52 protein-coding genes and 2 pseudogenes (1 of these 54 cut by a window edge) are annotated in these 55,690 nt (G+C 73.9%); 28 read left to right on the forward strand and 26 right to left on the reverse strand.

The annotated features are described in order from the left end of the window. Positions 1-101 (forward strand): annotated as a pseudogene (locus ACWD4U_RS02945) (electron transfer flavoprotein subunit alpha/FixB family protein); the annotation flags it as partial. A gap of 131 nt (positions 102-232) precedes the next feature. On the opposite strand, the gene ACWD4U_RS02950 reads toward ACWD4U_RS02945, so the two are convergent. Next, positions 233-1,240 carry an Acg family FMN-binding oxidoreductase gene (locus ACWD4U_RS02950; protein ID WP_363453593.1) on the reverse strand — a complete coding sequence of 336 codons (1,008 nt, stop codon included), beginning with the start codon at positions 1,238-1,240 and terminating at the stop codon, positions 233-235. 232 nt (positions 1,241-1,472) lie between these two features. Then, positions 1,473-2,717, reverse strand: coding sequence for an ROK family transcriptional regulator (locus ACWD4U_RS02955; protein ID WP_449787084.1), 1,245 nt, complete (start codon positions 2,715-2,717; stop codon positions 1,473-1,475). A gap of 159 nt (positions 2,718-2,876) precedes the next feature. Between ACWD4U_RS02955 and ACWD4U_RS02960 the strand changes: the two genes are divergently transcribed. Beyond that, the gene (locus ACWD4U_RS02960) at positions 2,877-3,881 is read left to right on the forward strand and encodes an aldo/keto reductase family protein (RefSeq protein ID WP_363453592.1); all 1,005 of its coding nucleotides are present in this window, start codon (positions 2,877-2,879) and stop codon (positions 3,879-3,881) included. Positions 3,882-3,965: 84 nt separating this feature from the next. Here ACWD4U_RS02960 and ACWD4U_RS02965 read toward each other — a convergent pair whose 3' ends face one another. The 3 genes from ACWD4U_RS02965 to ACWD4U_RS02975 are packed head-to-tail and all read right to left on the reverse strand — an operon-like array spanning position 3,966 to position 8,798. Further along, the gene (locus ACWD4U_RS02965) at positions 3,966-6,302 is read right to left on the reverse strand and encodes an ATP-binding SpoIIE family protein phosphatase (RefSeq protein WP_363453590.1); all 2,337 of its coding nucleotides are present in this window, start codon (positions 6,300-6,302) and stop codon (positions 3,966-3,968) included. A 10-nt stretch (positions 6,303-6,312) separates the two neighbouring features. After that, positions 6,313-8,340, reverse strand: coding sequence for a SpoIIE family protein phosphatase (locus tag ACWD4U_RS02970; RefSeq protein ID WP_363453588.1), 2,028 nt, complete (start codon positions 8,338-8,340; stop codon positions 6,313-6,315). A gap of 56 nt (positions 8,341-8,396) precedes the next feature. Then, a complete protein-coding gene (locus ACWD4U_RS02975) occupies positions 8,397-8,798 on the reverse strand; it encodes an SHOCT domain-containing protein (RefSeq protein ID WP_363453586.1) in 402 nt (133 codons plus the stop codon). A gap of 219 nt (positions 8,799-9,017) precedes the next feature. On the opposite strand from ACWD4U_RS02975, the gene ACWD4U_RS02980 reads away from it, so the two are divergent. Beyond that, complete coding sequence (locus ACWD4U_RS02980; RefSeq protein ID WP_363453584.1) at positions 9,018-9,386, forward strand: hypothetical protein; 369 nt, start codon at positions 9,018-9,020, stop codon at positions 9,384-9,386. A gap of 28 nt (positions 9,387-9,414) precedes the next feature. Here ACWD4U_RS02980 and ACWD4U_RS02985 read toward each other — a convergent pair whose 3' ends face one another. Genes ACWD4U_RS02985 through ACWD4U_RS03005 form a run of 5 tightly spaced genes read right to left on the reverse strand, consistent with a single transcriptional unit; the run spans position 9,415 to position 14,447 of the window. Continuing rightward, a complete protein-coding gene (locus ACWD4U_RS02985; protein WP_363453582.1) occupies positions 9,415-9,783 on the reverse strand; it encodes a hypothetical protein in 369 nt (122 codons plus the stop codon). Positions 9,784-9,826: 43 nt separating this feature from the next. Next, positions 9,827-10,459: a QcrA and Rieske domain-containing protein gene (locus ACWD4U_RS02990; RefSeq protein ID WP_363453580.1), complete on the reverse strand. Its 633-nt coding sequence runs from the start codon at positions 10,457-10,459 to the stop codon at positions 9,827-9,829. Further along, the gene (locus ACWD4U_RS02995) at positions 10,456-11,073 is read right to left on the reverse strand and encodes a 4Fe-4S dicluster domain-containing protein (RefSeq protein WP_363453578.1); all 618 of its coding nucleotides are present in this window, start codon (positions 11,071-11,073) and stop codon (positions 10,456-10,458) included. Before ACWD4U_RS02995 ends, ACWD4U_RS02990 begins: the two co-directional genes overlap by 4 nt. 6 nt (positions 11,074-11,079) lie before the next feature. Continuing rightward, positions 11,080-13,380: a molybdopterin oxidoreductase family protein gene (locus tag ACWD4U_RS03000; RefSeq protein WP_363453576.1), complete on the reverse strand. Its 2,301-nt coding sequence runs from the start codon at positions 13,378-13,380 to the stop codon at positions 11,080-11,082. Beyond that, positions 13,377-14,447: an MFS transporter gene (locus ACWD4U_RS03005; protein ID WP_449787085.1), complete on the reverse strand. Its 1,071-nt coding sequence runs from the start codon at positions 14,445-14,447 to the stop codon at positions 13,377-13,379. The genes ACWD4U_RS03000 and ACWD4U_RS03005 overlap by 4 nt, the downstream gene beginning before the upstream one ends. 356 nt (positions 14,448-14,803) lie before the next feature. On the opposite strand from ACWD4U_RS03005, the gene ACWD4U_RS03010 reads away from it, so the two are divergent. Continuing rightward, entirely contained in the window at positions 14,804-15,394 is a 591-nt protein-coding gene (locus ACWD4U_RS03010; RefSeq protein ID WP_363453574.1) for a MarR family winged helix-turn-helix transcriptional regulator, read from the forward strand. Between the two features lie 92 nt (positions 15,395-15,486). Here the strand turns inward: ACWD4U_RS03010 and ACWD4U_RS03015 are convergent, their stop codons facing one another. Beyond that, entirely contained in the window at positions 15,487-16,524 is a 1,038-nt protein-coding gene (locus tag ACWD4U_RS03015) for a LacI family DNA-binding transcriptional regulator (protein ID WP_363453572.1), read from the reverse strand. 380 nt (positions 16,525-16,904) lie between these two features. On the opposite strand from ACWD4U_RS03015, the gene ACWD4U_RS03020 reads away from it, so the two are divergent. The 4 genes from ACWD4U_RS03020 to ACWD4U_RS03035 all read left to right on the forward strand — a co-directional run bounded on the left by ACWD4U_RS03020 (position 16,905) and on the right by ACWD4U_RS03035 (position 21,606). Then, positions 16,905-18,056, forward strand: a complete 1,152-nt coding sequence (locus ACWD4U_RS03020) for a Gfo/Idh/MocA family protein (protein ID WP_363453570.1) — start codon at positions 16,905-16,907, stop codon at positions 18,054-18,056. A 149-nt stretch (positions 18,057-18,205) separates the two neighbouring features. Continuing rightward, positions 18,206-19,354 carry a dihydrodipicolinate synthase family protein gene (locus tag ACWD4U_RS03025; protein ID WP_363453568.1) on the forward strand — a complete coding sequence of 383 codons (1,149 nt, stop codon included), beginning with the start codon at positions 18,206-18,208 and terminating at the stop codon, positions 19,352-19,354. Then, positions 19,351-20,208 (forward strand): sugar phosphate isomerase/epimerase family protein, encoded by an 858-nt coding sequence (locus tag ACWD4U_RS03030; protein WP_363453566.1) that lies wholly within the window; start codon positions 19,351-19,353, stop codon positions 20,206-20,208. The genes ACWD4U_RS03025 and ACWD4U_RS03030 overlap by 4 nt, the downstream gene beginning before the upstream one ends. Before the next feature lie 273 nt (positions 20,209-20,481). After that, complete coding sequence (locus tag ACWD4U_RS03035; protein WP_363453564.1) at positions 20,482-21,606, forward strand: glycerate kinase; 1,125 nt, start codon at positions 20,482-20,484, stop codon at positions 21,604-21,606. An 83-nt stretch (positions 21,607-21,689) separates the two neighbouring features. On the opposite strand, the gene ACWD4U_RS03040 is transcribed toward ACWD4U_RS03035, so the two are convergent. Together ACWD4U_RS03040 and mptB are read right to left on the reverse strand one after the other, a co-directional pair. Continuing rightward, positions 21,690-22,949 (reverse strand): glycosyltransferase 87 family protein, encoded by a 1,260-nt coding sequence (locus ACWD4U_RS03040; RefSeq protein ID WP_363453562.1) that lies wholly within the window; start codon positions 22,947-22,949, stop codon positions 21,690-21,692. Beyond that, positions 22,943-24,361: a polyprenol phosphomannose-dependent alpha 1,6 mannosyltransferase MptB gene (mptB, locus tag ACWD4U_RS03045; RefSeq protein WP_363453560.1), complete on the reverse strand. Its 1,419-nt coding sequence runs from the start codon at positions 24,359-24,361 to the stop codon at positions 22,943-22,945. The genes ACWD4U_RS03040 and mptB overlap by 7 nt, the downstream gene beginning before the upstream one ends. A 332-nt stretch (positions 24,362-24,693) precedes the next feature. On the opposite strand from mptB, the gene ACWD4U_RS03050 reads away from it, so the two are divergent. From ACWD4U_RS03050 to ACWD4U_RS03060, 3 genes are all read left to right on the forward strand, one after another. Next, entirely contained in the window at positions 24,694-25,563 is an 870-nt protein-coding gene (locus ACWD4U_RS03050) for a GNAT family N-acetyltransferase (protein ID WP_363453558.1), read from the forward strand. After that, positions 25,560-26,459, forward strand: coding sequence for a lysophospholipid acyltransferase family protein (locus ACWD4U_RS03055; protein WP_363453556.1), 900 nt, complete (start codon positions 25,560-25,562; stop codon positions 26,457-26,459). The genes ACWD4U_RS03050 and ACWD4U_RS03055 overlap by 4 nt, the downstream gene beginning before the upstream one ends. Positions 26,460-26,704: 245 nt before the next feature. Further along, positions 26,705-26,968, forward strand: coding sequence for a metal-sensitive transcriptional regulator (locus ACWD4U_RS03060; RefSeq protein WP_363453554.1), 264 nt, complete (start codon positions 26,705-26,707; stop codon positions 26,966-26,968). A gap of 156 nt (positions 26,969-27,124) precedes the next feature. Here ACWD4U_RS03060 and ACWD4U_RS03065 read toward each other — a convergent pair whose 3' ends face one another. Further along, the gene (locus ACWD4U_RS03065) at positions 27,125-27,391 is read right to left on the reverse strand and encodes a metal-sensitive transcriptional regulator (RefSeq protein WP_363453552.1); all 267 of its coding nucleotides are present in this window, start codon (positions 27,389-27,391) and stop codon (positions 27,125-27,127) included. A gap of 226 nt (positions 27,392-27,617) precedes the next feature. Then, positions 27,618-28,988, reverse strand: coding sequence for a rhodanese-like domain-containing protein (locus tag ACWD4U_RS03070; protein WP_363453550.1), 1,371 nt, complete (start codon positions 28,986-28,988; stop codon positions 27,618-27,620). A gap of 360 nt (positions 28,989-29,348) precedes the next feature. Between ACWD4U_RS03070 and ACWD4U_RS03075 the strand changes: the two genes are divergently transcribed. The 3 genes from ACWD4U_RS03075 to ACWD4U_RS03085 all read left to right on the forward strand — a co-directional run bounded on the left by ACWD4U_RS03075 (position 29,349) and on the right by ACWD4U_RS03085 (position 31,480). Further along, positions 29,349-29,711 carry a rhodanese-like domain-containing protein gene (locus tag ACWD4U_RS03075; RefSeq protein WP_363453548.1) on the forward strand — a complete coding sequence of 121 codons (363 nt, stop codon included), beginning with the start codon at positions 29,349-29,351 and terminating at the stop codon, positions 29,709-29,711. Beyond that, positions 29,708-30,715 (forward strand): sulfite exporter TauE/SafE family protein, encoded by a 1,008-nt coding sequence (locus tag ACWD4U_RS03080; RefSeq protein ID WP_363453546.1) that lies wholly within the window; start codon positions 29,708-29,710, stop codon positions 30,713-30,715. The genes ACWD4U_RS03075 and ACWD4U_RS03080 overlap by 4 nt, the downstream gene beginning before the upstream one ends. A gap of 192 nt (positions 30,716-30,907) precedes the next feature. Further along, positions 30,908-31,480, forward strand: coding sequence for a rhodanese-like domain-containing protein (locus tag ACWD4U_RS03085; protein ID WP_363453544.1), 573 nt, complete (start codon positions 30,908-30,910; stop codon positions 31,478-31,480). Between the two features lie 85 nt (positions 31,481-31,565). Here the strand turns inward: ACWD4U_RS03085 and ACWD4U_RS03090 are convergent, their stop codons facing one another. Further along, a complete protein-coding gene (locus ACWD4U_RS03090; RefSeq protein WP_363453542.1) occupies positions 31,566-31,844 on the reverse strand; it encodes a hypothetical protein in 279 nt (92 codons plus the stop codon). A gap of 179 nt (positions 31,845-32,023) precedes the next feature. Here ACWD4U_RS03090 and ACWD4U_RS03095 point away from each other — a divergent pair, with 179 nt between their 5' ends. Continuing rightward, positions 32,024-32,722 (forward strand): hypothetical protein, encoded by a 699-nt coding sequence (locus tag ACWD4U_RS03095; protein WP_363453540.1) that lies wholly within the window; start codon positions 32,024-32,026, stop codon positions 32,720-32,722. 148 nt (positions 32,723-32,870) lie between these two features. Here ACWD4U_RS03095 and ACWD4U_RS03100 read toward each other — a convergent pair whose 3' ends face one another. After that, on the reverse strand, positions 32,871-33,701 hold the full coding sequence (locus ACWD4U_RS03100; RefSeq protein ID WP_363453538.1) for a pentapeptide repeat-containing protein: 831 nt from the start codon (positions 33,699-33,701) through the stop codon (positions 32,871-32,873). 341 nt (positions 33,702-34,042) lie between these two features. Between ACWD4U_RS03100 and ACWD4U_RS03105 the strand changes: the two genes are divergently transcribed. After that, on the forward strand, positions 34,043-34,465 hold the full coding sequence (locus ACWD4U_RS03105) for an avidin/streptavidin family protein (protein WP_363453536.1): 423 nt from the start codon (positions 34,043-34,045) through the stop codon (positions 34,463-34,465). A 331-nt stretch (positions 34,466-34,796) separates the two neighbouring features. Further along, positions 34,797-36,452, forward strand: coding sequence for a PP2C family protein-serine/threonine phosphatase (locus ACWD4U_RS03110; RefSeq protein WP_363453534.1), 1,656 nt, complete (start codon positions 34,797-34,799; stop codon positions 36,450-36,452). Positions 36,453-36,501: 49 nt separating this feature from the next. On the opposite strand, the gene ACWD4U_RS03115 is transcribed toward ACWD4U_RS03110, so the two are convergent. The 3 genes from ACWD4U_RS03115 to ACWD4U_RS03125 form a co-directional block, all read right to left on the reverse strand. Then, the gene (locus ACWD4U_RS03115) at positions 36,502-37,242 is read right to left on the reverse strand and encodes a nucleotidyltransferase domain-containing protein (protein WP_363453532.1); all 741 of its coding nucleotides are present in this window, start codon (positions 37,240-37,242) and stop codon (positions 36,502-36,504) included. A 99-nt stretch (positions 37,243-37,341) separates the two neighbouring features. Continuing rightward, positions 37,342-38,349, reverse strand: a complete 1,008-nt coding sequence (locus tag ACWD4U_RS03120) for a hypothetical protein (protein WP_363453530.1) — start codon at positions 38,347-38,349, stop codon at positions 37,342-37,344. A 120-nt stretch (positions 38,350-38,469) separates the two neighbouring features. Further along, entirely contained in the window at positions 38,470-41,280 is a 2,811-nt protein-coding gene (locus ACWD4U_RS03125; RefSeq protein ID WP_363453528.1) for a TIM-barrel domain-containing protein, read from the reverse strand. Between the two features lie 346 nt (positions 41,281-41,626). Between ACWD4U_RS03125 and ACWD4U_RS03130 the strand changes: the two are divergent. From ACWD4U_RS03130 to ACWD4U_RS03140, 3 genes and pseudogenes are all read left to right on the forward strand, one after another. Further along, a pseudogene (locus ACWD4U_RS03130) lies at positions 41,627-42,763 on the forward strand (glycosyltransferase family 4 protein); the annotation flags it as partial. A 263-nt stretch (positions 42,764-43,026) separates the two neighbouring features. Continuing rightward, positions 43,027-44,283, forward strand: coding sequence for a glycosyltransferase (locus ACWD4U_RS03135; protein ID WP_363453524.1), 1,257 nt, complete (start codon positions 43,027-43,029; stop codon positions 44,281-44,283). 100 nt (positions 44,284-44,383) lie between these two features. Beyond that, on the forward strand, positions 44,384-45,256 hold the full coding sequence (locus ACWD4U_RS03140) for an SGNH/GDSL hydrolase family protein (protein WP_363453522.1): 873 nt from the start codon (positions 44,384-44,386) through the stop codon (positions 45,254-45,256). 167 nt (positions 45,257-45,423) lie between these two features. Here ACWD4U_RS03140 and ACWD4U_RS03145 read toward each other — a convergent pair whose 3' ends face one another. Beyond that, positions 45,424-45,954: a GNAT family N-acetyltransferase gene (locus ACWD4U_RS03145; RefSeq protein ID WP_363453520.1), complete on the reverse strand. Its 531-nt coding sequence runs from the start codon at positions 45,952-45,954 to the stop codon at positions 45,424-45,426. A gap of 559 nt (positions 45,955-46,513) precedes the next feature. Here ACWD4U_RS03145 and ACWD4U_RS03150 point away from each other — a divergent pair. After that, positions 46,514-47,440 carry an NAD(P)-dependent oxidoreductase gene (locus tag ACWD4U_RS03150; RefSeq protein WP_449787094.1) on the forward strand — a complete coding sequence of 309 codons (927 nt, stop codon included), beginning with the start codon at positions 46,514-46,516 and terminating at the stop codon, positions 47,438-47,440. After that, positions 47,437-47,835 (forward strand): DUF3592 domain-containing protein, encoded by a 399-nt coding sequence (locus tag ACWD4U_RS03155; RefSeq protein ID WP_363453518.1) that lies wholly within the window; start codon positions 47,437-47,439, stop codon positions 47,833-47,835. The genes ACWD4U_RS03150 and ACWD4U_RS03155 overlap by 4 nt, the downstream gene beginning before the upstream one ends. A 33-nt stretch (positions 47,836-47,868) precedes the next feature. Here ACWD4U_RS03155 and ACWD4U_RS03160 read toward each other — a convergent pair whose 3' ends face one another. Further along, positions 47,869-48,642 carry a crotonase/enoyl-CoA hydratase family protein gene (locus ACWD4U_RS03160; protein WP_363453516.1) on the reverse strand — a complete coding sequence of 258 codons (774 nt, stop codon included), beginning with the start codon at positions 48,640-48,642 and terminating at the stop codon, positions 47,869-47,871. Between the two features lie 187 nt (positions 48,643-48,829). Here ACWD4U_RS03160 and ACWD4U_RS03165 point away from each other — a divergent pair, with 187 nt between their 5' ends. The 3 genes from ACWD4U_RS03165 (at position 48,830) to ACWD4U_RS03175 (ending at position 51,257) form a co-directional block, all read left to right on the forward strand. Then, the gene (locus ACWD4U_RS03165) at positions 48,830-49,915 is read left to right on the forward strand and encodes an SPFH domain-containing protein (protein WP_363453514.1); all 1,086 of its coding nucleotides are present in this window, start codon (positions 48,830-48,832) and stop codon (positions 49,913-49,915) included. Then, positions 49,912-50,811, forward strand: coding sequence for a hypothetical protein (locus tag ACWD4U_RS03170; RefSeq protein WP_363453512.1), 900 nt, complete (start codon positions 49,912-49,914; stop codon positions 50,809-50,811). Before ACWD4U_RS03165 ends, ACWD4U_RS03170 begins: the two co-directional genes overlap by 4 nt. A gap of 215 nt (positions 50,812-51,026) precedes the next feature. Next, positions 51,027-51,257 carry a DUF6296 family protein gene (locus ACWD4U_RS03175; protein ID WP_363453510.1) on the forward strand — a complete coding sequence of 77 codons (231 nt, stop codon included), beginning with the start codon at positions 51,027-51,029 and terminating at the stop codon, positions 51,255-51,257. A gap of 116 nt (positions 51,258-51,373) precedes the next feature. Here the strand turns inward: ACWD4U_RS03175 and ACWD4U_RS03180 are convergent, their stop codons facing one another. Both ACWD4U_RS03180 and ACWD4U_RS03185 read right to left on the reverse strand, forming a co-directional pair. Beyond that, the gene (locus ACWD4U_RS03180) at positions 51,374-52,357 is read right to left on the reverse strand and encodes an aldo/keto reductase (RefSeq protein ID WP_363453508.1); all 984 of its coding nucleotides are present in this window, start codon (positions 52,355-52,357) and stop codon (positions 51,374-51,376) included. A gap of 134 nt (positions 52,358-52,491) precedes the next feature. Continuing rightward, positions 52,492-53,067 (reverse strand): TerD family protein, encoded by a 576-nt coding sequence (locus ACWD4U_RS03185; protein WP_363453506.1) that lies wholly within the window; start codon positions 53,065-53,067, stop codon positions 52,492-52,494. Positions 53,068-53,466: 399 nt separating this feature from the next. Between ACWD4U_RS03185 and ACWD4U_RS03190 the strand changes: the two genes are divergently transcribed. Continuing rightward, positions 53,467-53,826 (forward strand): UBP-type zinc finger domain-containing protein, encoded by a 360-nt coding sequence (locus ACWD4U_RS03190; RefSeq protein ID WP_363453504.1) that lies wholly within the window; start codon positions 53,467-53,469, stop codon positions 53,824-53,826. 89 nt (positions 53,827-53,915) lie between these two features. Next, the gene (locus ACWD4U_RS03195) at positions 53,916-54,239 is read left to right on the forward strand and encodes a MazG-like family protein (protein WP_363453502.1); all 324 of its coding nucleotides are present in this window, start codon (positions 53,916-53,918) and stop codon (positions 54,237-54,239) included. 30 nt (positions 54,240-54,269) lie between these two features. Here the strand turns inward: ACWD4U_RS03195 and ACWD4U_RS03200 are convergent, their stop codons facing one another. Then, a complete protein-coding gene (locus ACWD4U_RS03200; protein ID WP_363453500.1) occupies positions 54,270-54,404 on the reverse strand; it encodes a DUF6126 family protein in 135 nt (44 codons plus the stop codon). A gap of 89 nt (positions 54,405-54,493) precedes the next feature. Next, positions 54,494-54,751, reverse strand: a complete 258-nt coding sequence (locus ACWD4U_RS03205; RefSeq protein WP_363453498.1) for a helix-turn-helix domain-containing protein — start codon at positions 54,749-54,751, stop codon at positions 54,494-54,496. Positions 54,752-55,035: 284 nt separating this feature from the next. Here ACWD4U_RS03205 and ACWD4U_RS03210 point away from each other — a divergent pair, with 284 nt between their 5' ends. Further along, positions 55,036-55,690, forward strand: partial view of a bifunctional DNA primase/polymerase gene (locus tag ACWD4U_RS03210; protein WP_363453496.1) — the 5' portion only. It continues 281 nt past the right edge of the window; 655 of the gene's 936 nt are visible here — the first part of the coding sequence; it begins with the start codon at positions 55,036-55,038; its stop codon lies off the right edge, out of view.

Genomic DNA, 55,690 nt, shown 5'->3' on the forward strand with positions numbered 1-55,690 from the left:
AGGACCCCGAGGCCCCGATCTTCGACCTGGTCGACTACGGCGTCGTCGGCGACCTGTTCACCGTCCTCCCCCAGCTCACCGGCGAGGTCAAGGCCGGCTGACGGACCGTCACCCGCACCGCGTGAAGGCGGGCGCGACCCTCGGGTCGCGCCCGCCTTCACTCTTTCGTGTCACCCGCTGCCGTCCGGAGGCCACGACCGACCGCCGGCGCTCCGGCCGGTCGGCTCGCCTGTTAGCCGAGCAGGTCGGTGACGGGGCGGCGCGGGGTGGCGGTGCCCGGCGGGCCGTAGCCGATGCGCAGGACCAGCTGGACGGTGCCGACGCCGTGTTCGGGGTCGCGCAGGCGCCAACGGGTGTCGGGGAGTTCGACGGCCTGGTGCAGGACCGAGAGCCGCAGGCCGCGCGCGGTGGCGAGCAGCCAGACGCGTTCCATGGCCTGGCCGGCGCGCAGCCAGTCCGCGGCGGTGTCGCCGTGGGTGGTGACGGTCAGCACCTGCGGGAGGGCTTCGAAGCGCCGGGCCTGGACGGGGCCGCGGCCGGTGAAGTCCCGCATCGGGACGTGGGCTTCGTGGTCCTGCGGTCCGAGTGCGGCGGCCGGGATGCCGTCGGCGGCACTCTCGCCGCGCAGCCAACTCCCCGTCTCGGCCCGGCGGGCGGCGTCCGCGGCGATCCGCGCCTCGGCCTCGGCGGTCAGCGCCAGCACCCGGCGGGCCCCGGCTTCCTCCAGCGCCTCCAGCGTGGCACCCTCCGCCTCGGCCGCCGCGATCAGCTCCGCGATCACCGCCTCCGGCACGTCGCGGTTCGCGAACGGCTCACGGCTGGAGTGCCGTTGCCCGATCGCCGCCGCCAACTCCCCGATGCCGTACGGCTCGCCGCGCTCGCCGAACCGCACCTCGGCGACCGGTCCGCCGCCCGGCATCAGCCGCGACTCCCATACAGGCCGGCCGAGCCGGGCGGCCGCGACCCGCAGGTTGAACAGCGCGGCACCGACCGACACCATCAGCGCCCGCCCGTCCGGGTCGGCCAGTGGCACCGCCCGGTCCCGGTCCGCGTACACCAGCACGCCAGGGCCGTCCGGCAGCGGCCGGAACCGCCACGGCTGGCTGTTGTGCAGCGAGGGCGCCAACCCGGCCGCCTCCACCAGCAGGAGCAACTCGTCGGCCCCCAACGCCGCTTCGCGATCGTCGCCGGCTTCACGGTCATCGCCCCACTGCACCGGCTCACGCACAGTCTCGGTCATCGCGGATCACTCCTCGCCGGATCGCCATCGATCGCCACGGACCGTCACGGATCACCGTCTACGGCGACCGATCGCCGTCCCTCGCCGCCGACCGGCCGCCCGGTTCGACTGCCCGCCGTCCGACTGCCCGCCGGCCGTCCGATCACCGTCCAGTCCGTTGCCTTGAGCCTCCGCCCGCGGGCCGCGCCGCCGGTAGGGCCCAAAGACCCCACCCGGGCGACCACCGGCCCCGCTATCCGGCGGCGGTGCGGCGTTCGAAGACCGCGAGCCGGGCGGTGTCCAGCGCGGTCGCCACCGCGCCGAGCAGCACCGCGTCCTCGCCCAGTGCGCTGGCGACCAGTCGCGGCCGCAGCGCGCAGCTGCGGCGCAGCGCCTCGTCCAGCGGCGGCAGCAGCAGGTCCGCGCTGCGGCCGAGGCCGCCGCCGATCACCACCACCTCGGGGTCGATCACGGTGGCCACCACCGCGACGGCGAAGGCGAGTTGCTCGGCCGACAGCTCGACCGCGCGGAGCGCCGTCGGGTCGCCGCCGCGGGCCGCGGCGAAGACCCGGGCGGCGGTGAGCGGGCCGGCCATGCCGAGCTGCTGCGCGGTCCGCACCACCGAGTCGGCCGCCACCACCTCCTCCAGGGAGACCTGACCATCCGTCACTTCAGCGCTGCCCCAGGGAAGTTTCAGCATGCCGATCTCCCCGGCCGCGCCGTGCGCTCCGGTCAGCAGCTCCCCGCCGCGCACCACGCCGACGCCCAGGCCGGTGCCGACCAGCAGGTAGGCGAAGACCGAGGCGCCGGCGCCCGCACCGAAGGTGTACTCGCCGAGGGCGGCCAGGTTGGCGTCGTTGCCGACGGCGACCTCGGTGCCCAGGCCCTCCACGATCCCGTCCAGCAGGCCGGGCTTCGCCCAGCCGGGCAGGTGCGCGGCGTGGCGGATGATCCGCCGCCGTTCGTCCCACACGCCGGGGCTGCCGATCACCGCGCGGACCACGTCGCCGTCGCCGAGTCCGGCCTCGGCGACGGCCTCGCGCGCGGTGGCCACCAGGGCGGTGGCGACGGCGGTGCCGGTGCGTCCGCGGTTGGCGACGTTGCGGCGCGCCACGACGGTGCCGGCCAGGTCCGCGACGGCGACCCGCAGGCGGGCCCGGCCGACGTCGATGCCGAGGACGTACCCGGCCGTCGGGTCGGCCCGGTACAGGACGGCGGTGCGGCCGCGTTCGGGGGCGACGGTGCCGGCCTCGCGGGCCAGCCCGGCCTGTTCGAGCGAGGCCAGCGCGGCCGACACGGTGGGCTTGGACAGGCCGGTGTCCCGGGCGAGTTGGGCCCGCGAGGCGGGCCCGGCGGTGCGCAGCCGCTCCAGCAGCAGCCACTCGTTGTTGCTGCGCAGCCGCTGCCGGTTCCACCGGGCGGGCTCGACACCGGTGCCCGGCGGGTGGACCGCGGCGGGCGCCGGGGCTGCGGCGGGCGGCTCGAGCGGGTCGTTCACGGTGCTCCTCCTCGGTGCGGCAGCCCCGCCCGCCCCTGTACCGGCGCGCCACCGCGTCCACGACTTCGGTCCGGCCCCGGCGGGGCTGGCACCCGCCGCCACGGCACGTCCCCGCGATGCTATCGGCCGTGCGCCCTCGTCTGGCGTAACGTACAGATCATGGACTTCCGCCACTTGGGCCGCAGCGGCCTGATCGTCAGTGAGATCGCGTACGGCAACTGGCTCACCCACGGCTCGCAGGTCGAGGAGGAGACCGCGACGGCGTGCATCCGGGCCGCGCTGGACGCGGGCATCACCACCTTCGACACCGCCGACGTCTACGCGGAGACCCGTGCCGAGGCGGTGATGGGCCGGGCACTGAAGGGCGAGCGCCGCGAGGGCCTGGAGATCTTCACCAAGGTGTTCTGGCCGACCGGCCCGGGCCGCAACGACCGCGGCCTGGGCCGCAAGCACATCATGGAGTCGATCGACGGTTCGCTGCGGCGGCTGCAGACCGACTACGTGGACGTCTACCAGGCGCACCGCTTCGACCCGTCGACTCCGCTGGAGGAGACCATGGAGGCGTTCGCCGACGTGGTCCGCTCCGGGAAGGCGCTGTACATCGGCGTGTCCGAGTGGACGGCCGAGCAGATCCGCGCGGGCCACACGCTGGCCCGCGAGCTGCGCATCCCGTTCGTCTCCAACCAGCCCCAGTACAGCGCGCTGTGGCGGGTCATCGAGGCCGAGGTGGTGCCGGTCTCCGAGGAGCTCGGCATCGGCCAGGTGGTGTGGTCGCCGATCGCGCAGGGCGTGCTGACCGGCAAGTACCTGCCGGGCGCGGAGCCGCCGGCCGGTTCGCGGGCCACCGACACCAAGGGCGGCGCGACCTTCGTGTCGCGCTGGATGCGCCCGGAGGTGCTGGAGCGGGTGCAGCTGCTGCGCCCGCTGGCGGACGAGGCGGGCCTGTCCCTGGCGCAGCTCGCGGTGGCCTGGGTGCTGCAGAACCCGAACGTGTCGATGGCGATCATCGGCGCCTCGCGTCCCGAGCAGGTCGCCGAGAACGTCAAGGCGGCGGGTGTGAAGCTGGAGCCGGCGCTGCTCGCCCGGATGGACGAAGTCCTGTCCCCGGTGGCCGAGTTCGACCCGGGCAAGACCGCGGAGAACTCCCCGAAGGTGCGTCCCTGACGCTGCTCCTCGGGGCCGTCGCGACGGCCGGGCTGTCATCCTCGCGGATGCCGCGCGGCCGTCGAGTTTCCGCCCGCCGCGTCCTCAACTCGTGTCGGGTTCGGACGGCTTGAAGACCGGCTCCTCCTGGTGTGCCCAGATGGTCTTGCCGTGGCGGGCGAACCTGGTGCCCCAGCGCTGCGCCAACTGGCCGACGATGAACAGTCCGCGCCCGCCCTCGTCGGTGCTCTTGGCGCGGCGCAGGTGCGGGGTGCTGTCGGAACTGTCGGACACCTCGCAGATCAGCCCCCGGTCGTGGATCAGCCGCAGCCGGATCGGCGCCTTGCCGTACCGGATCGCGTTGGTGACGAGTTCACTGACGATCAGGTCGGTGGAGAATTCGAGTGCCTCCAAACCCCAAGCCGCGACCTGGTGTTCGGCGAGCCGGCGGGCGGTGCGCACCACCGCGGGGTCGTCCGGCAGGGTCCACACCGCGACCTGGTCCTCGGGCAGGGCCCGGGTGCGCGCCAACAGCAACACGGCGTCCTCGCGGTGCCGTTCGGGCAGCAGCGCGTACACGGCCTGGTCGCACATCTCGTGCAGGTCGTCACCGGGCCGGGCCAACACCCGTTCCAGGACGGCGGATCCGGCCGCGGGCGGCGCCCCGCCCGCGAAGTACACGCCGGGGCCCGAGCGTTCCGCGGGGAGCACCTCGCCGACGCCCGCAAGCTCGACCTCGGTACCGGGCTCCGTACCCTTGGATGGCTTCGCCCCGGCGAGCAGCCCGCGGGTGTACATCCCGAGCAGGCTGCCCTCCTCCAACTCCCTGACGGTGGTCTCGTAGCAGCCGTCCCCGCAGCCGAGCGGCAGCCCGGGTTCGACGTCGAAGGCGAGCGCCGCGCCGTCGGGCCCGACCACGATCGGCCCGGGGTGGCCGGCCGAGGCGGCGGTGCAGGTCCGGCTGATCGGGTCGTAGATCAGGTAGAGGCAGGAGGCGAGGCCGTCGGGCAGCTGGTCGGCCCCGGGCTGCAGGCTCTCGCGCTGCTCCTCGACGAGGACCCGGGCGGCGTCGTCGAGCCGCACCAGCAGTTCGTCGGGCGTCAGGTCCTGGACCGCCAGGGTCCGCAGCGCGGTGCGGATTTGGCCCATGACGGCGGCGGCCTCGATACCGGTGCCGGTGACCGAGCCGAGGGCGAGGCCGACCCGCGTGGCGGACAGCGGGATGACGTCGTACCAGTCGCCGCCGGGTCCGACCAGGCCTGGCAGGTAGACGTGCGCGGTCTGCACGGCGCTGAGGTCGGCCGGTTCCCGGGGCAGGAGTTGGCGTTGCAGGGTGGTGGCGATGGAGCGTTCGCGGGCGTAGCTGCGGGCCTTGTCGATTGAGAGTGCGCCGCGGGAGGCGAGTTCGGCGGCGAGTTCGAGGTCCTCCTGGTCGAACGCGGCGATCCGCCGGTACCGGTAGAGCGCCAGGATGCCGAGGACGGCGTCGTGTACCACCAGCGGTGCGACGATCATCGAGTGCACGCCGAGCGCCGTCAGCCGGCGGCCCCGTTCGGGGTCGGAGGCGAGCCACGGTTCGGAGCCGGTGAGCCGCCGGATCAGCCGGGGCCGGCCGTCCTCTAGCACCTGGCTGTAGGGGGTGGGCGCGCCGTAGGTGGACAGCGAGCCGTGCGGGATGGGGCCCTGCCAGGGGCCGGTGAGCGCGCTTCCGCGGACGGCCCGGTAGGCGGCGCGGCGCAGCGGCGCGCCGGGGTCGATCGGGCCGGAGCGCAGCGGGAGGCCGCGCAGCGGCTCGTCGAGCAGGTCGAGGGTGGCGGAGTCGGCGAGGCGGGGCACGGCGACGTCGGCGAGTTCCTGGGCGGAGCCGATGGCGTCGAGCGAGGCGCCGAGTTGGCGGTGCGCGGCGTGCAGGATGTCGAGCCGGTCGAGGGCGGCCTGGCGCTCGGTCACGTCCTCGACGGAGGCGACCAGGTACGGCTGGCCGGTGCTGGTCCGGATCCGGAAGAAGGAGAACGCGCCGACCATCTCGCGGCTCGGGTCCTCGGGCATCGGGCCGCGGACCAGGTGGTCGCGGACGTAGCCGCCGTCCTGCATGACCTGCCGGGCGAGGGCGTGCAGCTCGGTGCGGTCGTAACCCGGAGCGAAGTCGCCCGCCCGGTGGCCGACGATCTTGCTGGAGGGCACGCCGCGGACGCCGCGCGCGGCGCTGTTGTAGCGGAGCACCCGCAGGTCGCGGTCGAGCAGGTAGAGGCCCTGCGGTGCCTGCGCGAACAGCGCCTCGATCAGCGCGTGGTCGATCTCCTCGCTGTCGGGCACCCGCGCCCGCCCGCCGTCGCCGCCGTCCATCCGCCGCTCACCCTTCCGCCGTTCCCGCTCCGCCCGGCCCCGCTCCGCCTGGTCGCCCGCCGCCTCGCCGCTCTCCGCGTGCTCCTCCGCCGCCACGTCGACTCCCCTACCCGCCACCGGGGTCGGGGCGGAAGCCGATCAGTGCGATGTCGTCGCGGACGTCGGCGACCCGTCCGATCAGGTGGTCGCAGAGTTCGCCGAGCGGGCGGTGGCGTTCGGCGGCAGCGGCGGCGCACAGCCGGGCGATGCCGTCGTTGAGGTGCTCGCCGGGGACCTCCACCAGGCCGTCGGTGTAGAACAGCAGGGTCTCGCCGGGTCTGATCGGGTGACGGTGGGTCAGCCGGGAGCGCACCGGGTCGACGCAGAGCGGCACGTCGGCGTCGTCGTCGGTGAGCAGGACGGGCGGCCCGTCGACGGGGACCAGGACCGGCGGCGGGTGGCCGGCGTTCGCCCACTCCAGGTCCCAGCCGCCGTCGGCGCCGCGCCGGATCAGCCGGGCGTGGATGGCGGTGGCGAAGGTGCCGACGCCGAGTCCTTCGGCGGCGGTGTCGAGTTCGCGCAGGGTGTCGGCGGCGGTGTGCACGTGGGTGCGGGTGTAGGCGATGGAGCGCAGCATCGCGCGCAGCTGGCCCATGGTGGTGGCGGCGGCCAGGTCGTGTCCCGCGACGTCGCCGATGGTCATGGCGAGCGAGCCGTCGGGCAGCGTGAAGGCGTCGTACCAGTCGCCGCCGACCTCGGCGTTGCGGCTGCCGGGCTGGTAGCGGGCGGCGACGGCGGCGCCCCCGACCTCCGGCGGGGTGGTGAGCATGGCCCGCTGCAGGACGACGGCGGCGTGCCGGGCGCGCTGCAGGGCGAGGGCCTGGCGCAGCGGGGCCTGGGCACGTTGCAGGACTTCGTGCTGGAGGTCGATGTCGGCGGGCCCGGGCGGCGGGCCGCCCTCGCAGGTGGCGGTCGCGCACAGGGCGACCACGGCGCCGTCGACGACGATCGGCAGCAGGGTCAGGCTGGTGGCGCCGGCGGATTCCAGCCAGCGGGCCGAGATCTCCGGGACGGCGCCACCGACGGGCTTGCCCTCGGGCAGGGAGAGCAGGATCGGGGTCCGGGTGGCGACGGCTCGCCGTCCCTGCCGCCCCAGCGTGAAGGTCTGTCGGCGCAGCGGCGGCAGCGGCGGCAGTCCGGGCCGGGCGACGGAGGCGATCCGGGTGGCGGTGACGGCGTCGCCGGCGGCGTCGGGTCCGGGCAGCAGGTAGACCGCGCAGACGTCGGTGAGTTCGGGGACGACGGTGGCGGCGAGGGCGGTGAAGGCGTCCTCGGCGCGTTCGGCCTCGGTGACGGCGCCTGCCCGGGCCAGCAGGCGTTCGCGCAGCCGGTTGCGCCAGTGGTCCTCGACGTCGGAGGTGGTGCCGATCCACTCGGCGCTCTTGCCGTCCCGGACGATCGGGTAGGCGCGGGAGCGGATGTGCCGGTAGCCGCCCTGGGCGCTGCGCACCCGGAAGGTGTACTCGAACGGTTCGGGTGTCGCGATGGCGGCGGCCCAGCGGGCGGCGACCTCGGAGCGGTCCTGCGGGTGGACGACGTCCAGCCAGCCGGTGCCTGCGGCGTCCGGGAAGGGCTGGCCGGTGAGTTCCTCCCAGCCGGGCATCAGTTCGCTGGTCGAGCCGTCGGCGCGGGCCAGCCAGACCATCTCGGAGGCGGCGGCGACCAGCGCCTCGTAGCGCTGCAGGGCCTGCAGGCGTTCCGCGGAGAGGCGCTCGGCCTCCAGCGCGGAGTGCAGTTCGGCGGTGGTGTCGATGGCCGCGATCAGCGTGCCGGGGCCGCCGGTCGGCGTCGCGGCGGGCGAGGCGGAGTACACGAAGTGGCGGTGGGCGGGCCCGCTCTGCCGGCAGTCCAGGGTGCGGTGGGCGGTGACCCGGCGGGCGCTGCCGTCGGCGCGGACGGCGTCCAGGGTGGCGAGGAAGTGCTCGGCGCCCGGCTCCGTGAACACCTCACGGGCGGGGGCGCCGAGCTGGCGGTTGCCGAAGAGTTCGCGGAACGCGTCGTTGTAGTAGACCATCCGGTGGTCCGGGCCGACGGTCAGTGCTATCGCCACGATGGCCCGATCGAACACCTCGGGTGTCAGCTGTGGTTCCGCCACCCCGGTGGTCCTCCTCCCGCCCGCCTCTCGGCGGGGTCGACGCGGAAGCGGTCTGCTCAGGCGAGCAGCTTCTCCTTGGCCTTCTGGAACTCCTCCTCGGAGATGGCACCGCTGCTCTTCAGGTCGGCGAGCCGGGCGAGGTCGTCGACGTGCCCGGCCGCGCCCTTCTGCTCGGTCCCGGCGGCCTTCCGGACGTAGTCCTGGAAATCGCTTTCCGCCTGCATCGCGAGAGCCCGGTCACGCTCCCCCATCGACTTGCCGCGGGCGATCAGGTATGCCAGCACGCCGATGTACGGGAGCAGGATCACGAAGATCGTCCAGCCGGCCTTGCCCCAGCCGCCCATGTCGTGGCTGCGGAAGATGTCGGTGATCACCTTGAACAGCAGGAAGAACCAGAGGATCCACAGGAACAGCCAGAGCATCGTCCAGAACAGGTTGAGCAGCGGGTAGTCGTCCATCGAGGGCTCCCTTCCACAAGTGATTCGAGTCGTATCACCACATTTCCGACACCGCATCCGCAGTGCGCCTCCCGCTCGCGTGCACCGGTCCGGGCCAGGATGTGACCGGCTGTCAGCAACGAGGGAGGCGCGGGTGGACGGCGGAGGCGTGGCGGACGAGGCGGCCGCGGGCCGGCGGCGGCGGACCGCGGGCCCGCGGACGGGGTGACGGTCGAGCGGTTGACCGCCCTGCTGGACCGGCTGACCAGGATGCTGCTGTCGGCCAGCGGCGAGGGCGCGACGGAGCTGGCGCACGCGGTGGGCACGGTCGCGGCGGGCTACGGCGGCCGCTGCTCGATGGTGCTGGTCCCGGACGGCGCGGCGCTGACGGTGACGCTCGGCGACGCCGCCAGGACGGTCGCGGTAAGGGCCTTCCCGGACGTCGCCCGGCTGGACAAGGTCGCGGCGCTGAAGCCCTGGGCGCTGGACGCGGCGGCGGGCCGCCTGTCGATCGGCGCGGCGGAGCGCCGGCTGGCGGCGGCGATCGCCGTCGGCCTGCTGCTCGGCGCGGTCCTGGTGCAGCGCCCGTCCCCCCTCCCGGAGGGCTGACGGGCACCGGCTCGGCGCTTCCGGAGGGTCAGCGGTCGCGCGGCGAGATCCGCCAGGCGAGCAGCACCACCAGGAACGACGCGGCGCTGAACGCGGTGCACCACCAGGCGGTCGCCACCTCGCCGCGCATCCACGCGTTGGTCGCGACGGTCAGCGCCCAGAGCTGCCCGATCACGATCGTCACGGCCAGCACCACCCGGGCGGTGAGGATCGCCGAGCGCTCGGGCTGCTGGTCGGTGCCCGCGCCGGGGCCGGGGCCGGTCGCGGTGACCCGCGGGTCGGCGTAGCCGCTGGTCGCCCGGATCTGCGGATACCGGTCGTGGACCGGCCGGTTGAGCCTCGGCTCGTCGCTGCCCGGGTGGTAGTCCTCCGGGAAGTGGCCCTCGGGGACGCTCATCGCACACCTCCGCACTGCACCTGACGCCGCGTCATGTCCGTTCTCACTTAGCGCTCTTACGGTCCGCGCACCCGGCCGCCTCGGCGAGCACGGGGTTGCGGCCCTTCAACTCACGGCACACGCCGGCCTGTTCGTCCTCGCCCGAGCGTGCGGTGCCGATCGCCCACACCGCACCCTCGGCGTCCTCCACCATCACCACCTTCGGCAGCGGACGGGGCGGCGGGCCGCCCGTCACGTCGCCGGTCCGGGCGTCGAACATCCCTTCATGGCATGGGCAGTAGAGGTCGCCGTCGGCGCCTTGGTCGCGCCGCCAGAGCACCCCGCAGGCCAGGTGGGTGCAGACCGAGGAGTAGCCGACCAGGGTGCCGTCGGACAGCCGGATCGCCATCGCCCGGTCGTCCTCGCCTGGGTAGTCGAAGCTCACGGCCTCGCCGTGGCCGAGCCGGTCGGCGACCTTCAACGGCGTTGCCCCGCCGTCTCCGTGGCGGTGCAGCACACCGGCGGAGACCACCGTGGAGCCGACCACCAGGCCGCCGGAGACGGTGGCGACGATCCGCAGGTAGTCGCGGCGGGTGGTCAGCGAGTCCGCGCTGATCCGGTCCCGCAGGGCGGCCTGCTCGGCCGCCCGCCGGTCCTCCGGGCCGTCCGGCTCGAAGGAGTTGACGGGAGTGCTCACGCCGCCGCTCCGTTCCCGGGCGTGGGGCGCCCGTTGACCTCGATCAGGCTCAACATCCCGCCGGGGACGGGGTCCCGGCGCTCGGCGGGCACCACCATGGCCACCCCGGTGGAGATCGTCGTGTCGCCGAAGGCGAACATCGCGGAGACGTCCACCCCGGGCCGCTCGGCCTGGAGTTCCTCCACCGTGCCGTAGAACAGCGCACCGGTCGGGCAGACCGTGGCGCACATCGGCGCCAGGCCGTAGGAGGTGCGGTCGTAGCAGAGGTTGCACTTCATCTGCAGCTTCGCCTCGAGGTCGATCTTCGGCACCCCGAACGGGCAGGCGTTGACGCAGTTCGCGCAGCCGATGCAGCGCGTCGGGTCGGCCTCCTGGACCACGCCGTCCGCGGTGATCAGGATCGCCTCGGCGGGGCAGACCTCGGCGCACGGGGCGACCGGGTCCTCGCAGTGCATGCAGACGGTGGGCAGCGACGCCACCGAGTGGCCCTCGTCCGGGTAGTCGAGGTGGATCATCGACTTGCCGCGGTGCGAGTCGCACTCGCGGCACGCCGACACGCACGCCTGGCAGCCGATGCAGCGGCCCGGGTCGATGAAGATGGTCCGTCCGAGCATCGGCGCTCAGCCCCTCTCCGCGGTGCCGCGGCCCTGCGGCGAGGTCGGCGGCAGCGGGTCGCTCCGCGACACCTGGGCCTCCGGGTACGCCTCGCGGCCCGGCGGGGTCGGCGGCGCGGGCACCGGATCGACCGCCTCGCCGCGCTCGATCCGCACCGCGCACACCTTGTACTCGGGGATCTTGGAGCGCGGGTCGAGCGCGTCGATGGTCAGCGCGTTGGCCGCCACCGGGTACGGCCAGTGGTACGGCACGAAGACGTGGTCCGGCCGGATCGCCTCGGTGACCAGCGCCGGCAGCACCTCGCTCCCGCGCCGCGTCGTCACCCGCACCGGATCGCCGGTCCGGAACCCGTGCGAGGGGTGCACCTCCACCCACGGCCGCGGCGTCTGCTCGACCAGCGCACCGAGCCGCCGCGTCTGGTTTCCGGACAGGAAGTGCGCCACGGTGCGCCCGGTGGTCAGCGTCATCGGGAACTCGTCGCTGTACGGGTCGGCCGGCGGGTGCCACTCCACCGCCTGCAGGTGGATCTTTCCGTCCGCGTGGTACGTCCTGCCGTCCTCGAACAGCCTTGGCGTGCCCGGGTGTTCGAGGCCCGGGCAGGGCCAGGCGATCCCACCGGTCCGCTCCAGCCGCTCGTACGTGATGCCGTAGTAGTCGATCACCGTGCCGGCCGAGGCGCGGCGCAGCTCGTCGAAGACGTCGCGGGAGCCCTCGAAGGCGAACTTGCTTCCCACGCCGAGCCGGCGGGCGAGTTCGCACAGCACCCAGGTGTCCGTGCGCACCCCGGCGGGCGGCTCCTGCGCCTTGTTGTGCTTGACCACCCGGGCCTCGGCGTTGGCCATCACGCCCTCGTCCTCGGCCCAGGTGGTCACCGGGAAGACCACGTGCGCGTTGGCGGCGGTCTCGGAGAGGAAGAAGTCGAACTGGCCGTGGAACTCCAGGGTGTCGTAACCGTCCTTCACCACCGCGTAGTTGGGCAGCGAGACGAAGGGGTTGTTGCAGACGCCGAGCAGGCCGCGGATCTCGCCGCGCTGCATCTGCCAGACCATCTCCATCATCGAGGTGCCGGCGGGCGGGAGTTCGTCCTCGTCGATGCCCCAGATCGCGGCGATCTGCCGGCGGTGCGCGGGGTCGTTGATGGAGCGTCCGCCGGGCAGCAGGTCGGACTTCTGGCCGTGTTCGCGGCCGCCCTGGCCGTTGCCCTGGCCGGTGATGGTGCCGTAACCGGCGCCGGGGCGGCCCAGGTTGCCGGTCGCGCTGCACAGGTTGATCACCGTCAGGCAGTTCTCGACGCCCTGGGTGTGGTGTTCGATGCCGCGCGCGTGCCAGGCCATCGCCCGCGGGGACCGGCCGAACATCCGTGCCACCTCGACGACTTGCTCGGCGGGGATGCCGCAGATCTCGGCCGCCCGGATCGGCGGGTAGGCCTTGACGGTGCGCTTGAGCTCCTCCCAGCCGGTGGCGTTGGCGGCGAGGAACTCCTCGTCGGTCAGGCCCTCCTCGACGATCACGTGCAGCACCGCGTTGAAGAACGCCGCGTCGGTACCGGACTTGAGCGCGACGTGGACGTCGGCGGTGCGGGCGATCGCGGTCTCCCTCGGGTCCACCACGATCAGCTTGGCGCCCCGGTCGCGGGCGCCCCAGACGTACTGGGTCATCACCGGGAAGCACTCGCCGACGTTCGACCCGGCGATCAGCAGGCAGTCGGTCTGCAGGATGTCGGAGAACGGGTTGGCCGCCCGGTCGATGCCGAACGCCAGCTTGTTCGCCCCGGCGGCGCTCACCATGCACAGCCGGCCGTTGTAGTCCACGTGCCGGGTCTTCAGCGCCACCCGGGCGAACTTGCCGACCAGGTACGTCTTCTCGGAGAACAGGCTGGCCCCGCCGAGCATCCCGAACGCGTCGCGCCCGTACTCCCGCTGGATCCGCTCGATCTGCGCGACCGTGTGGTCCAGCGCCTCCTCCCAACTCGCCTCACGGAACTGCTCGTTGCGGTGCCGGCGGAGCAGCGGCGCGGTCAGCCGGTCCGGGTGGTTGACCTGCTGGTAGGCATTGATCCCCTTGGGGCACAGGCGCATCCGGTTGATGTCGTGGTTGCGCGGCTCCACCCCGAACACCTTGCCGCGCCCGTCCACCCGCAGGTACATCCCGCACTGCACCCCGCAGAAGCAGCAGTGCGTGGGGACGAGCGTCTGCTCGGTCTGGTCCGCGCGCCAGGCCGCGGCGGGCAGGCCGCCCGCGTCGCGGAAGTTGCGCGTCCCGAGCGGGGCGATGCTCGGGCCCAACGGGACGTACTCGGCGCTCACTTGAACCCCCGGTTGACGTTCGACAGGTACGCGGTGCCGCGCAGCACCCGCTTGCAGCGCGGGCAGTACTCGGCCCACGCGTCGAAGCCGAGGTCCAGGTCACGCATGGTGGCCTGGAGGTTCTCCACCGCGGCGACGGTGTCGATCGGCCGGCCGCACCGCCGGCAGGCCAGCAGCTCCTCGGCGTCCGAACCGCGGCGCCTGGCCGTGTACTTGAACAGCTGCATGCCGACCGCGGCGGGCCGCTGCACGATGTGGAAGAACTTGCCGAACGGCAGGAAGACCAGGGTGAGCACCACCGCGGCCATGTGCAGGATCGCCAGGAACTCGTAGCCGCCGCCGTGCAGCACCATCTCGGAGAAGGTCAGCAGGAGGCCGGTCACCGAGATGGTGATCAGCGCCAGCAGCGGCACGAAGTCGTAGCCGAAGCGCTGCCCGGTGGTGGCCGCCCGGTCCCGCATGCGCCGCCACAGGAAGTACCCGGCGCCGCCGATCACCATCACCGCCGCCAGGTCCAGGCCGTGGTACAGCGCCCAGCCGAGGAAGCTGCCGGAGTCGAAGCCGAACAGCTTGAACCCCCACAGCCGCATCTCGTAGCCCGGCCCGGTCGCGCTGGAGGAGGTGAAGGTGAACCAGCCCCAGGTCAGCGGGAAGGTGATCGCGGCCGCCAACAGGCAGCCCCAGAAGATGAGTTGGTGAGCGGCCCAGCGGGCGTGCGAGCGCGCCCCGAGGAACTTCTGGAAGCCGAGGTAGGTCGCGATCATCCTGGGCAGCGCGGTCGGCGAACGCTTCAGGTTCTGCCAGGACAGCGCCGCCTTCCACCCCTGCGTGAACAACCGCCGCGCGGCAGGGGCGGACACCCACACCACGTAGCGGTACACCACCCCGAAGGTCAGGAAGATGCTGGCCACCGCGTACGGCACCAGCGCCGAGTCGAAGTCCCGCAGGCCCCGACTCCCCAACACGATCGCCACCATGAGCAGCACACTCGCGGCAGCGGCCACCACCGATGCCCGCCACTCCGGCGGTCTGCCCTCGCGGGGCGGCGGCGTCCCGGCCACGCGCATTCTCCTGCCGCTCGATTGCCCAGCAACCCGAGGGTGCCCGGTGCCCCGAGGGCCCGGAGCCGCGGACGCGGCCGACCTGACACCTCCTCAGCCCGGAACGTAACGATCACCGCCGCGCCGCGCCCGCCGGATGAGCCGTCAGCGGCGCGTCGCTGCAGCGAACGGGTGAACGGGTGAACGCCGGGGCGCCTCGCTCTCCCTCGCACTCCCTCGCGCCCCCTCGTTCTCCCTCGTTCTCCCTCGTTCTCTCTCGCTCTCGAAGCACCGATCGGTATGCAGGGAACGCCACCTGACGATCAATCGGACCGGTCCGAATCCCTGGCGCCGAGCACGCACCACAATTAGAGTAGGACTTCATGATGAAGGACGTACATAACTCAGCCCTGGCCGAGGACCACGCCGGCCTGCTCTACGACTCCGGCGTGCGCGCCTCGATGACCGCGTTCGCCCTCGACGACAACACCCTCGCTCTGGAAGCGGCCGCCGCGGTCCGCTCCGCCTCCCAGGCCATCGACAAGCTGCGCACCCACGGCGCCGGCGGGCGCGGCCTCAGTGCCGGAGCGCTCGACGTGCTCGCCCGGCTCGGCAACGCCGACCAGGACGGCCTGAGCATCGGCGACCTCGCCCGCGGCGCCGGCGTCAGCTCCCGCAACGTCACCGGCCTGGTCGACACCCTGGAACGCGACGGCCTGGTGCAGCGCGCCCAGGACCCGCAGGACCGCCGCTCCGTCCGCGCCCGGATCACCCCCGCCGGCCGCGACTGGCTCGACTCCTTCCGCGAACCCACCCGGCGCGCCATGGACGCCGTCTTCCGCGGCTTCACGCCCGAGGAACTCGCCCAGTTCCGGCACTTGTGCCTACGACTGGTCGACAACCAGCAACGGCTGGAGCAGTACCTGAACGGGAGCACGCAGAGCCGACGGAGCTCCGGCGCGGACGACGCCTGACGCCCCCTCAGCCCACGGTCCCCGGCGGGCGGTCCCCGGCCACGGCCCTCGCGCTCCCGCCGGCCCCCGCTCGTGCGCGATCGGGCGGACCGTCAGTCCTCCGCCGGCGCCGCGGTGCTGGCGCGCAGGACCACCTCGGCGAAGGCATGGACCCGATCCGGCTCCCGGGACGGGGCGGCGAGGGCCAGCCGGACCGCGTCGGCGCCCATCCTGCCGAGCGGGAGGCGGACGGTGCTCAGCGCGGGCGCCAGGTCGGTGGCCAGCGGGATGTCGTCGAACCCCGCCACCGAGATCTCACCGGGGACGGAGATCGACCGTTCGCGGAGCTCGGCCAGGACGCCCGCGGCACAGATGTCGGACAGTGCGATGACGGCGGTCGGGCGCGGAGCGCCACTCGCCCGGGTGACGTCCAGGATCCTGGCCATTGCGGCCCGGCCGCCCTCCCGGGTGAACTCGGTGCGCTGCAACGACGTTTCAGGCAGCGTCAGGTCGAAGTCGGCGAGCCCGTCGAGCACTCCGGCCAGCCGGTCCTCGGCGACCCGCATCCGCTCCGGACCGGTGATCACCGCGAACCGGCGGTGGCCGAGCCTCGCCAGCTCCCGGGTCAGCGAGGCCGCACCCCCGCGGTTCTCGACGTCCACCGTGTCGTACCAGGGGCCGTGGTCGGAGATCGCGGTCACCCGGCCGCCCTGCTCCTGGTACGCCGACAGCGCGTCGTCCAACTGCCGCACCACCGACGCCTCGTTGTACGCCGAGCCGGCCAGGATGATGGCCCGCACCCGCTGGGCGTGCAGCATCCGGATCGCCTGCAGCTCGCGCTGCGGATCACCGTCGGTGCTGGTCACCATCGACAGCAGCCCCTCCCGGGCCGCCGCGTCGCCGACGCCCCGGGCGATCGCACCGAAGTACGGGTCCGCCACGTCGTGCAGCAGCACCCCGACCGTCGCACCGGTCGAGCGCGCCAGCGCCTGCGCCGGGGCGTTCGGCAGGTAGCCCAGCACATCGGCGCTGGCCCGGACCTTCGCGGAGAGCTCCTCCGTCACCGACCGCGCGGAACCGTTCAGGGCCCGCGAGGCGGTGGCGAGCGAGACGCCCGCGTGCCGCGCCACATCGCCGAGAGTGACAGCCACCGAATCTCCTCGTTCCGTCGCACTGCTCGCGGATGATCGAGGGAACAGGTTACCGCTCGGCCGTCCGCCCTTGACCGGCGCGATCCGGGGGCCTAGCCTCGGCGCATGGAAAGCGCTTTCCGCAGGCTCGCCGCCAAGTAAGTAGAAAGCGTTTTCCGTCAGTCGCCACTTGGCTTCGCCACACCACCTCGAGCCGCACTACCGCGACGGCGGCAAGCGCTTTCCCAAGGCCTCCCCGGGTCCGTGCGGCAAGCGCTTTCCCGCCCCCCGCGGGGACCGCACCTCGTGCATCCAGTCTCCAGTCTCCAAGTCCGACCTCCCACCTCCCACCTCCCACCTCCCACCTCCCACCTCCCCCGACCAGAAAGAAGGACCCACCCATGTCCCGCAGGGTCATCGGCATCGTCATGAACGGCGTCACCGGCCGGATGGGCTACCGCCAGCACCTGGTGCGCTCGATCCTGGCCATCCGCGAGCAGGGCGGCCTGCCGCTCGGCGACGGCGAGGTGCTGTGGCCCGAGCCGATCCTGGTCGGCCGTAGTGCCGCCAAGCTCCAGGAGCTGGCGGACCGTCACGGGCTCACCCACTGGACCACCTCGCTCGACGAGGCGCTGGCCCACCCGCTCGCCGAGATCTACTTCGACGCGCAGGTCACCCAGGCCCGGGAGGGCGCCATCAAGGCGGCGATCGCCGCCGGGAAGCACATCTACACCGAGAAGCCGACCGCCGAGTCCCTCGACGCGGCCCTGGAGCTGGCGCGACTGGCCCGGGAGGCCGGGGTGTGCAACGGCGCGGTGCAGGACAAGCTGTTCCTGCCCGGCCTGTTGAAGCTGAAGCGGCTGGTCGACAGCGGCTTCTTCGGCCGGATCCTCTCCGTGCGCGGCGAGTTCGGCTACTGGGTGTTCGAGGGCGACTGGCAGAGCGCCCAGCGCCCGTCCTGGAACTACCGGGCCGAGGACGGCGGCGGGATGATCCTCGACATGTTCCCGCACTGGCGTTACGTGCTGGACGGGATCATCGCGCCGGTCCGCTCGGTGTACGCGCAGGCGGTCACCCACATTCCGCAGCGGGTGGACGAGCAGGGCCGCCCGTACCCGGCGACCGCGGACGACGCGGCGTACGGCGTGTTCGAGCTGGAGGGCGGGATCGTCGCCCAGGTCAACTCGTCGTGGGCGGTGCGGGTGGACCGTGACGAGCTGGTGGAGTTCCAGGTCGACGGCACCGAGGGCAGCGCGGTCGCCGGCCTGCGCAACTGCCGGATCCAGCACCGGGCCACCACCCCCAAGCCGGTCTGGAACCCCGACCTGCCGGCCACCGAGCGGTTCCGTGAGCAGTGGCAGCAGGTCCCGGACAACGGGGAGTTCGACAACGGGTTCAAGGTGCAGTGGGAGCTGTTCCTGCGTCACGTGGTGAGCGGCGCTCCGTACGAGTGGGACCTGCTGGAGGGCGCGAAGGGCGTTCAGCTCGCCGAGCTGGGTCTGCGCTCCGCCCGCGAGGGCCGCCGCCTGGCCGTGCCCGACCTCAGCCTCTGAGCCTCTGAGCCCCCGGGGTCCCGCCTCGCGCCTCGCGGCACCCGGTGCCCGATGCCAAGCGGCAGCCACCGGCGATGGCCCCGGCTCGGTCGTCGCCCACTCCCCCGCTCCCACCCCTCCCCACCTCCTCGACTGCAAGGTCTGACACCATGACGCATCTCGATCTGCCCGGCATCGGCCGGTACCAGCTGCGCGATCCCGAGCCGGTCACGGTCTCGGCAGGGCGCTCCACCTCGCGGGTGGTGTACGCCGCCGCCCACGTGGTGGCCGATCCGCTCGGCGGCAACGCGCCGGGGGCGCCGGCCGCCGTGGACTGGGACGCCACGCTCGCCTTTCGCCACCGGCTGTGGTCGCTGGGTCTCGGGGTGGCGGACGCGATGGACACCGCGCAGCGCGGGATGGGCCTGGACTGGGCGGCCACGCGGGAGCTGATCACCCGTTCCGGTGCCGAGGCGCAAGCCGTCGGCGGACGCCTGGCCTGCGGCGTCGGGACCGACCAACTCGCTTCCTCGGACGTCTCGTTGGCGCAGGTGATCGCCGCGTACGAGGAGCAGCTCGCGGTGGTGGAGGCGGCGGGTGCGCAGCCGATCCTGATGGCGAGTCGGGCGCTGGCGGCCTCGGCGAGCGGTCCGGAGGAGTATCTGGCGGCGTACGGGAAGCTGGTCGGGCAGTCCGGACGGCCGGTGATTCTGCACTGGTTGGGCGAGATGTTCGATCCGGCGCTGGCGGGTTACTGGGGTTCGGGTGATCTGGACGCGGCGACTGAGACGGTGCTGGAGCTGATCCGCAGCCACCCGGGGCGGATCGACGGGATCAAGGTGTCGCTGCTGGACGCGGACCGCGAGGTCGCGCTGCGGCGCCGGCTGCCGGAGGGGGTACGGCTGTACACGGGTGACGACTTCCACTACCCGGAGCTGATCCGGGGTGACGAACTCGGCTACAGCGACGCCCTGTTGGGTGTCTTCGATCCGATCGCGGGCGTGGCGGCGGCAGCCTTGCGGGCGCTCGACGAGGGTGATCTGGCGCGCTACGACGCGCTGTTCGCGCCGACGGTGCCGCTGGCCCGGCACCTGTTCGCGGCGCCGACCTTCCACTACAAGACCGGGATCGTCTTCCTGGCGTGGCTGTGCGGGTTCCAGGAGCACTTCACGATGGTGGCGGGCGCGCAGAGCGGGCGGTCGGTGAGCCACCTGGTGGAGTTGTTCCGACTGGCGGACGCGGCCGGGGTGTTGACCGATCCGGAGCTGGCCGCGGGCCGGATGCGGAGCTTCCTGGCGGTGGCGGGGGTGCGGGCGTGAGTGGGCTCGTGAAGGTCGCCGAGGGGTGTGAGCGCCTGTCGTTGAACCAGATCACCACCAAGGGGTGGAGTCTGGAGGAGGCGGTGCGCGGCTGTGTGGAGGCCGGGATTCCGGCGATCGGGCTGTGGCGGGACAAGGTCGCCGAGGCGGGTCTGGCCCGGGCGGCCAGGTTGTGCCGGGATGCGGGGTTGGCGGTCAGCAGCCTGTGCCGGGGCGGGTTCCTGACCGCGGGGGATGCCGCGAGCCGTCAGGCGGCGTTGGCGGACAACCTCTCGGCGATCGAGGAGGCTGCCGAACTGGGCACCGACACGCTGGTGTTGGTGGTGGGCGGCCTGCCGATGGGCAGCCGGGACCTGATCGGCGCGCGCCGGCAGGTGGCCGACATGATCGCCGAACTCGCGCCGCATGCCGGCGACTTCGGGGTCAGGTTGGCGATCGAGCCGCTGCACCCGATGTTCTGCGCGGACCGGGCGGTGGTCTCCACCCTCGGCCAGGCGCTGGATCTCGCCGAACCGCACCCGTCCGCGCAGGTGGGTGTGGTGGTGGACAGCTACCACGTGTGGTGGGACCCGCAGTTGGCGCAGCAGGTGGCACGTGCGGGCGCCGGTGGGCGGATCGCGGCGTACCAGGTCTGCGACTGGACGTTGCCCCTGCCTGCCGATGCGTTGCTGGGTCGCGGTCACGTCGGCGACGGGCACATCGACTTCGGCTGGCTCACCGACCGGGTGGCGGAGGCGGGCTACCGCGGCTGGATCGAGGTCGAGCTGTTCAACGAGCCGGTGTGGAACACGCCGGGCGAGCAGACGCTGGCCACGTTGAAGGAACGGCACCGGGCGCACATCGTCCGGAGGTAGCGCCCCAGGGCCGCAGCCGGGGCGGGAAGGCCGGGCGGGGCGGGACGGGACAGGCTCTCCGCGGACACTCCAAGGTCCTGCGCCCTCGCCGGCTGCGGCCGGGTCCCGCGGGTGATCGTCAGGACGTCCAGGACGGGCTGGATCAGGCCAGGCCAGGCCAGGCCGGGCCGGTAGACGGGCCGGTGGACGGGCCGGTGGGCGGGCCGGTGGCGGGTGGGTGTCGACAATGGTGGGCGGGCTCCGGTTCGGGGCGAGAGAGGCGAAGGTGGGCAGATGCGGGTCGTCGTGGCGCCGGATTCGTTCAAGGGCACGATCGACGCGGCCGATGCGGCGGCTGCGTTGGCCGACGGTTGGCGTTCGGTGCGGCCGGACGACCAGGTGGTGTGCCGGCCGATGGCCGACGGTGGCGAGGGGACGCTGGCGGCGATCGTCTCCGCTCACCCGGAGGCGGTGACGGTCGAGGTGCCCGCGGTCACCGGACCGGACGGGAGTCCGGTGCCGGGGCGGTTCGCCCTGCTGCCGGACGGGACGGCGGTGGTGGAGCTTTCGGTGGCGAGCGGATTGCCGTTGCTGGGTGGTGAGTTGCTGCCGCTGGCCGCGACCACCCGGGGCACCGGGGAGACCATCGCCGCGGCGTTGGACGCCGGTGCGACCCGGCTGGTGATCGGGCTGGGCGGCTCGGCGTCCACGGATGGCGGGTACGGCATCCTCGCCGCGCTCGGCGCCCGGCTGCTGGACGCCGGCGGGATGACCTTGGCTGACGAACCCTCAGAGTTGGACCAGGCCCTGTCTGTTGCACGGGTCTTCGACACCGACGGACTGCGGGCCACCCCGTCGGGCGGGGTGGTGCTGCTCACCGATGTCACGAATCCGCTGCTCGGTCCGCGCGGTGCGGCGGCGGTGTACGGTCCGCAGAAGGGGGCGGGTGAGCGTGAACTACCGCTCCTGGAGCAGCGGTTGACGCGGCTGGCGGAGCTGCTGGGGGGTGACCCGGAGACGCCGGGTGCGGGCGCGGCCGGGGGGACGGGTTACGGGCTGCTGGCCGCGTGGGGTGCGGTGGTGGAGCCCGGGGCGGCTGCCGTCGCCGGGCTGCTCGACCTGCCGGCGGCCTTGGCCGCGGCCGACCTGCTGATCACCGGCGAGGGCCGGTTCGATGCGACCAGCCTGCAGGGCAAGGCCGTGGGCGAGGTGCTGGGCATGGCCGAGGCGGCCGGGGTGCGGACGGCCGTGGTGGCGGGCGAGTCCGACGTCGCCGGGGTACTCACCCTGACGGCGCTCGCCGGTTCGTCCGCCGAGGCCCGCAGCGACCCGGCCCGCTGGCTGCACCGCGCGGGCGCGCAGCTCGCCGAGGCCGCACCCTCGAGCCGGTACGGAAACCCGGCCCGGACCCCGTCCTGACCGAACCGCCCCACGGGGTGATCACACTCCCGGCCGACAGCCCCCGCAGCGTCCTACTGCCCTGCCCGCCCTGCCCCGCTCCGTCAGCCGACGGTGGCGGGGCTTTCGCTGGTGCGGACGGGGCGGTGGTCGGCGGCGGATCGGGGGACGATCAGGCGGCTGCGGAGGATGCCGGTGTCCTCGGAGACGGGCGGTTCCTCGGTGCGGCGGCGGATCGGCATGCCGACCAGCAGGCCGATCGTGACCAGGACGTAGGCGCTGCCGCCGAAGAACGCGCCGGGGCCGCTGCTGTCGGCTCGCCAGAGCCACACCAGGCCGCTGCAGATGACGAGTTGGAGCAGCCAGGCGGTGGCCAGCAGGCCGCGGTGGTGGCGGCGCAGGGCGGCGTCGGCGAGGACGACGAAGGCGGGCAGCGCCCAGACCAGGTGGTGTACCCAGGTGATGGGGCTGACCAGGCAGCAGGCGAGGCCGGTGAGGCTGTAGGCGGCGACGGTGTCGCCGGCCCGGGTGGCGCGGTGCAGGCGGTACGCCCAGATGGCGAGGACCAGCAGCGAGGTGGCCACCCACAGGATGCGGCCGGGGAGTTCGGGGCCGAGGCGGGCGATCACGCCTTGCAGGGACTGGTTGGAGATGTAGGCGAAGGCGCCGACCCGGTCGGTGTCCCAGAGGGTGATGCTCCAGAACTGCCGGGAGGCTTCGGGGGCGGCGAGGTGGCCGAGCCCGGTGGCGCCGACGGCGACCGCGGTGGCGGTGGCGGCGGCGCGCCACTGCCGGGTGATCACCAGGTGGACGATGAACAGCGCGGGTGTGAGCTTGAACGCGGCGGCCAGTCCGGTGCCGACGCCGGTGAGGTACGCCCAGCGGCTGGTGGCGAGTTGGCGGTCGGCGAAGACCAGGGCGACCAGCAGCAGGTTGACCTGTCCGAAGCTGAAGGTGTCGCGGACCGGGTTGGTGAGGGCGCACAGGCACGCGGCCAGGCCGAAGGCGTACCAGCGGCACCAGCCCTGGCGGCGGGCGATCGGGTCGACCAGCCAGTAGAGCAGCAGGCCGGTGGCGACGGAGCCGAGGACGACGCTGACGGCGATCGCCGGGTGCCAGCCGAGGAGTTGCATGGGCACCATGCAGAAGGCGGCGAACGGCGGGTAGGTGAAGCCGTAGGCGGTGCCGGGGCGGACGTAGTCGTAGATGGCGCCGGTGTCCATCCAGTGGTGGACGGTGCCGTAGTAGACGCCGACGTCGAACCAGCCGCGGTGGCCGGGGATGGCGGCGAGGATGACGGTGGTGGTGACTACCGCGAGGGTGAGGACCGCGATCCGGGCGGCGGTGCTGCCGTGCCTCAGCACGCCAGTTGCCGTTCCTCGACGGTGATCTGACGCTCCGCCAGCACGATGAACGAGTAGCCGGCCGCGACGCCGCCGATGGCGAGCACCAACTCGGGGGCGTCAGGGGTGAATCCGTCCGGCATGACGGTGAACGCCAGCGCGGCGCAGACGAATCCTGCGATGCGGCGGACGGCGGGAATGCGGACGGCGGCGGCGATCAGGGCGATGCTCCACAGTGCGTACCAGGGGCGGAAGGCGGGTCCGAGGGCGACCAGCGCAGCGAGGGCGAGGGCGAGGGCTGCGACCGGTTCGAGGCCGCGGCGGGCCACCAGCCAGCAGGCCAGGGCGGTGATCGCGACGGCGGCCGCCAGGCCGAGCAGGCGCATGGCGGCGACCAGCGGGTCGGGGGCGGTGCCGGAGAGCGCGGAAAGGGTCCGGCCGAGGCTGGTGGTCAGCGACCAGCTGCTGGTGGTGGCCGGGGTGGTGAGTGCGGCGAGCCAGCCGTAGCCGGTGCCGGCCGCGGCGGTGGCGGCGATCGTGGTCGCGGCGGCGGCGAGGGCCACCGGGCCTGCGGTGCGCAGCAGTTGGGCGGCCCGCGGGCGGTGGCCGGTCGGGGTGCCGGCACCGAGCCACCAGACCACCGGGAGGGCGAGGGCCGCGGGCGCCTTGACCAGGGCGGCGAGGGTGACCAGGGCGGCGGCGATCAGCGTCCGGCGGTGGACGGCGGCGAGCAGGCCGCCGGCCAGCAGGGCGAGCAGCAGGGCGTCGTTGTGGGCGCCGGCGATCAGGTGCAGCAGCACCAGCGGGTTGAGCGCGCCGAGGCGCAGCGCGGAGGCCGGGTCGGTGCCGAAGTGCCGGGCGAGGGCGACGAGCAGCCCGGCGAGGGCGGCGACGGCGAGCACGGCGGCGAGGCGCAGCAGCAGGGTTCCGGCGTACGGGTGGGCGGCGACCGGGGCGGCGGCCCGGGCGAGCAGCAGGAAGACGGGCCCGTACGGGGTGGGGGTGTGTTGCCAGACGCCGGGTATCTGGACGGCGGTGGCGCCGCCGAGGACGGCGGGGCCGTCGGTGTAGACGTCGAGTCCGCCGGCCAGCATGGCGCCTTGGGCGAGGTAGCTGTAGACGTCGCGGCTGAACAGCGGCGGGATGGCGAGCAGCGGGGCGGCCCACCAGGCCAGGGTGACGAGCATCCAGCGGGTGCCGGGCGGGAGTTGGCCGTCGGCGGGTCGGCCGAGGCGGAGCCAGGCGACGGTGAGGACGGCGAGTCCGGCGAAGGCGAGGGTGGTGCCCGCGCCGCCGGAGGCGCGCAGGGTGGGGCCGGTGACGGCGGCTGGGAGCGCACCGGCGGTGAGGCCGCCGCAAGCGAGGGCGAAAGAGCCCGTGAGTCCGAGCCACCGGTACCGGCTCGGGTAGGCGTTCGCGCCCGTGTTCGGCATGCGGGGAACGCTGACAGAAGCGTGTGGCCCGGAGAAGAAGAACCCGCATCCGGCGGGTGACCGGCGGGCGACCGGATCGGTCGGCAGGTCTGCTGCCTGGGCGGTCTGCTGGGCCAACTCCGGTGGCCGTACCTGTCATTCAGCATGTGCACATCTCGGCTCCGTCGTCCGTCCACCTGGGGGCCAGGCGCACAGGGGAGACATACGGATGCCGTAAGCACTCGGTGCCTCCCGACCGGTGGACCGGTGCGTTCCGGCTCGTGTCGTTGCGTGTCGTCCCGTGCCGTCTGACGCCTCAACCCCTTCGCGCCCCAAGATCCGGAGTGTCCGCCATGACCACCGCCCCCGCCCGCCGGAAGCTGCCCGCCCAGCCGTCCGCGGCCCACGACCGCGCCGACCGACAGCCGGGCTACCGGGTCTCGTTCGCGCAGAGCGAGCAGGACGTCCGGGACGCGCAGCGGCTGCGCTACCAGGTGTTCGCCAACGAGATGGGCGCGGTGCTGGACTCGCCTCTGGCGGGGCTGGACGCCGACCCGTTCGACGAGTTCTGCGACCACCTGCTGGTGCGTGAGCAGGACGGCGGCGAGGTGGTCGGCACGTACCGGCTGCTGCGTCCGGAGCAGGCGCGCCGCGCGGGCCGGCTGTACTCGGACACCGAGTTCGACCTGACCCGGCTGGCCGGGCTGCGGGACGGCCTGGTGGAGGTAGGCCGGTCGTGCATCGCCGAGGCGCACCGCGGCAACGGCGCGGTGATCAACCTGATGTGGGGCGGTATCGCCCGCTACATGACGGCGACCGGGAACGCCTGGCTGGCGGGCTGCTGCTCGGTGCCGCTGGCGGACGGCGGCGCGACGGCCGCCGCGGTGTGGGACGCGGTGTCCGCCAAGCACCTCGCGCCGCAGGAGTACCGGGTGGCGCCGCTGAACCGCTGGGCGGCGGAGGACGTGGCCCGCCAGGGCCGTACGCCGCTGCCGGCGCTGCTGCGCGGCTACCTGCGCCTGGGTGCCTGGGTGTGCGGCGAGCCGGCGTACGACCCGGACTTCAACGTGGCCGACATGTACGTGCTGCTCTCGCTGGAGCGCACCGACCCGCGTTACCTGCGGCACTTCCTGGCCGCGGCGGCGGAGGTCCCGCTGGCCTCGATCATCGGCAACTCGGCGGTGGACGGCGGCACTTCGGGCGGGACGGCGACGGCGGCATGAGCGTCTGGCTGCCGACCGCGCCGTGCACGCCCGGCGACTGTGTGACGGTGAGCGGCCCGCAGGTGGCGGTGCCGCGGCGGGTGCTGCGGCTGGCCGGGTGCGTCTCGGTGCTGTTCGCCGGCGTGGTGGCCGTTCCGCTGGTGAAGGCGCTGGCCTGGCTGCCGGCGGAGCGGCTGGTGCGGGTGTGGTCGCGGCTGCTGCTGTCCTCGCTCGGGGTAAGCGTCCGGCCGATCGCCGTGCCGGGCAAGCAGGTCGGCGGTTCGCTGCTGGTCTCCAACCACATCTCGTGGCTGGACATTCTGCTGGTCGCCGCAGTGCGGCCGGGCCGGATGCTGGCGAAGACCGAGGTCGGCCGGTGGCCGGTGCTCGGCCCGCTGACCTCCTGGGGCGGCACCATCTTCATCGACCGGGACCGGCTGCGGGCGCTGCCGGAGACGGTCGAGGAGATCGCGGTGGCGCTGCGCCGCGGCGAGCGGGTGGTGGTCTTCCCGGAGGGCAGCACCTGGTGCGGCCGCGGCGGCGGCCGGTTCCGGCCGGCGCTGTTCGAGGCGGCGGTCCGCGCGGACGTGCCCGTGCAGCCGCTGACCCTGCGGTACCGCACCGCGGACGGCGCGAGCACCGCGCCGGCCTTCGTCGGCGAGGACGGCCTGCTGGCCTCGCTGTGGCGGGTGGTGTCGGTGCGCGGCCTGGCCGCGGAGGTCGAGTTCCTGCCCTCGCTGCCGCCGGCGCTCTTCCCGGGGCGCCGTCAGCTCGCGGCTGCCGCGCAGCGGGTGGTGGACCGTCAGCGGTACACCGACGACGTGCCCGGCTTCCCGGACTGCGCGACCTGCGGCGGCGGCGCCGCCCTGGCCGCCCACCCGTCGGAGAGCCCGGTGCGCACCCCCGTCGGTCAGTGACCGGGCCGGCGGCGTAGCGCGCCCACGCGCCGTACGCCCCGGCCCGGCCCGGATCGGCTTCTCGTTGCCCGGGATCGGCTCGGATCGGCTCGGCTCCTCGCAGTCCGGCTCCTCGCAGTCCGGCTCGGCTCGCCGCGTGGCCCGTCGGCGGACTGGCCAACTCGCCTGAAGCCACCGGTCAGCGCGGGTGCCGTGGTCCGACTCCCGTATGATCGGGCGAGTTCACATTGGCGAGGAGGTGCCCGATGCAGGTGGACGAGGAGGCCGTCGGCGCGGTGCTCAACCGGCTGCGCCGCGCGCAGGGCCAGCTGACCGGCGTGATCGCGATGATCGAGGCCGGCCGCGACTGCAAGGACGTGGTCACGCAACTCGCCGCCGTGTCACGCGCGTTGGACCGCGCCGGGTTCAAGATCCTGGCCAGCGGGATGCGCCAGTGCGCGGCGTCCGGCGACCAGGACGCGCCGATGACCGAGGCCGAACTCGAGAAGATGTTCCTCACCCTGGCCTAGCAGCGCAGTTCGGGGCTCGACACGGGGCGCACTCCGCGCCATTGCGCAGGAACGCGAGCATGCCCAGCACCCGGACGTTCACCTGGCACCGCTCGACGCCCACCGCGAGGCCCCGGGGTGGAACCGCAATCAGGAGTGGCCGCTCGGCCGGGGTCGTCAGGCGAGTGCGAGGAACAGCTTCTCCAGCTCGGCCTCGCTCATCGGTGCGCCGCCCTCCTCCGCCTCGGCCATGCACTGCCGCATCCCGCTGGCGACGATCTTGAACCCGGCGCGGTCGAGCGCCCGCGACACGGCCGCGAGCTGGGTGACGACGTCCTTGCAGTCACGTCCGGCCTCGATCATCGCGATCACGCCGGCCAGCTGGCCCTGCGCACGGCGCAGCCGGTTCAGCACCGCGCCGACGGCCTCCTCGCCCACCTGCATGGGTCTCCTCCTCGCATTCGGCGACGGCTTCCGGGCCGACCGCTCCGTGTTCTCCGCCATCGGTGCCGCACGGCGCCGGGTGACGCGGGTGCCACGCCGGGACGGGGTGCAACGCTCCAGTCATACCCCCGCCCGTATGAACCGGCGCGGCGGACGGCACATTCCCGACCGCTGCGCCGGGTTCCCGTCTTCCCCGTCCTTCCCCGGCCGGGGGCCGTTCCGCCACTCAGGCGGCGGTCTGCCAGGCGCCGTAGCCGCCGAGCAGGTCGGAGGTCCGCTCGAAGCCGTGGTGGCGCAGCAGGCTGGCCGCGATAGACGAGCGGTGGCCGCCGGCGCAGTGCACCACGACCTCGCGGTCGGTCGGTATCTCGCCGAGCCGGTGCGGGAGTTCGGCCAGCGGGAGGTGCACCGAGCCCGGGATCATGCCCTCGCCGCGTTCCGCCTCGCCGCGCACGTCGACCACCAACGGCGGCTCGGCGCCCGCGAGTTCCTCGCGCAGGTCGGCGACGGTGCGGCGCGGGGCCTGCCGCATCTGCTCCGGCACGGTGCGGAACTCGCTTTCCGGGTCGGCGAGATAGCCCGCGACCCGGTCGAACCCGATCCGGGCCAGCCGGATCACCGTCTCCGCCTCACGGCCTTCCGGGGCGACCACCAGCAGCGACCACGCCGGGTCGAGCACGGTGCCGGACTGCTCGGCGAACCGGCCGTCCGCAGGCACGTTGATCGCACCGGCCAGGTGCCCGGCGGCGAACTCCTGCGGGTCACGGGCGTCGACCACCACCGCCCCCTCGGCGCGCCGGGCCAGGAAGGCCGCGCCGTCCAGCGGGACGGTCAGCGCGGCGGCGTCGAACAGGTCGCGTTCGCGCCGGTTGAGGTCGGCGTCGTAGCCGAAGTAGCCGGGGGCGGCCGGTTGTCCGGCGGTGACGATCGCCACGAACGCGTCCTCGCTCATCGGCGCGCAGGCGTAGTTGGTGACGCGCTGCTGCCCGATGGTGGACTGCCGCTCGGTCGACAGGTTCTTCCCGCAGGCGGAGCCGGCGCCGTGCGCGGGGTAGACCCGCACCTCGTCGGGCAGTGCCATCAGCTTGCGCTGCACGCTGTCGTACAGCATCCGCCCGAGCTCGTCGGCGGTGACACCGACGGAGGCGAGCAGGTCGGGGCGGCCGACGTCGCCGATGAACAGCGCGTCCCCGGTGAGCACCCCGTACGGGACGGCGTCCCCGGCGCGCTCGCGGACCAGCACGCTGATCGACTCGGGCGTGTGGCCCGGGGTCTCGACGATCTCCAGCTCCACCTCCCCCAGGCTGATCCGCTCACCCTCGGCGAGCTTGCGGATCGGGTACTCGGTCTCGGCGCGCCGCCCGTACCCGATCCACGCGCCGGTCCGGGCGGCGAGTTCGAGGTGGCCGGAGAGGAAGTCGGCGTGGAAGTGGGTGTTGATCACGCCCTCGACGGTGAACCCGCGGGCCTGCGCCTCGGCGAGGTACTCGTCCACGTCCCGGCGCGGGTCCACCACCACGGCGCGGCCGGTGGTCTCGTCGGCGATCAGGTACGAGGCCTGGGAGAGGCAGTCGAGGTAGTACTGGGCGAAGAACACGGGTGTCCCCATCTCTGCGTCGGGTGACGTCTCCGAGTCGGATGACGTCTCTGTGCCGGATGACGCCGCCGCGTCGGATGGCGTCCCTGCGTTCGGATCACGTCTCTGCGTCGGGCGGCGAGTCGGTTTCGGCGAGCCGGATACCGGTCGCTCCCCTCGGTGAGCGATACCCCCACGGGTATTATTCCAGGCACTTCTCGCCCGGCGGACCTCCGGACACATACCGGTGGGGGTATATGCTCGACACCGACGATATACCCCCGCCGGTATCTCCGAGCGGCCCGCAGCGGCCCCGGGCAACGGCGGAACCCCGGAACCGCCTGCGGGAACCGCCCCGCATCCGCACACCAGGAGGACACCGTGGCCTGGTCCCACCAGCCGTCCGCACCAGCCCAGCTCGACCCCGCCGAGGCCCACCGCCTGGCCGCCACCGGCGCGGCCGTCCTGCTCGACGTCCGCGAGCCCGAGGAGTACGCCGAGGTGCACGCTCCCGGCGCCGTCCCGGTCGCGCTGGACACCCTGACCGACGGTGGTGTGCCCGCCGTGATCGGTTCGCGCGTGGTGCTGGCGGTCTGCCGCTCGGGCAACCGCTCGCAGGCGGCCACCGACCTACTGGTCTCGCTCGGCGTCCCGGCGGTGAACGTGGCCGGCGGCATGCGGGCCTGGGTACGGGCGGGTCTGCCGGTCCACCAGGGCGAGTGTTGCTGCGGCAGCGCGATATGACCGCGGTCGTCCTCGCGCTGGCGGCCGGCGCGGTGGTCGGGCTGGCCCTCGGCGGGCTGGGCGGCGGCGGCAGCATGCTGGCCGTCCCCGCGCTGATCTACCTGATCGGGCTCACCCCCGGCACCGCCACCACCGCGAGCCTGCTGATCGTCGCCGCGACCTCGGCCACCGGCCTGGTCGCCCACGCCCGCGCCGGCCGCGTCCGCTGGCGCAGCGGCCTCCTGTTCGCCACCGCCGGCCTCCCCACCGCCGCCCTCGGCGGCGCACTCTCCAGCCACCTCCCCGGCCCGGCCCTCACCACCGCCTTCGCCGCCCTGGCAGCCCTGGCCGCATGGCGCATGCTCACCACCGCCGCGCCCCGCCCCGCGACTGACGACACGTCGGTCCCGCAGACCGCCGACGGCACGTCAACCCGGCATGCAGCAAACGCTTTCCCGCCGCTCGCCCAAGCGGACGGCTGCCCGGCCACGCTCGTTGCGGCAGCCCCGCACGCCCCCGGCCCGGCCGCTGAGAGCGCGTCGCCCCCGCAGGCCACCGACGGCGCGTCAACCCGGCGTACAGCAAACGCTTTCCGGTCGGCCTCCCCGGCCGGTGGCCGCCCGGCCACGCTCCTCGCGGCAGTGCCCGCTCCGCGGGCTGCGTCGGCGCGGCGGTCGGCGGCCGCTGGTGCCGGGCTCGGGGCGGCTACGGGGTTGCTCGGGGTCGGTGGTGGATTCCTCGCGGTGCCCGCGCTGGTCTCGGTGCTGGCGTTCCCGATGGCAGAGGCGGTAGGGACCAGCCTGCTGGTGATCACCCTCAACTCGCTTGCCGCGCTGCTCCCCCGGCTCGGCGGCGCGGCGGAGATCCCGTGGGCGGTGGTGGGCCCGTTCGCCGCCGCCGCGATCCTCGGCGCCTGGGACGGCAAGCGTCTCGCCGCCAAGCTGTCCGGCCGCACGCTGCAACGCCTGTTCGCCGGCGCTCTGCTCACCGTCGCCGCCCTGATGCTGCTCGACGCCGCGCTCTGACGCCCACGCCCACGCCCACGGCCGCGCCCACGCCCGCGCCCACGCCCGCCGCGATACCGCACCGCGCAGTCCCGCGCTCAGGCCCTCTCGCCCCCGGTGCCCCACCACCGTCCAGTCCACCCCCGCCCGGAACCGGCCCCCGCCGCCCGGACGGGTCACCCCATCCCCCCATCCCCCGAAAGGCCATCCCCCATGACCACGCCCCTGACCGTCGACCAGCTCCAGCCCCGGCTCCAGCAGCTGACCGTCATCGACGTCCGGTCTCCCGGCGAGTTCGCCGGCGGCCACATCCCGGGCGCGCACAACGTGCCGCTCGACCGGCTCGCGCAGGCGCTGCCCGCGTTGCGCGCGGCCGCCGCCCGCGGCGAACTCGCGGTCGTGTGCGCGTCCGGCGCCCGCGCCCTGAACGCCTGCGAGCAGCTCGCCGCGGCCGGTATCACCGCCCTGCTGGTCGAGGGCGGCACCTCGGCCTGGACGGCGAACGGCGGCGAACTGAACCTCGTCCCGGGTGTGAAGCCGCGCTGGGCGATGGACCGTCAGGTCCGGCTGGTCGCGGGTTCGCTGGTGCTGGCCGGTGTACTGATCGACGTCGCGGTGCCCGGCGTCCGCTGGGTGTCCGCGGCGGTCGGCGCCGGGCTGCTGTACTCCGCCGTGAGCAACACCTGCGCGATGGGCAATCTGCTCGGCCGGCTGCCCTACAACCGCCCGCGCGACGCCGGCCGGGCCCTGGAGGCGACCCTCGCCACCCTGCACGGCCGGCCCTGACGCACCGCCACCACGCCCGCACTCACGCCCGCGGCCGTTCCTGACGGCCCGCCGCCGTGCCGCGGCCGGCCGATCGACGGGATCGTCATCGACCGGCCGCGGCCCCCTGCGCGCTCGACCCGTTGCCCAGGGCACTGCTCGGGGCACTGCTCGGGGCATTGCTCGAGGCGCTGTTCGGTGTGCAGGACGATGCGGGTGCGGTGGTGTCGTGGTGGCCGGCCAGCCAGAAGCCGATCAGCAGGCCGGCGGCGCCAAGTGCCTTGTGCCGGTTGCGCTTCCACCAGGACGGCGTGCCCGCCGCCATGAACCGGAGCTGGGTGAAGTCCGGATGCTCACTCGGCGGCGCGTCCTTGAACATTCCCATAGCGGGTGAACCTCCTCTCGCCGTCGGGGAGTTCATGACCATACGCCCGGATCATCTTGATCGCTGGTAATTAATCCCGTTTCCGGGGGTGGCGCGCGCCCCCGCGCGCCCCCTGGAACCGCGGGCAGCACGCCCCCGTCCAACCGCCGACGATGCGTCAGCCGACGGAAGGGAACACCGTGAACCGCCTCCGCGCCACGACCGCGCTCCGCGCACCTGCCACCCTCGCCACCGCCGCCCTCGCCACCGCTCTCGCCTGCGCTCTCACCGCCTGCGGACCGACCTCGAACGGCACCGCCTCGATCGCCCGCGCCACCTCCCCCACCCTCCTCTCCGAGACAACGCCGACGGCACCGACACCCCCACCTGCCTCCCCGACATCCCCGCCCGCCTCCGCCACGCCCGCCGTGCCCGCGCAGCTGGACGTGGCGGCCGAGGCGCTCGCCGAACAGGGCCGGGGCGCGTTCTCCGACGTCTGGGGCGCGCTCGCGGTGGACGGTGACGGCGGGCGTGTCGTGCTGTACGCGACGGACCTTCGGCGCGGGCAGGAGCTGGTGGACGCGGCCCGCCAGGCGCACCCGGAGACCACCGCCACGCCGGTCGAGGTTCGTCGCTGCGCCTACACCGCGAAGGCGGAGCAGCAGGCGACCCAGCGCATCCTCGACCGGCAGCGGACGGGCGGGTTGCCCTTCCCGGTGTTCGCGGTGGGGCCGATGGCGGACGGCAGCGGGGTGCAGGTGCATGCGTCGGAACAGGCGCTCGGCGACGCCGCGTTCACCCGCCTGGTGCGCCAGGCCGCCGGGGAGGTGCCGGTCAGCTTCCAGGTCAGCCGACCGGTGATACCCGCCGACGCCGTCGCGGCGCAGCCGCCCCGGTGACACGCGCCCAGGGCAGCGTCACCAGAACAGCGCCACCGGAAGAGCACACCGGGGCACCACCCACCGGAACAGCGCCCTCAGAACAACGAACGATCAACGGTCCGTCAGGACTCCGGCCGACGGACCGTCAGCGCCGAGTCCCGCCGGGTCACCAGTGGGCGGGCTTGGCCAGGCCGGCGGGCAGGCGGGTGGTGGAGTCGCCCTGGGCGGCGTTGAGTTGGGACTGGGTGACGAAGAGCGCGTCGGTGAGGTCGGCGCCGTGCAGCTTGGCGTCGCGCAGGTCGGCGCCGATCAGGTCGGCGCTGCGCAGGTCCGCGCCGGTGAGGTCGGCGGCGATCAGGTAGGCGCCGCGGAGGTTGGCTCCGCGCAGGTCGGCACCCTTCAGCCTGGCGCCGATCAGGTCGGCGCCGCGCTGGTTGCGCTTCTTGCCGGGCACGGCGGCGCGGGTCGACTCGCTGGCGCGGAGCAGTAGTTCGCTGACCTCGGCGCGAAGGGCGGGGACGTCGGCGGCGATCAGGGTGGCGGCGTCCTGCCGGGTGAGTTCCTCGACGGCGTCGAGTGCGCGGCGCAGTTCGGCGTGCACGGGGCGGGCCCGGGGCAGTTCCAGTGCCTCGGACAGGTACCAGAGGAGTTCGTGGAGTTGGCGCATGACCGGGAAGGCGGCGAACATCTGCCGGGCGGTGTCGCGGTCTTCGCGCCAGCTGGTGCCGCCGAAGGTTTGCTGGGAGATCTTCTGTCCGGCGCCGAGGCAGTCGAAGACGGTGCAGCCCTGGTAGCCGCTGCCGCGGAGCTTGGCGTGGATGCCGCATCGGTAGTCGGTCTGCAGGTTGCGGCAGGGGGTGCCGGCGTCCTTGGTGGCGGCGAAGTCCGCGGACTTGGCGAAGGGCAGGGCGACGCAGCACAGGCCGAAGCAGTTGGAGCAGTCGGCGAGCAGGTCGAGCCTGCGGCCGGTCGGGGCGTCGTGGTGCTGGTCGGTCACGGTACGGGGTCTCCTGCGGCGCGCGGCGGGGGCTGGCGTGCACGGAGCGTCCGGCACCGGGGTCGGGGCTCCGTACAGGTCCCATTCTCCCTGTTCCCGCAGCCCGCCCCACCCACCGGGTCACCGGCCCCCGCAGCCCGCCCCACCCACCGGGTCACCAGACCCCGAGGACCGCCCGGCCCACCGGGTCACCGGCCCCGCCACGCCGCCGCACCCACCGGGTCACCCGGCGGGTGTTCCCGCGCGTCGTCGCCGTCTGCGCGGCCGGGCGCGGCACAGTGGTGGCAGGACGTCTCGGACCGGCGGAGCGGCCGTCGGCGATCGGGCTTCGGAGGAGCAGCGTGGGCATCACCGGTGACTGGTACAGCGAGTTGGGCTCGCACATGCGGCTGGTGGCCGGTCCGGACGGGGCTCTGACCGGGACGTACCTCTCGGCGACGGGCCGGGCGAGTGGCACGTACCCGCTGGTGGGGCGGATCGATCCGCCGCGGGAGAGCGGTCACGGGACGGCCGTGGGCTGGGCGGTGGCCTGGCAGAACGAGAACAGTGACGCGGGTTCGGTGACGGCGTGGAGCGGCCAGTACCAGGAGAGCGAGGTGGAGCGGATCTCCGCGACGTGGCTGCTGACCAGGTCGGCGGAGGCCCCGGACGCCTGGGAGTCCACCGTCGTCGGGCACGACCTGTTCACCCGCCGTGCGCCGGATCCGGCCCGGCTGGAGGAGCTGCGGCGCACCGCCCGCCCGCTGCCGCACCCGGTGTCCTGAGCCCGAGTCGCAGGGCCTGGGCCCTGATCACGAGCCGTCGGACCTGCGCCCGAGCCGTCGGACCTGAGCTCGAGCCGTCGGACCTGAGGGGGCGTCACCCGCTCGCGCCACGACGAGGGTTCGGCCCGAACAGAAGATCACAGAACCGCAAAAACCCGCTTACCACTCTGCACAGCAGGGGCCTCCCGTTCCAGGCCGGACGGGTACGCCGAGTAGGGTGCGGACCCCGGGTTCGGATCACCCGGGCGATGCGGCACCGAACTGTGCGGGATGACGACACGCTGTGCGCGATGACGGCTCGGCAGGGGATTTCTCGAGGGAGGACTCAGGGGTGCAGCCCGATCCTGCGGGCCACCGCTCGGCGGACTCCCTGTTCAGGGCTGCCGCGGAGGCGCTCGCGGTCGGCCCGGATGCGCTGGCCGGCGCGCTGCTGGGCCAACTTCCCGTCGGCGTGGCGGTGTTGGACGAGTCACTGCGCTGGCGGTACCTGAACCCGACGTTCGCCCAGGTCACCGGCGTGTCGCCGGCCGACGTGCTGGGGCGACCCGCCCGCGACTCCGCGGCGGTGCGCCGGGTGCTGGCCGACGGCCGCCCCCGGACCGGGACCTTCGGCGGGCGCGCCGCGGACTTCCGACGGCTGGAGCTGTCCGGCCGTGCGGCGGGCGTCCTGGTGGTGCTGCCCCGCGGCGCGGACGTGCACCGGGCCGAGCTGGAGCGGGCCCGGAGCCGGTTCGCGGTGCTGGACGCCGCCGCGGAGCAGATCGGCACCACCCTGGACCCGGACGCCACCTGCGCCGAGCTGGCCGCCTTCGCGGTCGCCGACGTGGCCGACCTGGCCGTCGTGGACGTGCTGCCGCTCGACGCGCCCGAGCACAGCACGGCGGCCCGTCCCCGGCTGCGCCGCGCCGCGGTGGACTGCGCCGAGCCGTTGCGGGCCCTGCTGCCCGCCGACCTGACGGGCGGACGGGTGCGCTTCCGGGCCGGCTCGGTGGCGTACCGGGCGCTCACCTCCGAGCAGCCGGTCACGGCGGCGCCGAGTTCCGCCGAGGAGCTGTCGGCCGCCGCTCCGGACGAGGCGTTGCACGCCGTGTTGCGGACGGTGCGTGCGGACTCGCTGGTGGCGTTGCCGCTGCGGGCCCGCGGCCGGCTGATCGGCGTCCTCACCCTGGCCCGGGCGCACGGGAGTGCGCTCGGCTTCACCGACGCCGACACCGAGCTGTTGGCCGAACTCGCCGGGCGCGCCGCGCTCGCCCTCGACCACGCCAGGCGCTACGCCCGCTCGCAGAACATCGCCCTGGAGCTGCAGCGCGCCCTGCTCGCCGAACCGGGCAGCCCGCACCCCAACCTCGAACTCTCCTCCCGCTACCTGCCGTCCGGCACCACCTCGGTGGTCGGCGGCGACTGGTACGAGACGGTGCGGCTCCCGTTCGGCCGGACGCTGCTGGCGATGGGCGACGTGATGGGCCACGGCGTGGAGGCCGCGGTCGACATGAGCAACTACCGCTCGATACTGCGCTACGTCGCCGCGATGGACCTGCCGCCGCACCGCATCCTGCGCCAGCTCGACACGCTGATCGCCGACGAGGCCGACGCCCGCCCGGCGACCTGCGTGCTGGCGCTCGCCGACCCGGCCCGGGCCCGCTGGACCCTCGCCAGCGCCGGGCACCTGCCGCCTGCGCTGCTCACCGCGGAGGCCTCCGAGCTGCTCGACGTGCCCACCGGCCCGCCGCTCGGCACCGGCGTCGGCGGCTACGAGCAGACCGTGGTGGAGCTGCGCGCCGACCACGTCCTGCTGCTGTACACGGACGGCCTGGTGGAGCGCCGCGGCGAGGACATCGACGTCTCGCTGGCCCGGCTCGCCGCACTCCGACTGCCCGTCACCAGCCCGCTCGACGCCCTGCTGGACGCCACCCTCACCGCACTCACCCCGCACGCCGCCGAGGACGACATCGCCCTGCTCGCAGCCCGCGTACGACACCGCGACTGACGGACCGTCGGCCCGTCCGGCGCGGGCACCGCCACCCTCCCGAGCACGGTCATCCCCCGGGCACGGTCACCTTCCGGGCCGGGGGCCATCCCCGACGGTATCCGGCCGACAGCGGACCACCCGTCAGGTCGAGGACGGCGCCGGCCGCGGCGAGCAGCGGCGCCGGGTCGCCGTCGGTGCAGAGCGTGCGGTGGGCGGCCAGCAGCTCCGCGCCGAGGACGGGGTCGGCGGCCAACAGGCGGCGCGGGAACCACTTTCCGGTGCCCGTCCAAGCCCGGCGGTGGTCGGAGAGCAGGTCGCCCGCGGCCTCGACGACCGCGGCTCCCACGGCCAGCGCCTCCAGCGGGTCGGGCGTGTCACGCAGGTCGTCCAGCAGGTCGGTCAGCGCGTACCGCCGGTTCTCCGTCTGCTCGCCGTCGAGCGGCGCCGGCCCGGCGGCGAGTTCGGCGGCGGTCTCCCGCTTGAGTCGCGCGGCGTGGCCGTGCCGGTCGACGAGGATCAGGCCGGTCGCGTACAGCTGCTGGACGACGGCGCGTCGGGAGGCCGCGTCGACGGCGCGCAGTTCGGCGAGCCCGGTCCGGGTGTGGGCGAAGACCTCGACCACCCGGCCCTCGTGCCGGAGCGTCTCGCGGTAGGTCTCGGCGTCGTCCGGCAGGAGGACGGCCAGGTCCAGGTCGCTGCCGCTCCTGGCCCGTCCGGCCGCGATGGACCCGGCCAGCACCACGGCCGAAGCGTCGGGGAACAGCTCGGCCGCGAGGCGTTCTGCCTGGGCGATCATCTCGTCGTGCATGCGGGCAGCCTTTCACGCCGCGCGTGTGCCCCGCGTCCGTGACCCCGTTCCGGCGGTAGCGCCTCCGTGGCCCGGTTCCGGCAGTGGCGCGCTCGTGTCTCAGCTCCGGCGGTAGCGGGCCCGGCGGGCGCGGTCGGCGGCGTACGCGGCGCCGATCGCGAGTGCGGCGACCGCGCCGGCTGCCAGCCTGCTGCCGGCGAAGTCGAGCCCCCAGGCCAGCACCACCAGGAAGGCGACCACCGGCAGCAGCACCGCGACCATCGTCTGACCGAGCACCGCGACCGTCCCGCCCCGGACGTACGACCGCTGCTCGGGAGCCGTCTCGGAGTCCGCGGCGGTCGGCCAGTAGAACGCGGTGGCCCGCCGGGCGAGCGCCGAGGTCGCCTTGACGTTGGCCCGGCCCATCACGGGGATCCACACCACGGGGACGAAGAACCCGACCACCAGGAACAGCGCGATGCCCACCCATCCGGCCACCCGGCGCAGCCGCCCGCGCGGTGCCTCGTCGAGCGCCACCAGGCCCAGCAGGTACGCCATCCGCCGCAGCAGGTCGAGCCGCACCGCCAGCGCCGACGACTTCCCCCGCACCTCCCGCACCTCCCGCACCTCCCGTCCACCCTCCCCGGACTCCCCGGACTCCCCGGACTCCCCCGACTCTCGCGGCTCGGTCTCGGCCCGCTCCGTCGGCGGGTTCGCCAACGCGGCCCGGGCGTCCTCGGTGGTGGCGTAGACGCCCTGGAGCACCAGCAGTTCCGCGGCCCGCTGGGTGTCGTCGCCCACCGTGCCGGCGAGTTCGGCGAGCTCCAGGACCATCCGGGCCTGGGCCAGCATGCCGGCGCAGAACGCGACGGGCACCAGGAGGATCAGCGGGCCGCCCACCACGCAGCCCTCCACCATGGTCAGCCTGATGCCCTTGGTGATGACGGCGGACCGCTGCTCCCCGACGGTCCCGTTGAGGCCGCCCAGGGTGTCCTCCGCGCGGTGCCGTTCCTGACGGACCGCCAGCTCGGCGAGGTGCTCCGGCAGCCGCGCGGGGTCGTGCCGCACCGCCCGCCACAGCTCCACGGCCGCACCGCCGTGCTCAGCCCGCCCACCCAGCTCTTCCACCGCTCCAGGCTATCCGGGAATATCGGAGGAATCGCACTATTCCTGGCATCATGCCGACGGGGTGCGGGGGACGGCTCGCCCCCCGCACCCTGCCTGGCCCTGCCGGGCCCTGTCTGGCTGCTACGGCGCGGCGGCGCCGGTGGCGGTGATCTCGGCGGCGCTGGTCCACGGTCCGCGGTTGCCCGCCTCGGTGAGGGCGCGCAGTCGCAGGTAGCGGCCGGGCTTCGCGGTGAACGTCACCGATTTCTGGGTGGCGGTGTCGGCGAAGGTCCCGGTGGCGACCGGGGTGCCCCAGGAGGTGGTGCTGTCGGAGACGTAGACCTCGTAGGAGCCGATCCGGCCGTTGACGCCGCCGTCCTGCCGGGGCAGGTAGCCGAGGCCGTCGACGGCGTAGCGGGCGCCGAGGTCGATCTGGATGTCGTGCGGGAGCTGGGCGGTGGTCTGGTACCACTGGGTGTGCCAGAGGGTGGCGGGGTTGCCGTCGATGGCGTTGGCGGCGGCGCCGTTCTCGCCGACGGTCTCCTGGCTGTCCGCCGAGACGACCTTCCAGCCGGCCTGCGGGATGGGGCCGCTCGAGGTGACGGAGGTGCCGGTGGGCAGGGTCAGGCCGACGGCGGTGACGCTGAACGCCGTGCCGGTGGCGTAGTTGCCCGCCTTGACCCACAGGACGCCCGAGCGGTCGGCCGGGTCGAAGTACCAGCCGGTGCTCGCCGCGGTGTACGCGGCCTTGCTGCCCAGCTGCGGCAGGACGGTGGACCCGACCTTGACGCTGCTCGGCGCGGCGGCCGCGTGCAGGGTGAACTCGTAGTCGCGGTTGGCGAGTTGCCCGGTGTAGCTGCCGGTGGCCGCGCCCACCGCGAGGGTGACGTCGCCGGTGCCGGCGGCGGGGGCGGTGACGTTGACCTGCTGGCGGGCGTAGGCGCCGTTCTGGTAGGCGCGGGTGGTGCCGTCGTCCTCGTACAGGTTGAACGAGGAGTTCCCGCGCGGGTAGACGTCGTAGGTGAGCGTGCTGGCGGGCTTCTCGCCGGTGTAGTTCATCTGCGGCCACATCGGCACGACGGCACCGGACTTGACGAGCAGCGGGAGGGTGTCGAGGGGTGCGTTGTAGCCGTTGAGCCAGCCCGGGCCGGTGTAGGTCTTGCCGGTCCAGTAGTCGGTCCAGGTGCCGGCGGGCAGGTAGATGCCGTCCCGGGTGGCGGTGTCGGTGACGACGGGTGCGACCAGGAAGGAGTCGCCGGCCATGAACTGACCGCTCGTCAGGTTGCCTCGGGCGACGGGGTCGTTGGGGTACTCCAGCACCATCGCGCGGGTGGAGGGGACGCCGGTGTCGGTGGCGACCCGGCTCATGGTGTACAGGTACGGCATCAGCCGCATCTTCAGCTGCAGGTACTTGCGGTTGATGGACAGGTACGGGTCGGCGTACCGCCACGGCTGCTTGTCGTTGTACCCCGTCTGCGGGTTGGTCGCGCCCCAGCCGGACATGGTCATGAAGGCGGGGGTGAAGGCCTTCCACTGCAGGTCGCGGACGTACGTCTTGGGGCTGCCGTCGTAGATGCCGTCGATGTCCCCGGACGCGTAGTTGAGGCCGCTGAGGCCCGCGCCGGCGATGGCCGGGACGTGCCAGCGCATGGCGTCCCAGGTGCCGTGGGTGTCGCCGGTCCAGACGACGGCGTTGCGCTGGGTGCCGGACCAGCCGTCGACGGTCCAGACGAAGCGGCGGGCGTCGGAGTTGTTCTCGATGCCGGCCACGGCCTGGTTGACGCCGGTGAAGGCGGTCTTGTAGCCGCCGCCGATCCACGCCACGTCGGTCTTGACGGCGCGTGAACCCGCCGTCCCCACTTCCCAGTTGATGTTGTTGAGGCCGGTGGAGGTCCACAGGCCGGTGTTGAAGCCCTTGGCCTTCAGGTCACTGACCGCGGTGGGCAGGTCGGTGTAGCCGCAGCCGTAGCCGTCGTTGGGCAGGAACCAGCCGGAGGGCATGTCGGCGGCGCGGGCGTCGGTGGCGTAGCCGACCACGTCCGGGGTGGTCTGGTGGCGGGCCCGGGTGTGGTCGCCGGTGTAGCTGGGGTTGGAGGCGTTGAAGCAGTCGGCGTTGCCGAGTTCGAGGCCCCACTCGGGTGCCAGGAACGGCTTGCCGGTCACGTCGGTGTAGCCGTTCAGCACGTCCTTGAGCGAGTTGCCGGCGAAGTACCAGGCGTCGAACCGGCTCTCGTTGTGGGTGAGTTGGGTGGGCGCGCCGAAGTTGTAGGAGCCCGCCGCCCAGGTGTTGCGCATCACGCCGTAGCCGTTGGTGGACATGTAGAACGGCGCGGGGCTGGCGTTGGTGCCCTCGGTCCACTGGTTGGAGACGGCGACCGGCACGGTCTTGTCGCGCAGCGCCCATTCGCCGAGGTGCAGTCCGGTGCCGTAGAACTGCTCGTCGGCGCCGCGGCTGAGGTACTGGGTGGTCTGCGAGGTGGTCCAACTGGTGGGCTGGGACTCGGCCCAGACCAGGGTGGCGTTGTCGGCGCGGTACAGCGCGAAGCTCAGCGGGGTCTTGTTGATCCGCAGGCTGATCGCCGAGGTGCCGATCCGCCAGTAGCTCCCGGCGTCGGTCAGGGTGCCGCCGACGGTGCCGAAGTCGGTCTTGATCGCGAGGTCGGTGCCGGCCGGGTCGTTGGTGAAGGCGCCGTTGGGCGAGAGCCAGATCCGGAAGATGTCGGCGCGGGCCAGGACGACCCGGGCGGCGGCGCCGCCGGAGGTGGCGACGGTGAAGGTGTCACCGCTGCGGGTGACACCCGTGGCGTTGCCCGCCGTTGAGGGTTGGGCGGCCCGGGCGGGGCCGAGGACGCAGAACAGCGCGGCGACCAGCAGCACGGCGAGGGTGAGTGCCGTGCGGCGCTGGCCGCCGCTGCCGGGCCGGGGCAGCAGGGAGGGTGAGGCGGAACGCATCTGAGGGATGCCTCCTGGACGAGGGTCGGGTGGTCGTGGGACCGCGGGCACCGGCTCGACCCGAGTGGGGGTTCCCAATTCACCGGTGGGGCAGTGCGGTTGGGCGGACCGTGCCGAGCCGGCGAGTTGAGCGGGACACATCGCACCAGGTAGCTCGACTTGGCGTCAAGTGTTCGTTCCACTCGGGTTATGCGCATCTTTGCGCACAGTGCGCAGTCCGTTTGCGCGAAACACCAGGCCCACCGGACCACCTGTCCACACAGGTGTGCGGAAATGGCGACAGACGTTCGCCTGTAAGAAAGATCCCTTTGGCTGGGCGCACGCCAAACCCGGCAACAACGTTGGCATGCGAGTCGCCATCGTCACCGAATCCTTCCCGCCCGAGGTCAACGGCGTGGCCCACAGCGTGCTGCGGGCCGCCGAACACCTCGTCCGGCGGGGTCACCAGCCGCTGGTGATCACCCCCGCTCCGGCCCGGGGCGCGCACTGCCCGCCGCAGTCCTTCGGCCCGGCCCAGGAACCGCTGCCGGTGGTGCGCATTCCGTCCGTTCCGCTGCCCCGCTACCCGCAGGTGCGGATCGCGCTGCCCAGCCGCAAGCTGACCGCCGCCCTGACCGCCCATCAGCCCGACGTGGTGCACCTGGCCAGTCCGTTCATCCTCGGCGCACGCGCCGCCCGGGTCACCGAGCGGCTCGGCCTGCCGACCGTCGCCGTCTACCAGACCGACCTGGCCGGGTACGCACAGGCGTACCGGATGGGCCGCGGCATCGGCTCCGCGATCGCCTGGTCCCGGATCCGCTCCGTGCACCGCGCCGCCGCCCGCACCCTCGCCCCGTCCACCCCGGCCGCCCAGGACCTGACCGCACACGGCGTGCGGCACGTCCGGATCTGGGCCCGCGGCGTCGACTCGGTGCGCTTCCACCCGGCCCACCGCGACGAGGCGCTGCACCGCTCGCTGGCGCCCGGCGGCGAGGTCCTGATCGGCTACGTCGGCCGCCTCGCCCCGGAGAAGCGGGTCGACCTGCTCGCCGAGGCCTCCCGGCTGCCCGGCGTGCGGGTGGTGGTGATCGGCGACGGGCCGAGCGCGCCCGCACTGAAGGCCGCCATGCCCGGCGCGGTCTTCCTCGGCCGCCGCACCGGCGAGGAACTGGCGCGCTGCTTCGCCTCCTTGGACGTGTTCGTGCACACCGGCCCGCTGGAGACCTTCTGCCAGACCATCCAGGAGGCGATGGCCAGCGGCGTCCCGGTGATCGCCCCCGCGGTCGGCGGCCCGCTCGACCTGGTCGGCCACCAGCGCACCGGTCTGCTGGTCGCCCCGCGCGACCCCGCGGCGGTGGCCCGCGCCGTCGCCGCCCTCGCCGCCTCCCCCGAACTGCGCGCCCAGTACGGCGCGGCCGGCCGCGCGGACGTCACCGACCGCACCTGGGAGGCCGTCGGCGACCAGCTGATCCAGCACTACGAGGACGTGCTCGCCGAGCACCGCGGCGAGACGCCCGTCGCCACCGTGCTGGACCTCGCCGAGGCCGCCCGCAAGACCCCGCCCGCCACCGCCGTCCCGACCCTCCCGACGCCCCGTCAGCCGGTCGCGGCGGCCGGTTCGGACACCGACCGGCGCGGCGAGCCGCAGGCCCCCGCCGACGAGGCGGTCGCGCCCGTCCAGCCCGCCGCGATGACCGCACCCGCGGGCCCGTCCGGACGTCCCGCCGCGGTGCGGGCCGCCGTCGAGCTGGTCAAGGAGCAGCCGGCGTGAACGAGGAGCTGAACATCGTCCGGGTGGCGAACTTCGTCACCCCGACCTCCGGTGGCCTGCGCACGGCGCTGCGCCACCTCGGCGCGGGCTACCAGGCGGCCGGTCACCGGGCTGCCCTGGTCATCCCCGGGCCGGCCCGCAGCGACGAGTGGACCGACCAGGGCCGGGTGATCACCCTGCCCGGCCCGCTGATGCCCGGCACCGGCGGCTACCGGCTGCTCACCGGCCGCCGCGACGTGGCGGCCGTGCTGGAGGAGTTGGCACCGGACCGGCTGGAGGTGTCGGACCGCACCACGTTGCGCTGGACCGGCGAGTGGGCCCGCGCCCACGGGGTGCGCTCGATGATGGTCTCGCACGAGAGCGCCACCGGCGTGCTCGGCACCTGGGGCGTGCCCGGCGCCGTCGCCCGCGCGGCCGCCGACCGGCTCAACTCCCGTACCGCGCAGAGCTACGACACGGTGCTGTGCACCACCGCGTGGGCCGCCGAGGAGTTCGAGCGGATCGGCACCACCAACCTCACCCAGGCGCCGCTCGGCGTCGACCTGGAACTGATGCACCCCGGCGCGCGGGACCCGCAGGTACGCGCGCGCCTCGCCGAGCCCGACCAGGTGCTGCTGGTGATGTGCTCGCGGCTGTCCGGCGAGAAGCGCCCCGAGCGGGCGCTGGAGGCGCTCGCGGAGCTGCGCCGCCGGCACCGCGTCCCGGCGGTGCTGGCCGTCGCCGGAACGGGCCCCCTGCGCGCCCGACTCGAGCGCCGGGCCGCCGAACTCCGGCTCCCGGTCCGCTTCCTGGGCCACCTGGCCGGGCGCTCCGAGGTCGCCGCGCTGCTGGCCAGCGCGGACGCGGTGATCGCCCCCGGGCCGGTGGAGACCTTCGGGCTGGCCGCGTTGGAGACCCTGGCCTGCGGAACCCCGGTCGCCGTCAGCCGCTCCTCCGCGCTCCCGCAGGTGATCGGCGACGCCGGTCTCGCCGCGCCCGACACCGGCGAGGGCTTCGCGTTGGCCCTGCGCGAACTCCTGGAGCGCCCCGAGGCGGAGCGCCGCGCCGCGGCGCGGGCCCGCGCCGAGGTGTTCTCCTGGGAGGCCGCCACCGCCGCCTTCCTGGCCGCCCACCGGGCCGGCCGGCCCGCCGACACGCCGCGTCCGGTCGCCCACGCCACCGGCAGCACTACCGCCGCCGCCGAACCTGGACAGGTCGTCATTTCCTCGCCGGCCGCCGGGTCCGTCTCCGTGACCGCCGAGGGCGCCAGGTGACCGCCAGACCGGGCCAGGGCGCCGACAACTCCGGTGCCCCGCAAAGAGATCCCCGCACCCCCCTGCACCTGACCGGAGGGACGTGATGACGGTTCGGTTCGTGGCACTCGGTGACTCCCTCACCGAGGGCGTCGGCGACCCGGTCCCCGGCGGCTGGCGAGGCTGGGCGGCGCTGCTCGCGCCCAGCCTCTCCCCGGAGCCGGTGGACTTCCGCAACCTCGCCAACAGCGGCGCGCTCAGCCGCGACCTGCTGGTCTCCCAACTGCCCACCGCCCTGGCCGTGCGCCCGCAGTACGCCGGGGTGGTGGTCGGCGGCAACGACACCCTGCGGGCCTCCTTCGACATCGAGCTGACGGCCCGTCACTACGCCGCCGTCCTCTCCTCGCTGACGGCGGCCGGCACCGTCCCGCTCACCGCCTGCCTTCCCGACCCGGGCACGCTGCTGGGTCTGCCGGCCCCGCTGGCCCGCCCGCTGGCCCGCCGGATGCGCTCGGTCAACGCCGTGGTGCACGCGCTCTCCGACCACTACCACGCGCGGCACGTGCACCTGGCGGACCTGCCTTGGACGCAGAAACGTTCCCTCCTGAGCGTGGACCGCCTGCACCCCAGCGCCTCCGGCCACCAACTGATCGCCTGCGCCTTCCACAGCCTGCTCGCCGAAGCCGGCCACCCGGTCGGCGACCCGCCCGCCGAACTGCCCGCCAGCGAGCCCGGACGCGCCGCGAACTTGTGGTGGATGGCCACCCAGGGCACCCGCTGGGTCGCCGCCCGCTCCACCGACCTGCTCCCCGGCCTGTTCGCGCTGGCCTTCCTGGAGGCCCGGCACCTGCTCCGCGGCACCACCCGCAGGCTCGACCGCACCGACGCCCACACCACCGCCGCCATCATCGCCCGCCTCACCGCCCCGGGCCCCGACCACCACCTGCCCGCCCACCCGACGGACTCCCCCACCGGCACCCCGACCGCGCACTAACCGGCGCGGCGCGTCCCTTCGAGCTCATGGCCGGCGGTCACCACGACCACCGACCATGGGCTCGCCCCGTTCACACCACCACCGACCACGGGCCCGCCCCCGGTCACACAACCACCGACCACGGGCCTGCCCCGGTCACACGACCACCGACCCTGGGCCTGCCCCGGTCACCAGACCTCGCCCTCGCGCCAGTCACAGCTCAACTCACCGTCGAAGTCCAGCCCGTCCGCGCCGAACAGGTAGATCCAGCCGTCCTCCTCGGCGGTCCGGACCGGGCCCTGCGGGCCGAGCGCCCAGGTCGGACCGGTCCACGGACGCCAGCCGCGCGCCAGGTAGAACGGCTTGCCCTCGTCGCTGGAGCCGAGCGCGCCGATCTCGTACGCGGCCCGCACGATCCGCTCCGCCTCGGCCATCAACTCCCCGCCGACACCCCGACGTTGGCGATCCCGCCGGACGGCCACCCCCTCCACGTAGCCGGTCCTCAGCACCCTGCCACCGTGCATCAGCCCCCGCTGCACCACCGCGGCATGCCCGATCAGCTCGCCGCCCTCCCACGCCAGGACGTGCAACCCGCCCAGGCAGTGCTCCCAGTCCTCGTCGGTCATCTCGTCACCGAACACCTCGTCCAGCAACCCCCGCGCCAACCGCCGCGCCACCGGGTCCAGATCCGCCGTGTGTACCGTCCGCACCGAAGCCATGCCCGCATCCTGACAGCCCACCCCCACCCCCACCACGCCAATTCGCCACCACCCACCCGCACCCTCCCGCCGCGCCTCCCCCGCGTCTGACGCAGCATCCGCCCCGGGCAAAGCCACCGCCTTCCCCTTCCCCCACCACACCGCCCCAGCCCTCGGCGCAGCATCCGGCCAGGGCAAATCCCCCTTCCCCCTCCCCACCACACCGCCACCCCACCGCATCGCCAACCCCTACCCCGCGCCTGGCGCAGCATCCGTCCCGGGCAGAATCCGCCCCCTTCCCCTCGTCCGCCACCCCGCCCCAGCCCGCGACGCAGCATCCGCCCAGGGCAAGCCACCCCCTTCCCCCTCCCCCGCCACACCGCCACCCCACCGCATCGCCAACCCCTCCCCCGCGCCTGGCACAGCATCCGCCCCGGGCAAAGCCACCGCCTTCCCCTTCCCCCACCACACCGCCCCAGCCCGCTGCGCAGCATCCGGCCAGGGCAAGCCACCCCCTTCCCCCTCCCCCGCCACACCGCCACCCCACCGCATCACCAACCCCTCCCCCTCGCCGCGTAGCATCCGACCGAGGCAGCATCCGCAGGCATGGGAGGCAGTGGGCATGGACGTCGGTTTCGTCGGACTGGGCTCGATGGGCCGCGCGATGGCCGGGCGGTTGCTCGCCGCCGGGCACGGCGTCCGGGTGTGGAACCGTTCGCCGGAGCCCGTGGCGGCGCTGGTCGCTGACGGTGCGTCGGCTGCCGGGTCGCTCGCCGAGGCGTTCGCCGCGGAGGCGGTGGTCTCCATGCTGGCGGACGATCAGGTGGTCGAGGACCTGCTGCTGGACGAGGAGTTGCTGTCCGGCGCCCGGGCGGCGGTGCACGTCAACATGGCCACCGTCTCGCCCGCGCTCGCGCGTCGCGCCGCCGAACTGCACGCCCGCCACGGGCTGGGCTACGTCGCCGCGCCGGTGCTCGGCCGTGCGGACGTCGCCGCGGCGGGCAACCTGAACATCCTGGCGGCCGGCCCGTCGACCGAACTCGCCTGGGTCGCACCGCTGTTCGAGGCGATGGGCCGCCGCACCTGGCCGCTCGGCGAGGACCCGGCGGCCGCGAACGTCGCCAAGATCAGCGCCAACTTCCTGCTGGTGTCCGCGATCGAGGCGTTCTCCGAGGCCGCCGCCCTCGCCGAGGCGAGCGGGCTGGACCCGGCGGCCCTGCTGGAGGTGCTCAGCAACTCCATCCTCCCCGGCCCGGTCTACTCCGGCTACGGAGCGATGATCACCCGGCAGACCTACGAACCGGCGGGCTTCCGTCTCGCCCTCGGGCTCAAGGACGTCAACCTCGCCCTGGAAGCCGGCGCCGAAGCCCAGGTCCCGCTCCCCCTGGCCGGGTTGCTCCGCGACTCGCTCCTCCAAGCGGTCGCCCACGGCCACGCCGACGAGGACCTCGCCGCCCTCGCCACCACCTCCCGCACCCGCGCCGGGCTCGGACGGGCTCCTCGATGAGCGCAGTGCAGGCGGCGTCGGTGCTCGGCGCCCTGGCTGTGCTCAGCCTGGGGTGGACCGTCCGCAGCTACCTCGTGCTGCGGGCGCTGCTCGCGCGCGGGCTTGAGGTCAAGGGCGTGTGCACCCGGCAGCACCTGGAGGACGAGCACTACGTCTCGGAGGTCACCTACACCTTCGAGGGGCGGGAGTTCACCCACACCGACCACACCCCGGTCAGCGGGTCACCGATGACGGTCGGTCACCGCTACGCCCTCCGGTGCGACCCGCGCCATCCGCGGCGCGCCTTCCTGGTCGACCGGGGCCGGTGGACCAGCACGCTCGCCGGACCGCTGTGCACGGCTCTCACGAGCGGTTTCGCCGTGCTTCTGCTGGCGGGCCCCGCCCCGACCGGGTGACCCGCCCGGCCGATCGGCCTCACTGACGCTCCGTCACTCCCGCTGCGGCTGTTCGAAGGCGCCGTGCCGCCCCGCACCCGCCGCGAAGCGCGCGGCTCCGGCGACCGTGTCCGCGCGCAGGCCGTGACCGCCGTGCCGCCACTCGTTGGCGAGCGCCGCCGGCTCGTCGAGGCCGGCCTGCTCGCGCGCGGAGAGTCGGTCGTGCCGGAGACAGGTCTGCGGGAAGGCGGCCAGTTCGCGGGCGAGTTGCTCGGCCGCCGCGCGTTCCTCGCCGACGCCGACCAGGCGGTTGGCCAGGCCGATGCGGTGGGCCTCCTCGGCGTCGACGGGGCGGCCGGTGAGGATCAGGTCCATGGCGCGGCTCTCGCCGATCAGGCGCGGCAGCCGCACCGTCCCGCCGTCGATCAGGGGCACGCCCCAGCGGCGGCAGAAGACCCCGAAGACCGCGTCGGCGGCCGCGACCCGCAGGTCGCACCAGAGCGCCAACTCCAGCCCGCCCGCGACGGCATGGCCGGCCACGGCCGCGATCACGGGTTTGCCGAGCGTCATCCGGGTCGGGCCCATCGGGCCGGGCCCGTCCGCCGCCAGCCGGTTGCCGCGCTCGGTGCCCACCGCCTTCAGGTCCGCACCGGCACAGAACGTCCCGCCCGCGCCCCACAGCACCGCGACGGCGGCCTCCTCGTCGGCGCCGAACTCCTCGAAGGCCTCGACGAGTTGCTCCGCCGTCGGACCGTCCACCGCGTTCCGCGCGGCCGGCCGGTCCAGGACGACCGTCCACACCGCCCCGTCCCGCTCCACCCTGACCATCAACCACCACTCCCGTTCGCCACCGCCGCAACCGCAACCACGGTCGCCACCGCCGCCGCTAGCTCCGCCGACTCCGCAGCATCCCGCATCGCCGGGCACCCCCACCACACCCCCTTTTCGTCGTATTGACGACAAAGCCCCGCGCGCGTTATCGTCATTGCGACGAAAAGAGAGGACACCGATCCCGATGGCCGACATCACCCGCCGCTTCGGCTTCCGCCACCTGCGCGCCGCCCCGACCAGCCACGTCCGCCACCTACAGGGCGGCAAGCTCGCGCACGAGGGCACGGGGCTGGCCTTCTGGTTCCGGCCGCTGGCCGCGGCGATCTCCGAAGTACCGGCGGACGACCGCGAGTTGGCGATGATGTTCCACGCCAGGACGGCGGACTTCCAGGACCTCGCGGTGCAGGCCACGGTCACCTACCGGATCACCGACCCGGCGACCGCGGCCACCCGGGTGGACTTCGGGATCGACCCGGACACCGGCGCCTGGCGCAGCGAGCCGCTGGACCAGCTGGGCACCGTGCTGACCGAGACCGCGCAGCAGCACGCGTTGCAGCTGATCGCCGCGACTCCGCTGGCGGACACCCTGGTCGACGGGGTGACGGCGGTCCGCGAGCGGATCGCGGAGGGGTTGGCCGCGGAGCCGCGGCTGGCGGAGATCGGGCTCGCGGTGATCGCGGTACGGGTCACGGCGGTGCGCCCGGAGGCCGAGATGGAGCGGGCGCTGCGCACCCCGGCCCGTGAGCGGGTGCAGCAGGAGGCCGACCGGGCGACGTACGAGCGACGCGCGGTGGCGGTGGAGCGGGAGCGGGCGATCGCCGAGAACGAGCTCGCCAGTCGGATCGAACTGGCGCGCCGCGAGGAGCAGTTGGTGGCCCAGCAGGGCGAGAACGCGCGCCGTGAGGCGGAGCAGAAGGCGGCGGCCGACGCGGTGCGCACGGATGCCGAGGCGGCGCGCCGGACCAGGCTGGCGGTGGCCGAGGCGGAGGCGGCCGGTCTGCTGGCGGTCCAGCAGGCCGAGGCGGCCCGGGCGTTGGGCGAGGCGAAGGCGGCGGCGGAGGCGGCCTGGCTGGCCGCGCACCAGCAGGTGGGTCCGCAGGTCCTGCAGGCGCTGGCGCTGATCCGGCTCGCCGAGCACCTGCCGCGGATCGACAACATCACCCTCACCCCGGACGTGCTGACCGGCCTGCTCACCCGGCTGTCGGCCCCGGCGGCCGGCACCCGGACCGACATCGACGCCGGGGCCGGCCACCCGGGAGCGCGGCCATGAGCCTCGCGCCGCGGGTGGTGCTGGTGCACCGCCGTACCGAGTTCGAGGAGTTGATCGCCCATCACGGCACCCGCGGCCAGGCGGAGTTCTTCCTGGCCCGGCGCGGCCGCTCGCTGGAGGAGGCCGAGCAGCGCCACCAGCTGAGCCGCACGGCGCTGGCCGAGGTGGCGGCGGCGGTGCCGCTGGACTGGCGGCAGACCCGGGTGGAGCGGACGGACCTGGACCGGTTCCTGTTCGGGCCGGAGGACGTCGTGGTGGTGGTCGGCCAGGACGGTCTGGTGGCGAACACCGCGAAGTACCTGACCGGGCAGCCGGTGATCGGGGTGGACGCGGAGCCGGGCCGCAATCCGGGCGTACTGGTGCGGCACCGTGCGGGGCAGGCGGGACGGCTGCTGCGGGCGGCGGTGGAGCCGGGCGTGGAGCGGCGGTTGGAGCGGCGCACCATGGTCGAGGCGGTCGCGGACGACACCCAGCGGTTGCTGGCGCTGAACGAGATCTACCTCGGCCAGCCCGGCCACCAGACCGCCCGCTACCGCTTGGACGCACCGGGCGGCGCGGCGGAGTCGCAGGCGTCCTCGGGGGTGCTGGTGGGCACCGGGACGGGTGCGACTGGCTGGTGCCGCTCGACGTGGCTGGAGCGCGGCAGCCGGCTCACGCTGCCGGAGCCGACCGCGCGGCAGCTGTCCTGGTTCGTCCGGGAGGCCTGGCCGTCACCGGTCACCGGCACCTCCCGCGTCCAGGGCCTGCTGTCGGAGCGGGACCGGCTCAGCCTGACCGTCGAGTCGGAGCGCCTGGTGGCGTTCGGCGACGGCATCGAGTCGGACGCCCTGCTGCTCACCTGGGGCCAGACCGTCCGGGTCGGCCCGTCCGAGCAGCACCTGCACCTGCTGGTCTGACCGCGCGAGCCCTGCCGGCGGCCGACACCCACCGCCCCCGACCCGACCCCGCCAGCGGCCGACACTCACCGCCCCGGCCCTGCCGGCGGCCGGAGCGTGCCGTGTCGTTCCGGTACCTCGACCACCGGCGGGGCGCGACCGCGCGTGCGCCGCGACCGCCGTCGGCCCCCCGCCTACGATGAGACGGGGGGCCGACCCGCGATGGAGGCACCGAGATGGCCCGACGATTCGCTTTGACCTTCCCCGGCGAGATCGGCGGCCACGCCGCGCAGGACGTGGTGGTGGTCGAGGCGACCGGCGCGAAGGGGCCGGGCGGGTATCCGGTGTACGCCGACGCGTCCGGCATCGTGCAGGCGGAGATCAGCGACCAGGGCGAGGTGCGGATGCTCGCCAGCGGCGGCCACCAGTCGCCGGCCACCCCGCTGCACGCCGAGCCGCTGCCGTAGCTGCCCGGATCGGCACCCGGCAACCGCTTTCCGCACCCCTGCGGAAGGCGGTTTCCACGGGCAGCACGACCGGACGTACCAGCCTCGCCGGCGCCGCCCGCCCCGCCCGGCCGCGGCTACCAGCGCGGGTGGACCTGGGCGCGCAGCCGCCGGTCGTAGATGTCCTCGATCGCGGTGAGGGTCTGCGCGCTCAGCGGCGACAGCGCGGTGGCCTCGGCGTTGTCCCGGGCCTGCCGGGGGTTGCGGGCGCCGGGGATGACGGTGGTGACGCCGGGCTGCTGGATGATCCAGCGCAGCGCCGTCTGCGCGGGGGTGGCCCCGGGCGGGGCGAGTGCGGAGAACTCCGCGGCGGCCTCCACGCCGGTGGCGAAGTCGATGCCGGAGAAGGTCTCGCCCTGGTCGAACGCGGAGCCGTCCCGGTTGTAAGTGCGGTGGTCGTCCGCGGGGAACAGGGTGTCCTTGGTGTACTTGCCGGACAGCAGCCCGGAGGCGAGCGGGACGCGGGCAATGATGCCCACGCCTGCCTTCTCGGCGGCGGGCAGCACCCGGTCCAGCGGCTTGCGGCGGAACGGGTTGAAGATGATCTGCACGCTGGCCACGCCGGGCCGGGCGATCGCGCTGAGCGCCTCGTCGCAGGTCTCCACGCTGACCCCGTACGCGGCGGTGCGGCCCTCCTCGACCAGCGTGTCGAGCGCGTCGTAGACCTGCTGGTCGGAGTAGACCGAGCTGGGCGGGCAGTGCAGTTGGACCAGGTCGAGTCGGTCCACGCCCAGGTTGCGCCGCGAACGGTCGGTCCATTCGCGGAAGTTGGCGAGGGTGTAGTTCCCCGGCAGCTGCGGCAGCCGGCGGCCGAGCTTGGTGGCGACCATGACCTGCGCGTCCGGCCGGTCCTTCAGGAATCGGCCGATCAACTGCTCGCTGCGGCCGTCGCCGTAGACGTCCGCGGTGTCGAAGAGGGTCACTCCGGCGTCGACGGCCGCGTCGAGCACCGCGAGCGCGTCGCTCTCCAGGACCACGCCCCAGTCCGCGCCGAGCTGCCACGTGCCCAGGCCCACCACCGACACCGGACGCCCGGTCCGGCCGAGTTCTCGCTGTTCCATGCCGCCGAGCCTGCCACAGCGCGCCGCGCGGCCCGACACCGACACTCCCCGAACGGCACCGGACGAACCGTCACCGAACGGCAGCCGACCGCCCCGCCGCAGGGACGGGACGGTCGGCGACCAGCGGGTACGGGTCAGACGTTGACGCCGTAGTCGAGCGCGATGCCGCGCAGCCCGGAGGCGTAACCCTGGCCGATGGCACGGAACTTCCACTCGGCGCCATAGCGGTAGAGCTCGCCGAAGACCATGGCGGTCTCGGTGGAGGCGTCCTCGGTGAGGTCGTAGCGGGCGACCTCACTGCCGTCGGCCTCGTTGACGATCCGGATGAAGGCGTTGCGGACCTGGCCGAAGCTCTGCCGGCGCTGTTCGGCGTCGTAGATGGAGACCGGGAAGACCACCTTGGCGACCTGCGGCGGCACGGTGGCGAGGTCGACCTTGATCTGCTCGTCGTCGCCGCCACCGCCGCCGGTCAGGTTGTCGCCGCTGTGCTCGACCGAACCGTCGGGGCTGCGCAGGTTGTTGTAGAAGACGAAGTGCTGGTCGCTGAGGACGCGGCCGGCCTCGCTGCACAGCAGCGCGCTGGCGTCGAGGTCGAAGTCGGCGCCGGTGGTGGCGCGCACGTCCCAGCCCAGGCCGACGATGACGGAGGTGAGCCCCGGGGCCTCCTTCGTCAGCGAGACGTTGCCGCCCTTCGCGAGCGAGACTCCCATGTTGTGCCTCCTGTGATCCTTTTTTCCCCGTACCCGACACGGCGGTTCGGCCCGGTGCCCCACGCCTGACGGCCTTTCGCCCCCGACCCCCTGGGTCTACCCCCGGAGTCGTGCCGTGAGCCGACCCCCGCCCGAATCTACAGCACTGTAGATCAGCACGGAATCCGCCTTCCCGCCCAGCCCGCGGCCGGATTCACCCCGCGCCCCGCACCCGCCTGACCCGCCGTCAGCGCACCGCGTGAACGGCGGCGGGTCCCCCCGCGACCGCTGGCGAGTCCGCCCGCGTGAACGGTGGCGAGTTCGCCGTACGCACGGCGCCGGGCCAGCGCGGGAGGCGCACCCGTGCGCCTGCCGCCGCCGCGGCGGCGGCGGGCATAGGCTGGCGACGGAGGTGCCGCGATGAGCGATGAGACGATCCCCGGGATCGACCCGAACGTGCCGCCGAGCGGGGACGGCTGCCTGGAGTGCCTGGCCGGCCAGGGCGCGGGCTGGTGGTTCCACCTGCGCCGGTGCGCCGCCTGCGGACACATCGGCTGCTGCGACTCCTCGCCTTCCCAACACGCGACCTCGCACGCCCGCGCGGCCGGCCATCCGTTCCTGACCAGCTTCGAGCCGGGCGAGGACTGGTTCTGGAACACCGAGACCGAGCAGTTCTACGAGGGCCCGACGCTGGCTGCCCCCACCGCGCATCCGGTCACCCAGCCCACCCCGGGTCCGGCCGGCCACGTCCCGATCGACTGGCAGCAGCGGCTGCACTGACCGCCCGCCCACCGCCGCCCGCACCCGGTACGGTCACCGTGGCGCGGGCGGCGTTCGGTCGTGCCGCGGCGGACGAGCGAGGGGACGGCGTGGACGAGCGGCAGTGGGAGACGGTGCGCGCCCTGGCGGCCTGGCTGGAGCGGGGCAGCACCCAACCGCCGGAGATGCAGCGGGTGTTGCAGTGCCTGAAGCTCAGCGAGGAGGCCGGCGAGGTCGCCGAGGCGGTGATCGGCGCGATGGGCCAGAACCCGCGCAAGGGCTTCTCGCACTCCTGGGACGACGTGGCGGGCGAGCTCTGCGACGTGGTGATCACCGCGCTGGTGGCGCTGATCCGGGTGCATCCGGACCCGCCGGCCGCGCTCGACGCCCACCTGGCGAAGGTCGCCGCCCGGGTCCTGCCCGCCGCGGACTGACCCGCCGTCAGCGGCAGCGCGCCCCGGTGGTCAGTGCCGCCCGCCGAGGGCGAACAGCAGGATGACGAACCCGGCGAACAGGTGGGTGCCCGCGATGTAGATCAGGGCGCGGATCATCATCTGCTTGCGGCGCGACTTCTCGTCGCGCACGGCGCCTGTGGACACGTCGCGTCCTCCCGTTGGTGCTCGCCCGGCCGCCTCCGAGGGTAGCCGGTGCGGCCGGGTGGCGGAGATCACGCACCGCTACCGGGCACCTACGGTGGCGTAGATCCCACCTCCTGATCGAGCCCGAGCCATGAGGCCGGACCCTTCGTGAGCTGGTCAAACGTCAGGCCGTAGTGCTTGCAAAGAGCACTCACGTCCTTCAGCGTCCACGCCAGTCGACCATTCAGCCGCTGCGCGATCGTGACCGCCGACAGCCCCAGCAGAGCCCCCAGATCGGCCTGGCTTTCGCGTCGCCAGGCTGAAAGCGCACGGACGCTACCCGTGATGCCTTCCTGCATCTCATCCATGGGATGACCGTACCGAGGCACAGGTTCTTGTGTCAACGCCCCTGAATCGGATACAACATGACGGGCCGGAAGGATCTCTTCCGGCAGCACACTCTCGTCGTGCCGGTCCAGGGGTCCAACCTGCCGACGACTCACGCGCTGGAGCTTCCATGCCTGAGTCGATCACGTCGACTGAACCGCCTTGCCCCGCCGCGACTCCTGGGGAGGAGACCCGGCCGGGGCAGGACGACACCGGGCTGTCCGTCGGACGGTCCGCTACTACGCCTTCCACCCCCGGCTCGGGCTTGGGCACTCTCGTCTACCAGCTAGCGGTCGCCCACACCTGGCGCCGACGCGGGCACCCCGTGATGCCCGGCAGCCAGGCCACCAAGCGCCCGCTGGTCCAGGGATTCGGCGCGGGCGAGGACCGCGCCAAGTTCTGCAGCCCGAGCCTGGTCGATGCCTGGTGGTCGACCCTGTTCCCGCGCGCCCACGTCTGCCTGCTCACCGACCACTACCTGGTGGTCGACTGCGACATGCCAAAGGGGCCGGCGGGGCTCACCGACCGCTGGTCCGGTTGCCAGGATGGGACCGACGTCTTCGCCGTACGCCTGGCGGAGCTCGGCCTCACCTGGCCGGAGACGTACACCGTGCTCACCCCGTCTGGGGGCGTCCACCTATACTTCGTGATGCCCGGGGACCCGATCGGATGCCGAACCGGCACCGGCCGGGCCAAGGATCCGAGCGGTGAGCCCGCGCCTGGGCATATCGGCCCGCTGGTCGACGTCCGTGGCGTCGGCGGGTACGTCATCGCGGCCGGCTCCTACTCGGCGAAGCACGGCCGACCCTACGAGCGGATCAGCCCGCCGGCGGTCCGGCCCGCGCCGCTGCCGGATGCCCTGGCCGAGCTCCTCCGGCGGCCGGCCGCGCCACCGCCGGCACCCACACCGCCGACTCCCG

Source organism: Kitasatospora sp. NPDC002522, from assembly GCF_053595195.1.

Coding starts and splice junctions, on each gene's coding strand:
- ACWD4U_RS02950 (WP_363453593.1), bottom strand. CDS start 1,240: ATGACCGAGACTGTGCGTGAGCCGGTGCAGTGGGGCGATGACCGTGAA.
- ACWD4U_RS02960 (WP_363453592.1), top strand. CDS start 2,877: ATGGACTTCCGCCACTTGGGCCGCAGCGGCCTGATCGTCAGTGAGATC.
- ACWD4U_RS02975 (WP_363453586.1), bottom strand. CDS start 8,798: ATGGACGACTACCCGCTGCTCAACCTGTTCTGGACGATGCTCTGGCTG.
- ACWD4U_RS02985 (WP_363453582.1), bottom strand. CDS start 9,783: ATGAGCGTCCCCGAGGGCCACTTCCCGGAGGACTACCACCCGGGCAGC.
- ACWD4U_RS02995 (WP_363453578.1), bottom strand. CDS start 11,073: ATGCTCGGACGGACCATCTTCATCGACCCGGGCCGCTGCATCGGCTGC.
- ACWD4U_RS03005 (WP_449787085.1), bottom strand. CDS start 14,447: ATGCGCGTGGCCGGGACGCCGCCGCCCCGCGAGGGCAGACCGCCGGAG.
- ACWD4U_RS03010 (WP_363453574.1), top strand. CDS start 14,804: ATGATGAAGGACGTACATAACTCAGCCCTGGCCGAGGACCACGCCGGC.
- ACWD4U_RS03020 (WP_363453570.1), top strand. CDS start 16,905: ATGTCCCGCAGGGTCATCGGCATCGTCATGAACGGCGTCACCGGCCGG.
- ACWD4U_RS03025 (WP_363453568.1), top strand. CDS start 18,206: ATGACGCATCTCGATCTGCCCGGCATCGGCCGGTACCAGCTGCGCGAT.
- ACWD4U_RS03035 (WP_363453564.1), top strand. CDS start 20,482: ATGCGGGTCGTCGTGGCGCCGGATTCGTTCAAGGGCACGATCGACGCG.
- mptB (WP_363453560.1), bottom strand. CDS start 24,361: ATGCCGAACACGGGCGCGAACGCCTACCCGAGCCGGTACCGGTGGCTC.
- ACWD4U_RS03050 (WP_363453558.1), top strand. CDS start 24,694: ATGACCACCGCCCCCGCCCGCCGGAAGCTGCCCGCCCAGCCGTCCGCG.
- ACWD4U_RS03055 (WP_363453556.1), top strand. CDS start 25,560: ATGAGCGTCTGGCTGCCGACCGCGCCGTGCACGCCCGGCGACTGTGTG.
- ACWD4U_RS03060 (WP_363453554.1), top strand. CDS start 26,705: ATGCAGGTGGACGAGGAGGCCGTCGGCGCGGTGCTCAACCGGCTGCGC.
- ACWD4U_RS03065 (WP_363453552.1), bottom strand. CDS start 27,391: ATGCAGGTGGGCGAGGAGGCCGTCGGCGCGGTGCTGAACCGGCTGCGC.
- ACWD4U_RS03080 (WP_363453546.1), top strand. CDS start 29,708: ATGACCGCGGTCGTCCTCGCGCTGGCGGCCGGCGCGGTGGTCGGGCTG.
- ACWD4U_RS03085 (WP_363453544.1), top strand. CDS start 30,908: ATGACCACGCCCCTGACCGTCGACCAGCTCCAGCCCCGGCTCCAGCAG.
- ACWD4U_RS03090 (WP_363453542.1), bottom strand. CDS start 31,844: ATGGGAATGTTCAAGGACGCGCCGCCGAGTGAGCATCCGGACTTCACC.
- ACWD4U_RS03115 (WP_363453532.1), bottom strand. CDS start 37,242: ATGCACGACGAGATGATCGCCCAGGCAGAACGCCTCGCGGCCGAGCTG.
- ACWD4U_RS03125 (WP_363453528.1), bottom strand. CDS start 41,280: ATGCGTTCCGCCTCACCCTCCCTGCTGCCCCGGCCCGGCAGCGGCGGC.
- ACWD4U_RS03145 (WP_363453520.1), bottom strand. CDS start 45,954: ATGGCTTCGGTGCGGACGGTACACACGGCGGATCTGGACCCGGTGGCG.
- ACWD4U_RS03155 (WP_363453518.1), top strand. CDS start 47,437: ATGAGCGCAGTGCAGGCGGCGTCGGTGCTCGGCGCCCTGGCTGTGCTC.
- ACWD4U_RS03160 (WP_363453516.1), bottom strand. CDS start 48,642: ATGGTCAGGGTGGAGCGGGACGGGGCGGTGTGGACGGTCGTCCTGGAC.
- ACWD4U_RS03165 (WP_363453514.1), top strand. CDS start 48,830: ATGGCCGACATCACCCGCCGCTTCGGCTTCCGCCACCTGCGCGCCGCC.
- ACWD4U_RS03170 (WP_363453512.1), top strand. CDS start 49,912: ATGAGCCTCGCGCCGCGGGTGGTGCTGGTGCACCGCCGTACCGAGTTC.
- ACWD4U_RS03175 (WP_363453510.1), top strand. CDS start 51,027: ATGGCCCGACGATTCGCTTTGACCTTCCCCGGCGAGATCGGCGGCCAC.
- ACWD4U_RS03180 (WP_363453508.1), bottom strand. CDS start 52,357: ATGGAACAGCGAGAACTCGGCCGGACCGGGCGTCCGGTGTCGGTGGTG.
- ACWD4U_RS03185 (WP_363453506.1), bottom strand. CDS start 53,067: ATGGGAGTCTCGCTCGCGAAGGGCGGCAACGTCTCGCTGACGAAGGAG.
- ACWD4U_RS03190 (WP_363453504.1), top strand. CDS start 53,467: ATGAGCGATGAGACGATCCCCGGGATCGACCCGAACGTGCCGCCGAGC.
- ACWD4U_RS03205 (WP_363453498.1), bottom strand. CDS start 54,751: ATGGATGAGATGCAGGAAGGCATCACGGGTAGCGTCCGTGCGCTTTCA.